The sequence below is a fragment of the [Pseudomonas] carboxydohydrogena genome (assembly GCF_029030725.1).
GTDB classification, from domain to species: domain Bacteria; phylum Pseudomonadota; class Alphaproteobacteria; order Rhizobiales; family Xanthobacteraceae; genus Afipia; species Afipia carboxydohydrogena.
Genome location: NZ_CP113162.1, coordinates 1,414,829 through 1,470,300, shown reverse-complemented (window position 1 = coordinate 1,470,300; position 55,472 = coordinate 1,414,829). Strand labels below are relative to the sequence as shown.

The following is a 55,472-nucleotide window of genomic DNA, read 5'->3' as shown; positions in this document are numbered from 1 at the left end:
GCCCGGCATCGAAGCCGCGCAGTTGGGCGGGCACCGTCGCCGTTCCGACATGCACGGTGAGTTGCGCAGGCACCTCGTCGAGCGCGGCACCTCCGATCCGGCGTACATCGACGACCGTGGACATGAGCCAGGCATCCGGCGCGATCAGCGCCTGACCGCGACGGACGTCCCCCGCGGACACACCGCGCAGGTTGACCGCGGCGCGATTCATGGGATGGAGAGCGTCGGCAGACGCATCCCGCGATTCCAGTGCACGGACGACAACCTCGCGCGGCTCCCGTCCCTCGCCGGCCACCACGAGCCTGTCGCCCTTGGTCAGCGTGCCGGCGACAAGGGTACCTGTCACCACCGTGCCCGCGCCCGAGACACTGAACGAACGGTCGATCCACATCCGGAGACGGCCGTTTGCGTCAGGCGCTGGCGCCTTGGCGAGCACGTCGTCGAGGACCTGCCTGAACCTGTCCAGCCCGGTGCCTTCCATGGCCGATACGGCGACCGCTGGCGCGTCGCGCAGGCCGGTGTGCGCGAACTCGCTGCGGGCACGCTCGATGGTCGCCGCCACGAGATCCGGCGCGCGATCGGCCTTGGTCACCACGATCATTCCGTGGCTGATGCCAAGCGCCGCGATGGCATCGCGATGATCGCTGGATTGCGCCGACCAGCCTTCGTCGGCGGCCACCACGAAGCACACCACCGGCACCGTTCCCAAACCTGCCAGCGCGTTGCGGATGTATTTCCCGTGGCCGGGCACGTCCACGAAGGCGACCTCGCGGCCGGAGGGCAAGGTCGTCCAGGCAAACCCGAGATCGATGGTGAGCCCTCGCCGGCGCTCCTCCTCCCAGCGATCCGGCTCCATCCCGGTCAGCGCGCGAACCAGGGTGCTCTTGCCGTGATCGACATGACCGGCCGTGGCGACGACGTGCGTCGTCATCGCGTGTTGCACGGGTCGTCGATGACCCCGGCGGCGGCGAGGTTGTGGCAAGTGGCGAAGGCGGACAGGAAACAAACCTGCAAGACCGGGCTCCCCGGTCTCACCGGCTTTGAAGACCGGGCAGACCAGGAACCCAAACGCCTCCGAGCGCTCTCACATCGAACACTCATCTCGCCGAGCGCTCTCCCTTGAATGCCTATGCCTGTGCACGAATGCACACAAAATGCGTTGGTATTGGGTTCTGCAATGCTTGGGAAGCGCCTTGATTGTCAAGCAGAAGCTGGACTGTGCAGGAGATCCAACCGTCCGCCACCAGAATGCGCCATTTTTTCTATCAAGCAATCGAATGCGGCTATCGATGGGCATGTTCTTGCGCGAGGTGCAAGACATCATCCCATTATCGGCAGACACCGTCGCTAGCGCCGAATACGAGCGCCGAAGCCAACCTGCAAAAAGAGACAGCCGCGCCAAAAGGCGGTCGCACGCGACGCGGGCCGGCGAACGAGACGCCCACGCGGAACCGAGGCTTCTCCATGGAACCTCGGAGCCAAACCGCAAACAGCGATGGTTAGTGCGCCGTCATCCATGCACGAGCCTCGCGCTGGGCCAGCGCGATGTCTTCCGCCGACATCTGCTCGGCCAGTTCGCGGCGCAACTGGATCGCATCCACCCGCCCCTTGAGCGCCGCCAGATTGAACCATTTGTGCGCGGCGACGAGATCGACGATGCCGTCACGGCCCGTCGAGAACATCAGCCCAAGATCGAACAGCACATCGCCGTTCGCACTTGCTTCAACCGGGAAAGCACCGGTCTGGTCGATGGCCATCTGAAACATTGCACCCTCCTTCATCACGGGCCGGGCGGCATCTGGCCGACCGCGGCTCCTGTCCAAATCCGTCTTTCACATCCCCTCGCCGGTTGACCGGCTTGTGAGGGTGATCTGACCGCTAAAATTTGAAGGGTGGTTTAAGTATCGAGATGAATCGAATCTCAACGGGCGGCCGCGCACGATTCGGGACGCGGCGGAAATCTTCGATTCTTCAAGCGCTTCGCAAATCGTTCAGAGAGGATTCAGGCTGACGTTTGGGAAGCCGGTAACCATCGGCCAAACAGGCCCGATGCGGGCAATCACACGCGGCAATGGTTCCGGGGACGATCGATCTATCTGGAACAGGCTGGCTCAAGGCCAACGTCGGAAGCCGGTCGAGAAACCGGCCCGATAAAGAAACGAGGGCGTCGGTGAACACGTCAGGATTGAGATTCAACCGGAAGTTCCGGTGAACTGCGGACACGAGATCCGCAACGTACGAAGAGCGCTGACGCCCTTCTGCCGGGTCGGCTACAGAATTCTGCCGCCTGTCCGACCGTCTCTCCTGATGTCTCGCCGACACCCTCTGTCGTCAATCCGGGCCGGAAGTGTCCGCCGAAGCCGACACTGGTCCTTATGACGTTGCCGGCTTCAAGCTGCCGGCAATCCGTAAGGCGGAGCCTTACTTCTTCTTCTTGGCGACCTTGCGGGTCTTCTTGGCAGTCTTCTTCACTGCCGACTTCGCCTTCTTGGCTTTCGCCTTCTTCGCTTTCTTGGCCATGTTGCCCTCCATTAATGAGATGGCTTTGTCGCTGTCGTGCACTCGGGAATCGAAATGCACTGCATTTGGATTACACCAACGCGTTAAAAAAAACAGTGTCCCGCTTAAGGAAGTGTTGACGCAACAAGCACGATGCGACAGCCGCGCTGACTCTCAAAACATCGCCACGCATTGCCGGCGCGAGAGCCGCGCGAGACGCCTTCGATCGTCCCTCGCCGCAAGAAATTCAAAAAACATCTGATAGACGGACATTACTTGCATCGAATGAAAAGCAGCAATGCAACGCGGAAAGCCGGGCACGCGCGCTATCGGCACGAAAAAACACGCTTCGCGGACTCTGAGTCGGAATTTTTGGCAACGAAATTATTTTCGTGGATTTTTCCTTTTGAGGCGATCTGCGCTCGCATCGGCAGCCGTTTCGACACTTCACTCCGCCGATTCGCGAATCGCGATCACCGCCTCACATACGCCATCCGACATAAAAACGGCGCCGCACGAATGCCGTGCGACGCCGTTTTGGATCGTGTCTCGCGCGTTCAGATGCCGAGTTTGGTCTTGAGAAGATCGTTGACGGCCTGCGGATTGACCTTGCCGCCCGACGATTTCATCACCTGACCCACGAACCAGCCGATCAGTTGCGGCTTGGCGCGCGCTTGCTCCACCTTGTCGGGGTTGGCGGCGATGATGTCGTCCACCACCTTCTCGATCGCGCCGAGATCGGTGACCTGCTTCATGCCGAGGCTCTCGACCAGCGCCTTCGGATCGCCGCCCTTGGTCCAGACGATCTCGAACAGGTCCTTGGCGATCTTGCCGGAGATCGTTCCTTCTCCGATCAGGTCGATGATCGCGGCAAGCTGCGCAGCCGAGACCGGGGATGCGGCAATCTCCTGCCCTTCCTTGTTCAGGCGGCCGAACAACTCGTTGATGACCCAGTTGGCGGCGAGCTTGCCGTCGCGTCCGGCGTTGCCGAGCCCAGTCAGCACCGCCTCGTAGAAGTCGGCGCTCTCCCGCTCGGCAACCAGAACGCCGGCGTCATAGGGCGTCAGGCCGTAAGCTTCGATGAACCGAACCCGCTTCTCGTCGGGTAGTTCCGGCAGCCCGGCCTTCAGTTCCTCGACATAGGCGGCGGTGAATTCCAGCGGCAGCAAATCGGGATCGGGGAAGTAGCGGTAATCGTGCGCCTCCTCCTTGGAGCGCATCGACCGCGTCTCACCCTTGTTGGGGTCATAGAGCCGAGTCTCCTGCTCGATAGTACCGCCATCCTCGATGATCTCGATCTGGCGGCGGGCCTCGAACTCGATCGCCTGACCGATGAAACGGATCGAGTTGACGTTCTTGATCTCGCAGCGGGTGCCGAAAGGCTCGCCCGGCCGGCGCACCGACACGTTGACGTCGGCGCGCAGGTTGCCCTTCTCCATGTCGCCGTCGCAGGTGCCGAGATAACGCAGGATACTGCGCAGCTTGGCGACATAGGCCTTGGCCTCGTCGGACGAGCGCATGTCCGGCTTGGAGACGATCTCCATCAGGGCGACGCCCGAGCGGTTGAGATCGACATAGGACATCGCCGGGTGCTGGTCGTGCAACGACTTGCCCGCGTCCTGTTCCAGATGCAGCCGCTCGATGCCGACCGACGCGGTGCCGCCGTCCGGGGTGTCGATGATGACCGTGCCCTCGCCGACGATCGGCGACTTGTACTGGCTGATCTGATAGCCCTGCGGCAAATCGGGATAGAAATAGTTCTTCCGGTCGAAGGTCGATTTCAGGTTGATCTGCGCCTTGAGGCCGAGCCCGGTGCGGACCGCCTGCGCGACGCATTCCTCGTTGATCACGGGCAGCATGCCTGGCATCGCCGCATCGACCAGCGACACATGCTCGTTGGGCGCGCCGCCGAATTCGGTCGAGGCGCCGGAAAACAGCTTGGAGTTCGAGGTCACCTGGGCATGGACTTCCAGCCCGATCACGACTTCCCAGTCGCCGGTGACGCCCCTGATGAGCTTTTTGGGATCGACGGATGCATTCATGGGGCGGCTTTTACCGCGCCCGCGAACAAGAGAAAACCCCCGCGCGGTGGTGTCAGAGGCTCGCAGCGAAGGTCTTGAAAACCGGACTTCCCCGCAGCGTGTCCCGGCCCGCCTCGATCACGTCGTCCACCTGCTCTCGCGGCAGGTGAAACCGGGTCGGAACATTGTCCAACTGCTGCGCGCGCGCCGGATCGAGCTGATCGAAGCCGAGCCGCCCGACAAAGAACTTGATGTCCCGGCAATTCCAGCCGGGACCTGCGCCGTATCTGGCGCGGTCGGCCGCCGACAATCCGCAGCGCCACCGGATCAAGGCTCCCTGCCAGTCGTTCACGGTGCTGGTGAAGGCGGTGAAGCTGCCCGCGACGCTGGCGCCAAGGGCCGTATCCGCCGTGGCCTTCACAAGGTCCGCGCCGCGCGGCCCCTCGACCGTGTTGATCCACTGGGGTGACGGTCCGGGAGCGGACGCGTCCACCACCAGAAACAGCGCGCGCCGCAATCTCACGGCCTGCTTCGGCGAGAGCGGTCCGTAAGGCGTGTCGGACGACAGCCGCGCGATGGTGAAGCCCGACAGTCCGAAATTATCGACGAGGCCACCGTCCAGCAACTTGATATAGGGCACCGCGCCGTCATGATACTTGGCGAGCGCGCTGGCGAAGCTCGCCAGCAGCGGCGGCGCGTTCTTGTTCCGGCGCACGCGCTCGACCCAGGACGGCAACGGCTGGTCGCATGCTTTCGGGAACGACTGGATCACGACCGGCGCGAACGCCACCGGCACCGCGGCCGATGCCGCGACGGCGTCCGCAAGCGGATATTGCGACAGATCGCTGCAAATGGCGTTGAAGGTCACCGAGCCGAACACGAACGGCGTCCTGTTGTAGATGTCGGAGGCATTGATCCAGACGCGCGGCTTGCCGATCGCGCGGAATTGCCCGAACGTCGCGCCGTTGAACAGGTTCGCGTCGAGCCAGCGCGGGAAGCCGGTGGAATCGTTGATGCCGCCCGCGAAAGCCCGGCCCAGCGTCGCCAGATTGAGGTTGGTTTCCAGCCCCTCCTCGGCATTGCGCAGCAAGAACTTCTCGCGGAAATCGGCAAGACCCTCTCTTTTCCTGAGACCGTAATAGGCGGCGGTGACGGAGCCGCCCGACACGCCGGAGATGAACTCGACACGGTCGATCATCGGCCCCTGCGCGCCGCGCAGCGGAATCCGCTCCATTTCCGACAGCACGCCGTAGGCGTAAGCCGCCGCGCGCGTGCCGCCGCCGGAAAAGGACAGCCCGATGATCGTCTGATCCGCGCTGGTGTTTTCCTCGAAGGCCGGCCCGAGGCTGTTGGCCAGATTCGGCGGCGTACCGGCAATATTGACGGGGTCGTTCCGGATCGTCGCGCAGCCGATCAGCAGCGCGCAAACCGACAGACTTCCCAACACTGAACGTACGCGTGACATGCCGTCTTTCCTCAAGCGCCGAGTCTTGAGAGTTAGCGTGGCTTTTTTCCTAATACCCCGACGTCCACGTCCAACAGGGTTAACGGTTTCGCCCGGATTTTAGGATTTGGCGCTCTTGATGTGCTCTTCTTCGTAATCGATCGACCAGCCGATGAGATTGCGCCAGAGCATTTCGGCAAGATCCGGCGGCACGCCCACGGCTTCGGCCTCGGCGCGGACATGGGCGACGACCTCCTCGACCCGCTCCGGGATCGCGGCCGGAAGCCCTTCCCGCAGTTTCACGGCGATCACCTGATCGAGGCAGCGCACACGCTCGGAAATCAGCGCAACGAGATCGCGGTCGATCCGGTCGATGACCTCGCGCAGTTCCGGCAGATTTTTCGGTTCCGACGACATCAGTTCCTGCCCAACAGTTCCGACGCGATCTGGTCCCATTCGGTTTCAAGCGGCTCGGACGACACGGGCTTGCCTGCCCGGCCATACCAGTAGCCCGCATTGCCGAGATCGCCTTCGACCCTATGGATATGCGCATGAACCCACGCACCGTCCGCCGTTGGCGTCTGTTGCGCAAGGGAATGTGCCTGTTCCCAGTTTCCCTTCGCAACCCACCACAGCGCCGTCAGCGGATGCGACAGATTGGCCGGTGGCGAGGTTTGCGCGAGGCTGGCCTTCAAATCCGATATGCTCATCACCACCACCTCTTCGGCTCGAACCGTCCCGCCGCCTGCTCGATGGTCTCGCCGAGCGAGAACAGCGTCTCCTCGTCGAACGGACGACCGATCAGTTGCAAGGCGAGCGGCAGGCCCTGCGCGTCCTTGCCCGCAGGCACGGCGATGCCCGGCAGGCCCGCCATGTTCACCGTCACCGTGAAGATGTCGTTGAGATACATCTCGACCGGGTCGGCCTTGCCCTTCTCGCCGATGCCGAACGCCGCCGATGGCGTCGCGGGCGTGAGGATGGCGTCCACGCCCTTGGCAAACACGTCCTCGAAGTCCTTCTTGATGAGGGTGCGAACCTTCTGCGCGCGCAGATAATAAGCGTCGTAGTAACCGGCCGAAAGCACATAGGTACCGATCATGATGCGGCGGCGGACTTCCGGCCCGAAGCCCGCGGCGCGGGTGTTCTCGTACATCTCGGAGATGGTCTTGCCATCGACGCGCGCGCCGTAACGCACGCCATCGTAGCGCGCGAGGTTCGACGACGCCTCGGCTGGCGCCACGACATAATAAGCCGGCAGCGCGTATCGGGTGTGCGGCAGCGAGACCTCGACGATCTCCGCGCCCGCCGCCTTCAGCCATTCCGCGCCCTGCGTCCACAGTCTCTCGATTTCCGGCGACATGCCGTCGAGGCGATATTCCTTCGGAATGCCGATCTTCATGCCCTTCACGGACCTGCCGATCGCCGCTTCGTAATCCGGCACCGCGCGATCGACCGAGGTGGTGTCTTTCGGATCGTGCCCGGCCATCGAGCGCAGCATGATGGCGGTATCGCGCACCGTGCGCGCGAACGGGCCTGCCTGATCGAGCGATGACGCGAACGCGACCACGCCCCAGCGCGAGCAGCGGCCATAAGTCGGCTTGATGCCGACGATGCCGGTGAAGGCCGCAGGCTGGCGGATCGAACCGCCGGTATCGGTCCCGGTCGCACCTAAACACAGACCCGCCGCCACCGCCGACGCCGAACCGCCGGAGGAGCCGCCCGGCACCAGCGCCGCATCAGATCCCTCGCGCCGCCACGGATTGATGACATTGCCGAACGCAGAGGTCTCGTTCGAGGAGCCCATCGCGAATTCGTCGTTGTTCAGTTTGCCGAGCAGCACCGCGCCGTCGCGCCAGAGCTGCGCCGTGATGGTCGATTCATAAGGCGGCTTGAAATCGCCGAGGATTTTCGAGCAAGCCGTGAGCCGCACATCTTTTGTCGCGAACAGATCCTTGATGCCGAGCGGAATACCGAGAAGGTTGCCGCCCTCGCCTTTCGCAATTTTGGCGTCGGCCTCCTTCGCCATCGCGCGCGCCTGCTCGGGCGTCTCCAGCACATAGGCGTTGAGAATGCGCGCACCCTCCATCGCGGCCAGATGCGCGTCGGTCAGTTCGAGCGCCGTGAAAGCTTTCTCGGTGAGGCCCTGTTTGGCTTCGGCGAGCGTCAGTGCGGTCAGATCAGTCATTCGTCTCAATCGGGTCGCAGATAAAGGGAGATCGTTTGGCGCGTTTGGCAGCCATGGAGGCTTTCAGGGCGACGTCATGTCCTTCGTCGGGGTCCGGCGTTTTGCCCTGCCGTTCCATGTCGTCGAGGTAGTCCATGAACGCCTGATAGAAGTCTTCGTCGCTGCAAAGTTCGCACATCGGAGCACCGTGCCGCTATTCGACCACCTTGGGCACGAGAAAGAAGTGATCCTCGGTCACCGGCGCGTTGGCCAGCACGAGGCTCGATATCTCGCCATCGTTGACGAGGTCGTGACGCTTCTTCATCTCCATCGGCATCACGGAGGTCATCGGCTCGATACCCTCGACATCGACCTCGGACAACTGCTCGATGAAAGCGAGCATCGCGTTCAGTTCGCCCTGAAGGTGCGGCACCTCCTCGTCCCTGACGGCGATCCGCGCAAGCTGCGCGATCCGGCGAACCGTGGCTGCATCGACTGACATTAGATATGGCCCCAGATTTGGCTCCGGAATACCGCCTCGGCGGCTCCAATGGCCTGCCTATAAAGCATTTTCCGGCCAAGGGGAAATCAGGGGAAAAAGGGCGAAAAAGCAGTAAAAAATCACGCCATTTGGCTGTTATCCGCCCTGCCCGGTAGCGGCGGAATCCGTGTCATATTGCCTATAGTGGCAAGGCCGGCAGCGCCTTCACGCCATCGACAGTCTCCGGCGGCGTGTGCGCGACGTTAAGCACCAGCGACACGGTCAGGAAATAACCGATCAGCCCGGTCAGATCGACCACCCCGCGCTCGCCAAGCCGGTTCACTGTTCTGGCATAGGTCGAATCGCAGACACCGCGATGCGCAAGCAATTCCTGCGTGAAGTCGTAGACCAGAGTTTCATCCGTATTCATGTCGTCCGGGCGCCGTCCGCACCGGATTGCCTCGACGGTCTCGGAGCTGGTGCCGAGTTTGAGCGCCAGCGGAACATGCGTGAACCATTCGAACTGCTGGGTGCAGGCGCGCGCCACCACCAGCATGGCGAATTCGGACAACCGCGGCGGCAAGCTGCTGTCGAAGCGGATGTACTCTCCGACCCGCTGCAAGCGGTCGAGCAGTTGCGGGCTTCGCAAGAGCGGGATGAAGGGTCCTTTGACACCCTTTCGCGGCCCGTCAATGAGCGCCTGCGCTGCTGCCTTCTGGCCGTCGTCCAGTTGCTCCAGCCCAAGCGGAGGCATGCGGTCAGGGTGCTGATGCATATCGGTTGTCCTTCTTCCTATTCTTTTCCCGAGGCTTGGGCACTCCACCCCAGCACCAGATTGCTCACGACGAGAACCAGCGCCGCGATCACGCTTGGCACCACCAGTCCTCCGCCAAACAGGCTCACCGTTGGCGGGCCGAGAATCTGTCCCACCGCGAAAGCCGCCGTGTAGAGCGCGATCAGCCGCCCCGGATGCGCACCGCCAAGGCGACGCGCTTCGCGGATGCCAGCCATGGTGATGACCATGAAGGTGCTTCCGACGCACAACGCCGAGAACAGCAACGCATATAGATTGACGACGAACACTGGCGCGACCACGCCGGCCGCCAGAACCCATTGTCCGAAAATCCACAGACGCCGCGCCGAATGATGCGGCAGGAATTTCGCGGCGCAGATCGTCGAGATCGCGCCCGCCGCGCCGAACACCGGCCACACCATGCCGAACATCACCGGATCGGTGATGACGTCGCGCGCCATGGCAGGCAGAAAAGTTGCGGGAATGATGTAGCCGTAACCGAACGCGCCGTAGCACAGCGCCGCCAGCCACGCTTCTCCGCTCAGGGGAGCGGGCCGGGATTTCGGCGGCAAAACCTCGTGCCCATCGTCGCCCGTCAGCGGCAACCAGAGCACCAACGTGAACAGCGCGGCGACGACGCCAAGGCCGATCCATGTCAGGTTCGCGCCCAAGGCAATGACGCCCGCGACGAGGCATAAAACACCGGCAAAGCAGATGCCGACGCCCACGCCCGAGAAGACATATCCCGACCATGTCTCCTTGTGCGCCAGCGCGAGGCGCGGCATCGCCCAGGCGGATACGCCCACCAGCACGAAGGCGCTGCCCGCACCGGCCAGAAACCGCAGGATCAGCCAGAGCGGGAAACCCCGCGTCAGGCCCATCGCGAGAGTAAGCATGGCGATCGACAGAAGCCCCCAGCGCACGGCCGTGGCCGGACGGGGATGCCACCAGATGCAGATCAACGCCCCGGCAAGGTAGCCAACGTAATTGGCGGTCGCGAGCCAGCCGCCCTCCACCAGACCGACGCTTCCCTCCTGCTGCATCAACGGCAGCACAGGCGTGAAGGCGAAGCGCCCGATCCCCATCGCCACCGCCAGCCCGGCAAGTCCGATCCACGCGATGGAGCCGGCGCGCGGCATTGAGGGCGATGCGGTCGGGACGGAAGCAGATGACATGGCGTATCCGGCGATTGAACTCATTCGCCGCGAGAGTAGACTGGCGACATATTCTCGGATATTGAATAATAAAGAATAACATATTCTCTTTTTGAGAATACTCGATCATGAGACCATCAGAGGCCGCGATGAACTTCACGGATTTACAGATGTTCAAGGCCGTCGCCGAGGAAGGCGGCATCATCAAGGCCGCGCAGAAATTGCATCGCGTGCCCTCGAACGTCACGACGCGCATCAAGCAACTGGAAAGCACCATCGGCGTGCCGCTGTTTCATCGCGACCGCCAGCGGCTGCATCTGTCGCCGAGCGGCGAACTGCTGCTCGACTACGCCGAGCGGCTGATCCGGCTGTCCGAGGAAGCACGCAACGCCGTGTCCGGCGCGCCGCCCCATGGCCTCTTGAAACTCGGCGCGCTGGAAAGCACGTCCGCCAGCCGTCTGCCCGCCGTGCTGGCCGAGTTTCACCGCCGCTATCCCGATGTGCGCCTTGAATTGACCACCGGCACCAACGACACGCTGGTCAATGCGGTCGCGGAGCGGCGGCTGGACGCTGCCTTCATCGCCGAGCCGCCATCCGTGCGCGGGCTCGCTCACATGCCGGTGTTTCGCGAACGCCTCGTGGTGATTTCAAGCGCGGATCATCCGCCCATCGCCAGTTCGCGCGAGGCCGCGGGTCAAAGCCTGATCGCCTTCCCGACCGGCTGCGCCTATCGCCGCGTGCTGCAACGCTGGCTGAAGCGCGAAAGCCTCGCCACCCTGCGCGTGATGGAACTGACATCGTATCATGCGATCGTCGCCTGCGTCGCGGCCGGGGCGGGCATCGCCCTGATGCCGGAGGCCGTGCTGGATGCGATGCCTCACGCGCGCGTGCGGCGAAATCCCATTCCGCGCGCGCAAAGCGAAATCGTCACGCCGCTGATCTGGCGCGAGGGCGAGATATCGGCACCCGTCATGGCGCTGCGGACCCTGATGGCTTCCATAAAAGAGGGACGGCCCTCCGCGAAGGCCCGAAAAGCGAAAAAGCCACGGAGCACGCGGACGGCAAAGGCATAGGATGGCTTTGCATCGGCTTTCCACGTCATGGTAAGCGACACCATGCCCGCTCTTATCCTTCCCCTCATCGAGGCCGCCGCGCACTGGACGCCGCGTGGCGCATTGATCGGGCTCGACCTCGGCACCAAGACCATCGGCGTCGCCGTCTCCGATCCGGACCGGCGGCTCGCGACCGGCGTGACGACGATCCAGCGCAAGACCTTCACAAAGGACGCCGCCGAACTGCTGAGAATATCAGGCGAGCGCGCCTGCGCCGGATTTGTGCTCGGCCTGCCGATCAACATGGACGGCAGCGAAGGCCCGCGCGCGCAATCGACCCGCGCCTTCGCCCGCAACTTCGCAAAGCTCACCGATCTCGCCATCGGCCTGTGGGACGAGCGGCTTTCGACCGCCGCCGTCGAGCGCGAACTGATCGCCAACGATGTCAGCCGCGCGCGCCGCGCCGAGGTGATCGACGAGCACGCCGCGATCTTCATCCTGCAAGGCGCGCTGGACCGGCTCGCGGCGCTCGGCCGCCAGCCATAGCCCGGATCAGGAATGCGAGGCGAGCCAGATGGTCTGGATCGTCGCCGCGAGATTGTTCAGGCCGTGGATCACCACCGTGAGCCATGTCGAATTGCTCCGATAGCGCAGATAGCCGAGCAGCAACCCGATCGAGAACACCTCGCCGAGGAAGAACCAGTCGTATTGCAGGTGCATCATCGTCCAGACCGCCGAGGACAGGATGATCGCACCGGGAATCCGCAGGAAGGATTCCGACCAGCCGCGATATAGAAAGCCGCGCACGAAGAATTCCTCCGTGACCGGCGCCGCAACCACGATGGCGAGAACGAGCAGCCATAGCGTGTTGTCGGCCTGCGCGGCTTTCAGCGTGTCCATCATGAAGCCGGGCATCACCTCGCGGCCGGTGGCCTTGGACAGCAAATCCCATCCCTCGACCAGTACCGCGAGGCTGACCGCGCCGATCAGCAGCCATTTCCATGACGGACGGTTCAGCGCGAGGTAATCCGCGAAGCGCTGGCGCGCCAGCTTCGTCGCGAGCCAGATCGCGAGCAGCACGCCCGGCAGGCCGGTCATGACCGAGAGCGACAGCGCCTTGCCGCCCGTGACCACATGCGTCAGCGAACTCGCGAAGGTGGACATGGTGAGCGGTTCTTTCTGCATGAGGAGCAGAATCACGATCGTCGCGCCCTGCCCGAGGAACAGCGCGATGAAAATCAGCAGTCCCCACAGCGAGGTGCCCCAGAATTTCCAGACGCGCGGCTCGCGGGGCGGCAACGCAACGGGGTCGTCGGTGAGCGTTTCGGGAAGACTCATCGATATGCTTTCGGTTGCAATAGAGCTTAAGGCAGCGCCCGTGCGAGCAGGCCCTCAATCTCGCCGGGCGTAAGGCTGACCGCGCCATACATCAGCCCGTGCCGTTGCGCCAGTCGCGTTTGCGCGAACAGGGCCGCATGGCCGGGATGGACCGGCTTCAGCGCCACGGCGGCGGCCGCAAGCGCGAGGCTTTCCACGGCGTCACGGGCCGTTCCCTCCGCATCCGGCCGGCCCAGCGCCGCAGCGGTCGCGGACAATGCCGCCTTTACGTCCGGCAAATCCCCACCCTCTTGCGCGAGGTGAGCCAGAACGGCGGCCGCGGCATCGCGCTCGCGCGACACCACCCGCAGCACGTCGAGGCACATCACATTGCCGGAGCCTTCCCAGATCGCGTTGACCGGCGCCTCGCGGTAATGCCGCTCCATGATGCCTTCCTCGACATAGCCGTTGCCGCCGAGGCACTCCATCGCCTCGTACAAGAAGGCGGGCGCGCTCTTGCACACCCAGTATTTCACCACCGGCGTCATCAGCCGCATGATGGCGTTCTCAAGCGGATCATCGGGCGCACGGTCGAACGCATGGCACAGTCGCATCACCAGCGCCGTCGTGGCCTCGACATGGAGGGCCATGTCTGCCAGCACGCCGCGCATCAAGGGCTGGTCGGCGAGATGCTTGCCGAACACGCTGCGATGCCGCGCATGGTGAAGCGCGTGCGCAAGGCCCGAGCGCATCAGCCCGGCGGAGGCGATGGCGCAATCCTGCCGCGTCAGCGACACCATCTGGATAATGGTGGCGATGCCGCGCCCCTCCTCGCCCAGCCGCAGTGCATACGCACCCTCGAACTCCACTTCGGACGAGGCGTTGGAGCGGTTGCCGAGCTTGTCCTTGAGGCGCTGGAAGCGCAGCGCATTCACCGTGCCGTCCGGCGCAAAACGCGGCATGACAAAACAGGTGAGACCTCCTTCCGCCTGCGCCAGCACGAGAAACGCATCCGACATCGGCGCCGACATGAACCATTTATGGCCGGTGATGCGATAGGCATCGCCGTCCTTCTCGGCACGGGTGATGTTGGCGCGCACGTCGGTGCCGCCCTGCTTCTCGGTCATGCCCATGCCGATAGTCATGCCGCGCTTTTGCCACCACGGCATGAAGGCGGGATCGTAAACGCTCATCCCCAGCACCGGCATGATCCGCGCGCGCAGCGCCTCGTCGCTCGCCAGCGCCGCCACCGACGCGCGCGTCATCGTGATCGGACACAGATGCCCGGTCTCGACCTGTGCGGCGATGAAGAACTTCGCCGCGCGCACGACTTCCGCAGCGCCTCCTACCGGCGTCCCCGCAGCGGTCCATGTCGAGTTGTGCAACCTGGCATGGGCGCTGTGCGCCATCAGCTCGTGATAGGCCGGATGAAATTCCACCTCGTCGCGGCGAAATCCACGCGCGTCGTATGTCTTCAGCTTCGGCGGATTTTCATTGGCGAGCCGCCCGCGCTCCGCCATCGCCACTGAGCCCCAGAGCCGCCCAAACAGCGACAGGTCCTCCGCACGATCCCGCGCGCCATAGGCAGCCACCGCCTCCATCAGCGGAGCGTCGCAATTAAACAGATTGACGTCGCAAAACGGCGGCGGCTGGTTGAGCACGGCGGCGCGGGCAAACGGCATGGCGATGCTCCTGACGAAGACGGAGCGGCACGCACTCCGATTCGGGCCGGATGGGGGCAAGTCTAGCGCCAGCGGCATGGCGCGGAAAATCGCCGCAGCGAGAAATTTTCCGGAACCTGCCCTGCCGCACGAGGTTTCCCGGCAACCAACACCGGAGGAATGCCAGATGCAGGTGAAGCCCCTTCTTGCCGCGGCTATCGCGGCGATGATTCTGAGCGCGTATGGCGCATCGGCGCAAAATACGTCCACGCAAAGCCCGGCGGCACAGAATCCCACCCAGCCGGCCACCAGCGACAAGCCGGATGCGAAACAGTCCGCGCCGGCCGAATCGCCACAAGCCTCGGGCCACGACGCCCAGTCCGGCCAGCCGGAAACCGGACCGAACGCCGCGAAGACCCAGGGCACGGCGAGCGACGGTTACAAGGGCATCCACGAGGGCAGCAAGAAATAGCGGCGCCTTTCAGGGCGGCTGGGCGCGCATCTGCCGTTGGCCCCGTTTTCTCCGGCCATCGGCGAGACCCTTCCGGCCGCCATTTACCCTGCCGCGCAGGGGCGCGCGCGAACCGTCCACAGCCGTCGAATCCGCCTTGCTCCGAAAGCCAAGTCTGCCTATAGGTTTGGCTTTAATGACCCCTGCACCAAAATCGAGTTTCGTCCTCGGGCACCGGCATCTGCTGGGCATCGAAGGCCTTTCCGCCGCCGACATCACCGGCCTTCTCAACCTCGCCGATGAATATGTCGAACTGAACCGGCAGGTGGACAAGAAAAGCAGCGTCCTGAGCGGCCGCACCCAGGTCAATCTGTTCTTCGAGAACTCCACCCGCACCCAGTCCTCGTTCGAGATCGCAGGCAAGCGGCTCGGCGCGGACGTCATGAACATGTCCGTTTCCTCGTCCTCGATGCGCAAGGGCGAGACGCTGATGGACACCGCCGTGACGCTAAACGCGATGCATCCCGACATTCTGGTGGTGCGTCATCACGCTTCCGGCGCGGTCGAGCTTCTGGCGCGCAAGGTGGACGGCTCCGTCGTCAACGCAGGCGACGGCGCGCACGAACACCCGACGCAGGCGCTGCTCGACGCGCTCACCATCCGCCGCAACAAGGGACGGCTGGAAGGCCTGCTGATCGCGATCTGCGGTGACGTGCTGCATTCGCGCGTCGCCCGCTCCAACATCATCCTGCTCAATTTGATGGGCGCGCGGGTTCGCGTCGTCGGTCCCTCCACGCTGCTGCCGCCCGGCATCGAGCGGATGGGCGTCGAGGTCGCGCACGACATGCGCGAGGGATTGAACGGCGCCGACATCGTGATGATGTTGCGATTGCAGCGCGAGCGCATGAGCGGCTCATTCGTGCCGTCGAGCTCGGAATATTTCCAGTTCTACGGCCTCGACCAGAAGAAGCTGGCCTATGCCAAACCCGATGCGCTCGTGATGCACCCGGGCCCGATGAATCGCGGAGTCGAGATCGACTCCATCGTCGCGGACGGCGCGCAATCGCTGATCCGCGAACAGGTCGAAATGGGAGTGGCGGTGCGCATGGCGGTGCTCGAAGCACTCGCCCGCAACCTGCCGAATGCGTGAAACATGCTGAAAGATAACCGCCCCACGCTCCTCGCCAACGCCCGCCTGATCGATCCTTCATGCGATCTCGACGGTCGCGGCGGCGTGCTGATCCAGGACGGCGTTATCGCCGAGGCCGGGCCCGGTGTCGGCAAGAGCCACGCGCCCGAAGGCGCCGAGATCATCGACTGCGCGGGCAAGATCGTCGCCCCCGGCCTGATCGACATGCGCGCCTTCGTCGGCGAACCCGGCGCGGGCCACCGCGAGACGTTCGCCTCCGCGAGCCAGGCGGCGGCGGCGGGCGGCATCACCACCATCATCTGCCAGCCCGATACCAAGCCCGTCACCGATAATTCGGCGACCGTGGATTTCGTGCTGCGCCGCGCCCGCGACACCGCCGTGGTCAACATCCACCCGATGGCCGCGCTGACCAAGGGTCTCGCCGGCGAGGAGATGACCGAGTTCGGCCTCTTGAAGGCCGCGGGCGCTGTCGCCTTCACCGATGGCGCGAAAAGCGTGATGAACGCGCAGGTGATGCGCCGCGCCCTCACCTATGCGCGCGATTTCGACGTGCTGATCGTCCACCACACCGAGGATCCCAACCTCGCGGGCGAAGGCGTGATGAACGAAGGCGAACTCGCCTCACGCCTCGGCCTGACCGGCGCGCCCAGCGCCGCCGAGGCGGTGATGCTGGAGCGCGACATGCGCCTCGTGGCGCTGACCGGCGGGCGCTATCACGCCGCCTCCATCAGTTGCACCGAGTCGCTCGACATCCTGCGGCGCGCGCGCGAGGCGGGCCTTGCCGTCAGCGCCTCCGCCTCGATCAATCATGTGACGCTGAACGAAAACGACATCGGCCCCTACAGGACGTTTCTCAAGCTGTCGCCGCCGCTGCGCACCGAGGATGACCGCAAGGAGCTTGTGGCCGCCCTCGCTTCCGGACTCATCGACGTCATCATGTCGGATCACAACCCGCAGGACGTCGAGGTGAAGCGCCTGCCGTTCGCGGAAGCCGCTTCCGGTGCGATCGGTCTGGAAACCATGCTTTCGGCAGGCCTGCGCCTTGTCCACAATGGCGAGATCGAACTCTCCCGCCTCATCCGCGCGATGTCGACGCGCCCCGCCGAACTGCTCGGACTTCCCGGCGGCACGCTGCGCAAGGGCCGGCCGGCCGACATCGTGGTGATCGATCTCGATACGCCGTGGATCCTCGATCCCGCCGATCTGAAATCGAAGTGCAAGAACACGCCGTTCGACGAAGCGCGCTTCACCGGACGCGCGGTGCGCACGTTCGTCGGCGGCCGTACCGTATTCGAGCAGGTGTGAGCGCATGGATTTGTCGCCCGCAGCCGCGAACGCACTTGCATTGGGAATTGGCTATCTGTTCGGCTCGATCCCGTTCGGCCTCTTGATCACGCGCCGCGCGGGCACCGCCGATCTGCGCTCCATCGGCTCGGGCAATATCGGCGCGACCAATGTGCTGCGCACAGGGCGCAAGGGCCTCGCCGCCGCAACGCTTGCCGGCGACATGCTCAAGGGCACCATAGCCGTGCTGCTCGCCCGCTACCTGTTCGGGTATGACGCCGCCATTGCCGCGGGCCTCGGCGCTTTTCTCGGCCACATCCTTCCTGTCTGGCTGAAGTTCAGGGGCGGCAAGGGTGTCGCCACCTATATCGGCGTGCTGCTGGGGCTGTGGTGGCCGGCGGCACTGATCTTTTGCGCCATCTGGCTCGCGATTGCCGCCATCACCCGCTATTCCTCGCTGGCCGCGCTGATCGCCAGCGCCGCGATCCCCCCGCTGCTCCTATGGCTGCAATATTTGCCTCTGGCCGCCCTGTTCGCCGTGCTCTCCGCCATCCTGTGGTTCAAGCACCGCGCCAATATCCGCCGCCTGATGGACGGCTCCGAGGGCAAGATCGGCGCGAAGGGGTAAAGCCCCTCATTCCGCAACAACCCGCATTGTTCCCTGCCCCGACTTGCGCAACACTGGCCGCTTCGGGAGGCGGTCGTGGACAGGCTCGCATCAGCGCCCATCAGGTTGAGCGACGCCCAGCGCATCGACTGGCTGCGGCTGATCCGCAGCGAACATGTCGGGCCGCGAACCTTTCGCTCCCTCGTCAATCATTGCGGCAGCGCCAGAGCGGCGCTCGAGCGCCTGCCGGACCTCGCACGTCGCGGCGGCGCGAGCGGTGCCGGGCGGATCTGTTCGATTGAAAACGCCGAGCGCGAAATCGAGGCAAGCCACAGGCTCGGCGTCGCCTTGCTTGCCCCCGGCGAACACGGCTATCCGCCCCGGCTTGCACTGATTGACGATCCTCCGCCACTCTTAGGCGTGCGCGGCGCACACGAGACCGAGATGCGGCCGATGATCGGCATCGTCGGCTCGCGCAACGCCTCCGGCGTCGGGCTGAAATTCACGCAAGGCATCGCGCGCGATCTGGCGGACGCGGGCTTTGTCATCGCCTCGGGGCTGGCGCGCGGCATCGATCAGGCGGCGCATCGCGCGTCGCTGGATGGCGGCACCGTCGCCGTGCTCGCGGGCGGACACGACCGCATCTATCCGCCCGAACATGAGGGCCTGCTCGCATCGGTCATCGACACTGGCGGCGGCGCGATCTCGGAAATGCCGCTCGGTCACAGCCCGCGTGCCCGCGACTTCCCCCGCCGCAACCGCCTGATTTCCGGCGTGGCCCTCGGCATCCTCATTGTCGAGGCCGCGCATCGCTCCGGATCGCTCATAACCGGACGCTTCGCCAACGAACAGGGCCGCGAGGTGTTCGCAGTCCCCGGCTCGCCGCTCGACCCTCGCGCCGCCGGGACCAACGACCTCATCAGGCAGGGAGCAACGCTGACGACCTGCGCCGCAGACATTATTAATGCCGTCGCGCCGATCATGGGCCGCCCGATCGAACTGCCGATGGAGGAGGACGAGCCGCCGCACGAGGGTCGCGAGCCGCAGGAAACCGACCGGGCGCGGATCGTCGGCCTGCTCGGTCCCTCGCCGCTCGGGATCGACGATCTGGTGCGGATGGCCGGAACCTCGCCCGCCATCGTGCGCACGGTGCTGCTCGAACTTGAGATGGCCGGGCGGCTGGAGCGCCACGGCGGCGGCATGGTCTCGCTGAACTGAGGTTGTTGCCTCAGGAGCCGGATTTCCGCTGCGTCCGCATCAGACCGTCGGCCTCCATGCGCGCCATGTCCAGAAGATAGCCGAGCGTATCGAAGCGATGCCGCTGGCAGATGGATGTCAGATTGAGCAGCGTTTCCGAGATAAAGGTTGCCGCTTCCTCCGCGCCGCCATCTTCGCCGCGCTGCTCTGATTTGTGCTCCGTCGATCTGTCTCGGCGAGGCGGCATGGACTTCAGCCTATCCTGGAATCAGGATAATATTCTTATACTCCAAGTTTCGATTTATGCAACTTCCGGCTTAATTTTATTAAAAAATGCAACTTTGAGTGTCGGTTCCGTTGCCTGTTCAAGCGACCGGCATTTGACAGCACCCCCCACTTTACCCATGTATCGCTCCGAAAGCCCCGTCCCCTCGCGGTGATTCCGGGGTTTATTTTCAGCCTAACTCATTGGATTCAAATGAATCTCGTCATTGTGGAGTCGCCTGCGAAGGCCAAGACGATCAATAAATATCTGGGCTCCTCCTATGAGGTTCTGGCCTCCTACGGCCATGTCCGCGACCTTCCGGCCAAGAACGGTTCGGTCGATCCGGACGCCAATTTTCAGATGATCTGGGAAACCGACCCCAAGGCGGCGGGCCGGCTCAACGACATCGCCAAGGCGCTCAAGGGCGCCGACAAGCTGATCCTCGCAACCGACCCCGATCGCGAGGGCGAGGCGATCTCCTGGCACGTGCTGGAGGTCATGAAGCAGAAGCGCGCGCTGAAGGATCAGAAGATCGAGCGCGTCGTCTTCAACGCCATCACCAAGCAGTCGATCACCGAGGCGATGCAGCACCCGCGCGAGATCGACGGCGCGCTGGTGGACGCCTACATGGCGCGCCGCGCGCTGGATTATCTCGTCGGCTTCACGCTATCGCCGGTGTTGTGGCGCAAGCTGCCGGGCGCGCGTTCGGCTGGCCGCGTGCAGTCCGTGGCGCTGCGTCTGGTCTGTGACCGCGAGCTTGAGATCGAGAAATTCGTGCCGCGCGAATACTGGTCGCTGGTCGCCACGCTCGCGACCCCGCGCAACGAGACCTTCGAGGCGCGACTCGTCGGCGCCGACGGCAAGAAAATCCAGCGGCTCGACATCGGCAGCGGCGCGGAAGCCGAGGATTTCAGGAAGGCGCTGGAAAACGGCACCTACTCCGTCGCGCTGGTGGAAGCCAAGCCCGCGCGCCGCAATCCGCAGGCGCCCTTCACCACCTCGACGCTGCAACAGGAAGCCAGCCGCAAGCTCGGCTTCGCGCCGGCGCACACCATGCGCATCGCGCAGCGTCTCTATGAAGGTATCGACATCGGCGGCGAGACCACCGGCCTCATCACCTACATGCGAACCGACGGCGTCTCCATCACGCCGGAAGCAATCCCCGCCTTGCGCAAGGTGATCGGCGAGGACTACGGCAACGCTTACGTGCCGGACTCGCCGCGCCAGTACTCGTCGAAAGCCAAGAACGCGCAGGAAGCCCACGAAGCGATCCGCCCCACGGACGTGTCGCGCCGCCCCGCCAAGCTGAAAGCGCGGCTCGATAACGACCAGTATCGCCTTTATGAACTGATCTGGATGCGCACCGTCGCGAGCCAGATGGAATCGGCCGAACTGGAGCGCACCACCGTCGACATCACCGCGAAGGCGGGCTCCCGCACGCTCGACCTGCGCGCGTCCGGACAGGTTGTGAAGTTCGACGGCTTCCTCGCGGTCTATCAGGAAGGCCGCGACGACGATCCCGAGGACGAGGACAGCCGCCGCCTGCCCGCGATGAGCGAAGGCGAGGCTCTGAAGCGCGAGAGCCTTGCCGTCACCCAGCACTTCACCGAGCCGCCGCCGCGTTTTTCGGAAGCCTCGCTCGTCAAGCGGATGGAAGAACTCGGCATCGGCCGCCCGTCCACCTACGCCTCGATTCTGCAAGTCCTGAAGGACCGCGGCTACGTGAAGCTCGAGAAGAAGCGCCTCTCCGCCGAGGACAAGGGCCGCGTCGTCGTTGCCTTTCTTGAAAAATACTTCACGCGCTACGTCGAATTCGATTTCACCGCCGACCTCGAGGAAAAACTCGACAAGATTTCCAACAACGAAGTCGCATGGAAGTCGGTGCTGAAGGATTTCTGGCGCGACTTCATCGGCTCGGTCAACGACATCAAGGATGTCCGCGTCTCCGAAGTGCTCGACGTGCTCGACGCCATGCTCGGCGAGCACATCTACGAGCCGCGCGCCGACGGCGGCGATCCGCGCCAGTGCCCGAGCTGCGGCACCGGCAAACTCAATCTCAAGGCCGGCAAGTTCGGCGCCTTCGTCGGCTGCTCGAACTATCCCGAGTGCCGCTACACGCGCCCCCTCGCCTCGTCGAGCGCATCGAGCGACCGCGTGCTCGGCAAGGACCCGAAAACCGATCTCGATGTTGCTGTGAAGGCGGGACGCTTCGGTCCCTACATCCAGCTCGGCGAGCCGAAGGATTATGCCGAGGACGAGAAGCCGAAACGCGCGGGCATTCCGAAGAACATGTCGCCCGCCGATGTCGAACTCGATCTCGCGCTCAAGCTGCTGTCGCTGCCGCGCGATGTCGGCCCGCACCCGGAAGACGGTGAGATCATCACCGCGGGCATCGGCCGGTTCGGGCCGTTCGTGCGCCACGGCAAGACCTATGCGAGCCTCGAGGCTGGCGACGATGTTTATAATGTCGGCCTCAACCGCGCGGTGACGCTGATCGCCGAGAAGATCGCCAAGGGACCGAGCCGCCGTTTCGGCGCCGATCCCGGCAAGGAAGTCGGCGACTATCCGGCGCGCGGCGGCAAGATCATGCTCAAGAAGGGCCGCTACGGCGCCTACGTCTCGATCGACGGCATCAACGCCACGATCCCCGACGACAGGGAGCCGGAGCAGATCACGCTCGAGGAAGCGATCGCGCTGATCGAGGCGCGCGCGGCCAAGGGCGGCGGCAAGGCTAAGCGCGGTGCCGCGAAAAAAGCCGCTCCGAAGAAGACCGCGAAAAAGGCAACGGCCAAGAGCGACGACGCCGAGCCCAAAGCCGTTGCCAAGAAGGCGGCGGCACCTCGCGCGAAAACCGCCGCCAAGGCCAAGCCCCGCGCGGCGGCGAAAACGGCAACAAAGGCTGTCGCGAAATCGCCCGCCAAGGTGGCTTCGAAAAAGAGCGCCGGAAAAGCACGCGGATAATGAAAAACAAGCATGGCGCGACCGATGGCTTTCCCGACAAGGAGAGCATCGTCGCGTTCATCAAGACCAACCCTCGCGAGGCCGGTACGCGCGAACTGGCGCGGCACTTCGGCCTCAAGAACGAATCCCGCGCGGCGCTGCGCCGGATCTTGCGCGAACTCACCGACGAAGGCGTGATCGCCAGACAAGGCAAGCGCGTGCATGACGCGCGAGAGCTGCCGCCGACCCTTGTCGCCGACGTGACCAGAACCGACAGCGATGGCGATCTGATCGCCGTCCCCGCCGAATGGGCCGAGGACATCGACGGCCCTGCCCCTGTCATCCACATCCACACGCCGCGCCGCCCCAAGCCCGGCACCGTCGCTGGCGTCGGCGAGCGCGTGCTGCTGCGGCTGGAGAAGCGCGAGCGCGGCGAACGCGCGGCTCTCTACATCGGCCGCGTCATCAAGGTGCTGGAAAAAACCAGAAACCGCGTGCTCGGCATCTTCCGCGTGAGCCCCCAGGGCGGCGGCCGGATGATCCCCGTCGACAAGAAGCAGGCCGGACGCGAGCTTGCCATCGCCGCCGCCGACAGCGCCGACGCGCAGGACGGCGATCTCGTCAGTGTCGAACTGATCCGCTCGCGCGGCTACGGCCTGCCCGCCGGGCGCGTGCGCGAACGGCTCGGCTCGATGAAGACCGAGAAGGCCATCAGCCTGATCGCCATTCACGCCCATGAAATTCCGCAGGAGTTTCCGCGCGCCGCGATCGACGAGGCGGAAGCCGCCAAGGTCGCGTCTCTCAAGGGCCGCGAGGACTGGCGCGATGTGCCGCTCATCACTATTGATCCGCCGGACGCCAAGGATCACGACGACGCGGTACACGCCACGCCCGATGACGATCCGTCCAACAAAGGCGGCTTTATCGTCAACGTTGCCATCGCGGACGTCGCCTACTACGTGCGGCCGGACTCCGCGCTCGACCGCGAAGCACTCAAGCGCGGCAACTCGGTCTATTTCCCCGACCGCGTGGTGCCGATGCTGCCCGAGCGCATCTCGAACGACCTGTGCTCGCTGAAGCCGAACGAACCGCGCGGCGCCATCGCCGTGCGCATGGTGATCGGCGCGGACGGCGCCAAGCGCTCGCACAGCTTCCACCGCATCCTGATGCGGTCGGCCGCGAAGCTCTCCTACGCGCAGGCGCAGGCCGCGCGCGACGGGCGGCCCGACGACACGACAGGTCCCCTGCTCCAGTCCATCATCGCGCCGCTCTATACGGCCTATGCGCTGGTGAAACGGGCACGCGACGCGCGCGATCCGCTCGAACTGGAATTGCCCGAACGCAAGATCCTCCTGAAACCAGATGGCACGGTGGACCGCGTCACCACGCCGGAACGTCTCGACGCGCATCGCCTGATCGAGGAATTCATGATCCTCGCCAACGTCGCCGCCGCGGAGACGCTGGAGAAGAAGGCACTGCCGCTGATCTATCGCGTGCACGACCAGCCCACGCAGGAGAAGGTCCACAACCTTCACGAATTCCTCAAGACGCTCGACATGCCGTTCACCAAATCCGGTGCGCTGCGGCCTGCGGTGTTCAACCGCATCCTCGCGCAGGTGAAGGGCCGCGACACCGAATCGCTCGTCAACGAGGTCGTGCTCCGCTCGCAGGCGCAGGCCGAATACGCTTCCGAGAATTACGGACATTTCGGCCTCAACCTGCGGCGCTATGCGCATTTCACGTCCCCGATCAGGCGATACGCCGACCTGATCGTGCACCGCGCGCTGATCCGTGCGCTTGGCCTCGGCGACGGTGCGCTGCCCGAACACGAGACGCTGGAAACGCTGGGCGAAGTCGCCGCCGCGATCTCGCTCACCGAACGGCGCGCCATGAAGGCGGAACGCGAAACCACCGACCGGCTGATCGCGCATTTCCTCGCCGACCGCGTCGGCGCGATCTTCGAGGGCCGCATTTCCGGCGTCACCAAGGCGGGGCTGTTCGTCAAACTGAATGAAACGGGCGCCGACGGCCTGATTCCGGTCAGGACGCTCGGCAGCGAATTCTACCATTTCGACGAAACCCGCCATGCGCTGATCGGAACGCGCAGTGGTGCCATGCACAGACTGGGTGACGTCGTGGAGGTTCGTCTGGTAGAAGCAGCGCCGGTCGCCGGTGCGCTGCGGTTCGAACTCCTGTCGGAGGGAACCAAGGTGCCGCGCGGCAAGCGTGAATTAGGAAGTCGAAAACATATCGGCCCGAAACGCGGCGCGAAGGCGAAGACAGGACGAGGCCCCAAGGGCAAAGACAACAGCAAGGCTCGCAAGCCCGGCAAGATCAAACCCGGCAAAGGCAAACGAGGTAAATGATGAATAGCGCGGTGCGGACTCCCGAGACCCCGGCGAAGATTTGGACTCCGTCGATGGCCGCGCCCACAAAGCGCAATCTGTGGAATGCGATGCTGCGCGGCTGCCGTGGCCGCTGCCCGAACTGCGGCGAAGGCAAGCTGTTCCGCACCTACCTGAGAACCGCCGACTGCTGTTCCCATTGCGGGCAGGACTTCACCCATCACCGCGCCGACGATCTCCCCGCCTATCTCGTCATCGTCATCGTCGGGCACATCGTGGTGCCGATCATGCTGTGGGTCGAGACCAACTACTCGCCGCCCATCCCCCTGCAACTGGCGATCTATCTGCCGATCACGCTCGTATCGGCGCTTTTGCTATTGCAACCCGTAAAAGGCGCGGTCGTCGGCCTGCAATGGGCGCTGCGCATGCACGGCTTCGACGAGAACGGGGCTGAGAGCGCATCCGATCGTCCGGCCTGAGCGCTCGCGCGTTCCGGATGAACTCGCGACCGGCACATACCGCGGACGAGGCCCGGCATTCCTATCGAAGGCCGCGCGATTCCGCGACGCTCATTCTGGTCGATCGCCACGGGCCCGTTCCGAAAGTCCTGCTCGGGCGGCGGCGCGCCGATCTCGTCTTCATGCCGAACAAGCTGGTGTTTCCCGGCGGCAGCGTCGATGCGACGGATTATCGTATTCCGCTCGCGGCCGGGATTCCCGAAGGACTCGAAACGAAACTGCTCGCGGGCAATCCCAGAACGACGCCGGCCCGCGCCCATGCGCTGGTCGCCGCGGCCATCCGCGAGGCTTGCGAGGAAACCGGCCTGTGCCTCGGCAGCAAGCCGTCCGCTCCCCTCACACCCGCGCAAAAGGCGGCCCTCAGGGGAGAATGGACGCCATTCGCTAAGACGGGCCTGCTGCCAGACCCCTCGCAACTCTATCTGATCGCACGCGCCATCACCCCGCCCGGACTGGTCCGCCGGTTCGACACGCGCTTCTTTACCGCTGACATTTCCGCCATCGCCCACACCGTCAGCGGTGTCGTCCATGCCGATGCGGAACTGGTCGAACTCAAATGGATCGAACTTGGCGCGGCCCCGCTCGCAGACGTTCACTCCATGACACAGAGCATCATGGATGAACTCAGCGCCCGCCTCGCGATGGGCCCGCTGACCCATCATGCCGAGGTACCATTCTTTCGTTTCCGCAACGGCGCGCGGCTGCGCAACACGCTATAGGCGGCAAGAAGACGCCCGCGAAAGCCATGGCGGGCCGCGCGGACCAACGGTAGGTTGTCCGCCGCATGGCATGGGCGTGGCGTAACATCATGGAGACGGAATGGCTGCGGCGTACCGGTGGCGCTGTCTCCATTCTGGCGCATGTCGCGCTGCTGGGCTGGGTGATCTTCGGCTCCGGCGTCAAGCTCTACGATCCGCCGCCGCCCGCCATCAATGTCGAGCTTGTCCCGGCGAAGGATGCGCCCGCCGAAAAATCCGGCGATCTCTCATTGCCGAGTCTCGATACGGCCAGGGGCGATGATGCCAAACAGGATGAGCCGAAAGCGGACGAGCCCAAGGCTGAAGAACAAAAGGCTGGAGACCCAAAGATCGACGACAAGGCGCTAACGCCTGTGCCCGAGGAAACCAAGCCCGCCGCTGAGCCGCAGACGCCTCCGCCGGAACCGCCTGCCCTCCCGCAGACGGCCATCACCGGCGCGCCGACCGTGCAGCCCGACGTGATGAGCCAGTACGGCGATCCGTTCATGTCCGGCCTCGGTGGCTTCACTCCCGATCAAGTCGCCGCCGACCTGAAGGCTGATGTCGTCTCCGCCTTTCGCTCACATCTGAAATCATGCCTGAAACTGCCGGCGGGCGTCGCATCGACAGATGACGCCCGCATCGTGCTGCGGGTGGCGCTCAAGCGCGACGGCAAGCTCGCCAGAGCGCCGGCACTGATGGCGGCGAAAGCAACGCCGAAAGGTCCACTGATCCTGAAGGCCGCGATTGCCGCCCTTGAAGCCTGCCAGCCCTATTCGATGCTGCCCGCCGACAAGTACAAGGAATGGCGGGAACTCGACCTCGAATTCACCCCCGCCGGGTTCTAGCCAAAGCGGCTAAATCCCCGGAAAAGCGGGATATTTCCCGCTGAAACTGCGAAAATAGCCTCTGGATCTGGCCGAAATCCTTGACTTTGGGGCATTCGGGGCTAGTTTGCGGCCAAACGCGGGTCGGCCTCGTCCGGCCCGCTTCAGATTCCAGACATCAGATTCAAGGCATCGAGGTTTTCGAACATGGCCAAAGCGGTCACGATCAAGGTCAAGCTCGTCTCCAGCGCGGACACCGGCTTCTATTACGTCGCCAAGAAGAACTCGCGCACGATGACCGACAAGCTCGTCAAGAAGAAGTACGATCCGGTCGCGAAGAAGCACGTCGAATTCCGCGAAGCCAAGATCAAGTAAAACTGATCTCGCAAAGCGCCGGACGAAATGACGGAGCCTTACGGCTCCGTTTTTTGTTGATCTCTACACACGCACCGCGGTGCGCACGCGACCGGCCTCGCCGAACACGTGCAGATAGCGCGCGATCTCGTCCGGAGCGCCGGTCGCCTTTTCCGGATTGTCCGACAGTTTCACAGCCGGACGGCCGTTGACCGACGTCACCTTGCAGACCAGCGAGATCGGATCGAGATCGGCGGTGCCATCGGGCGAGCAGCCGACGAAATCGTTGGTGAGATTGGTGCCCCAGCCAAAGCTCGTGCGCACGCGTCCGGCAAAATGCCGGTGCGTCTGTTCGATCGAATCGACATCCATGCCATCGGAGAAGATCAGAAGCTTCTCGCGCGGATCGCGGCCCTTTTCCTTCCACCACCTGATGATGTCCTCGCCCGCCGGAATCGGCGGCGCGCTGTCGGGCCGGAAGCCGGTCCACTCGGCGACCCAGTCCGGCGCATCGCGCAGGAACGCCGTGGTGCCGAACGTGTCGGGCAGCGCGATCAGAAGATTGCCGTCATAGGTGTGCCGCCATTGATCGAGGACGAGATACGGTGCCCGGCGCAGTTCCTCGTCGCTGGCGGCAAGAGCGGCCGCGACCATCGGCAGTTCGTGGGCATTGGTGCCGATGGCTTCGAGATCGTTGTCCATCGCCAAGAGCACGTTGGAGGTGCCGGTGAAGGCGGAGCCGAGCCCTTCCTTGAGCGCCTCCACGCACCAGCGCTGCCACAGAAAACTGTGGCGGCGCCTTGTGCCGAAATCGGACAGGCGCAACCCTTCGAGCGTCTTCAGCCGCTCCACCTTGGTCCACAGCCTGGCCTTGGCGCGCGCATACAGCACATCGAGCGCGAAACGGCCCTGCCCCTTCATCGCCTGACGCGAGCGCAGTTCGTTGATGATGGCGAGCGCTGGAATTTCCCACATCGTGGTGTGGGTCCATGGTCCGTGGAAGTGCAGCTCGTACTGTCCGTCCGCCTTGCGCAACTCGTAATCCGGAAGCTGGAAGGCCGAAAGCCAGTCGATGAAATCCGGCGCGAACATCTGGGTCTTGCCGTAGAAGGTATTGCCGGCGAGCCAGATCAGCTCCTTCTTCGAAAACCGCACGCTTCGCGCGTGGTCGAGCTGGGCACGCAATTCCTTCTCGTCGATGATCTCGCCAAGCCGCACGCGCCGGGTCCGGTTGATCAGCGAGAATGTGACCTGCTCGTCCGGATGCAATTTCCGGATCATCTGCAACATCAGGAATTTGTAGAAATCGGTATCGAGCAGGCTGCGCACGATCGGATCGAGCCGCCAGCCGTGGTTGTAGGTTCGCGATGCGATGTCCGTCACGGTCATGGCGCGATCATAACCGCCGGGACGGCTGATCGCCAGCGCGGCCCGTTCGGCTGCAAGCTCTTCTAGGCAGCGTCCGCGACGACGACGCGGTTGCGGCCGTCATGCTTGGCGCGATAAAGCGCCTGATCGGCGCGCTTGAGCACATCGGCGACCGGCTCGTTCTTCTTTTCCAGCATCGAGATGCCGACCGAGATCGTGACCTCGATGCGCTTCGTCCCCTTCTCGATGGAAAACGGCTCGTTCGCGATCGAGCGCCGCAGCCGCTCGGCGATGATACCCGCGACATGCAGATCGGTCTCCGGCATCACGATGACGAATTCCTCGCCGCCGTAACGCGCGGCCAGATCGATGCCCCGGATCGACTTGCGGATGCGGGTCGCGAACTCGCGCAGCACGTCGTCGCCTGCGTCGTGGCCGTAGGTGTCGTTGATCGACTTGAAGAAGTCGATATCGAGAATCATCAGCGCCAGCGGCTTGCCGCGCGCAGCCGCCTGCTCCCCGAGGGTGCCGACATGGCTTTCCAGATAGCGGCGGTTGTGCAGACCGGTGAGCGGATCGGTGATCGCCATTTCGAGCGAGTTCTGCACGCTGTCGCGCAGATAATGCGTATAGCGGCGGCGGCGGATCTGGGTACGCGCCCGCGCCAGCAATTCGTTCTTGTCCACCGGCCGCAGCAGATAATCGTTCACCCCGATCTCCAGCCCGCGCAGCAACTGCGTGTTGTCGTCGGCCTCGGAGAGCGCCAGCAACGGCACGCTGCGCGTGCGCTCCAGCGAGCGAACCTGGCTGCATAGCCGCAGCCCATCGTAGTTTTCGAGATTGAGCGAGACGATCAGCAGATCGTAATTGTTCTCGGCCGCGTGAAACAGGGCTTCCGAGGGATTAGGTTCGACATCGACCGTATGTTCCTCGGCCAGCACCGGCGCGAGCCGCTCGTAGGACGACGGACGGTCGTCCACCAGAAGAATTTTTCCGCCCTTGCCGGTATCGGCAATAGCCTCCCGCTCGGGCGCCTGAATGCCGATCTCATGCGATGTGATGGCGCGCATGCGCATCTCGTCGGTCATCATCTTCAGCCGCGTCAGCGAGCGCACGCGGGCAATCAGCACGATGTCCGAGACCGGCTTGGTGAGAAAATCGTCGGCGCCCGCATCGAGGCCGCGCACCCGATCCGACGGGCTGTCGAGCGCCGTCACCATCACCACAGGGATGAAGTGCGTGCGCGGATCGGACTTCAAACGGCGGCACACCTCGAAACCGTCGATGTCGGGCATCATCACGTCGAGCAGCACGATATCGCATTCGGCGCGCTGGCAGATCTCCAGCGCCTGCGTGCCGCAATTGGCGGTGATCACATCGAAATATTCCGCCGAGAGCCGTGCCTCCAGCAGCTTGACGTTTGCCGGAACGTCATCAACGACCAGAACCCGCGCGGACATTCCAAAACCCCTTAGCCGACGAAACGCCGGACCGTTTCAATAAATTTCCCGACCGAGATCGGCTTGGACAAATACGCTTCGCAGCCGCCCTCGCGGATGCGTTCCTCGTCGCCCTTCATGGCGAAAGCAGTCACCGCGACCACAGGCGTCGCCCGCAATTCAGCGTCGTCCTTGATCCAGCGCGTGACTTCGAGACCCGAGACTTCGGGCAGTTGAATATCCATCAGGATGAGGTCGGGGCGATGTTCGCGCGCTAGCTTGAGGGCCTCGCGGCCATTGCTGGTGCCGACCGTCTGATACCCATGGGCTTCCAGCAGATCGCGGAAGAGCTTCATGTTCAGCTCGTTGTCCTCCACGATCAGGACGGTCTTGGTCACCCGTTTCTCCAATTCGGTCGATGTCAGTTCCGCCGCGAGCCTGCGATTAGGCGTCGCCACGCCGGAATGACTCGGGCATGATGGCTCAAAATAGTGCTGATAAGTTACGGAAAGGCAAATGAGAATGGCCGGAAAACCGGACCGGAGCCCTGCCGAAGTGGCTGAAATCGTGGCGATTCGCGCGCTCGCTTTTCTGGCCGGCGAGCCTGAGAGATTGGGGCAATTCCTGTCCGAGAGCGGTATCGGACCACAGACCCTGCGCGCCTCCGCTTCCGACCCCCGTTTCCTGGCCGGGGTGCTGGATTTCATCGTGCGGGATGACGACACCGTGAAGGCATTTTCGGACTTTTCGCAATTTCCCCCGCCCACCATTGCCGCCGCGCGCGATGCGCTGGGCGGGGCGACGCACGGCTGACACAATTGACGGCAGACAGTGACCGCATCCCATGGATGAGTCCCACAGCCCTGCTCCCGGCTTCTGCCGGGACTGCCTGACCGACGCGGCCCCGCAGGCCCTGCGCTGCGCCGCCTGCGGCTCGCCGCGCCTTCTGCGGCACCGGGCGCTCCCCCACCTGACCCTCGCCCACATCGACTGCGACGCCTTCTACGCGACCGTCACCAAACGCGACCGGCCCGAGATCGCCGACAGGCCGGTCATCATCGGCGGCGGCAAGCGCGGCGTGGTAGCCGCCGCCTGCTATATCGCGCGTACCTATGGCGTGCGTTCGGCGATGCCGATGTACAAGGCGCTCGACCTGTGCCCGGAAGCCGTCGTCATCCGCCCGGACATGGCGCGCTACGTTCAGGTCGGCCGCGAGGTGCGACAGGCGATGCACGCGCTGACGCCGCTGGTCGAGCCGCTGTCGATCGATGAAGCCTTCCTCGATCTCTCCGGCACCGAGCGCCTGCACGGCATGATCGCAGCAAAGGTGCTCGCGCGCTTCGCCCGCGAGGTCGAGCGCGACATCGGCATCACCGTGTCCGTGGGCCTGTCCGTCAACAAGTTTCTCGCCAAGATCGCCTCCGATCTCGACAAGCCGCGCGGCTTCGCGGTGCTCGACCGGCAGGACGCACAGACGCTGATGGCAGAGAAGCCGGTCGGTTTCATTTACGGCGTCGGCCCCGCGATGCAGGAAAGACTGCGCGACCATGGTTTTCGTCTGATCGGGGAATTGCAGCGCGCCGACGAGACCGACCTGATGCGCACCTTCGGCGCGGAAGGCCGCAGATTATGGCGTCTCGCGCAGGGTATCGACGAGCGCAAGGTGGTGCCCGATCGCGGGGCGAAGGTGATTTCGAGCGAAACCACATTCGAGAACGATCTGCGCGACTATAATGCGCTGGAGCGCATCCTGTGGGATCTGAGCGAAACCGTCTCGCGCCGCCTCAAGACCGGCGAACTCGCGGGATCGACCGTAACGCTGAAGCTGAAAGCCGCCGATTTCCGCCAGCGCACCCGCTCGCAATCGATCATTGCCCCGACCCAGCTCGCCAACCGCATCTTCGCCATCGCCCGCGACATGCTGGCGCGCGAAACCGATGGCACGGCATTCCGGCTGATCGGAGTCGGCGTCAGCGCGCTACAGCCTTCGAACGGCAGCGACGACGAGGACATGCTCAACCGCCGCGCGGCGCACGCCGAACGCGCCATGGACGAGGTCCGCAAGCGTTTCGGCGACAATGCCGTGGTGCGCGGCATCGCCTACACGGCCAAACCCGCGAGCCCTGCTTCGTTGCGGCGGAAGGACACCTGACTGCGCGTTACTTGCACGGCTTGTTGTCGCCGACCTGGAACCTGTCCATCGTGCCGTTGATGACGAAGTCGTTGTAATCGAGCACCAGTGCGCGCGAGACGCCGTCCTCGTACAATTCGAACGACATCGTATAGAGCGGCGTCTGCTCGCCCTTGTCCGGCTGCGCGCCGCGGTCGTAATAGCTCACCGTCACGGGCCAGCGGGTCTGCGCCTTCAACTGATCGCTCTGGCTTGCGACGTCGGGAGACGCGGGAGCACGGCCGCCCGCGATCGGCTGCCCGATCACCACGAACGTATTGTAGACCTTCTCGCCGTTGTCCGAGCCGTCATAGACGCCAAGCTCAAGAAGGCGCTTGCCCTCCTTCGCCGCCTCGATAATGCGTCGGGTCTGTTCGGTCGGAAACACGATCTCCTTGTCGAGCGTGAAGGTTTTGGCTTGCGGCTGTTTCAGCTTCACGGTGATGGTGCCGTCCGGCCCGCGCTCCGCCGTGCCGTCCACATAGGAGGGATCGGCGTCGTTGGTCTGGCTCGCGACCTTGAAGCGATAGCTCGTACCCTTGGCGTCCTCCCAGTTGGTCGAACGCAGATCGCTGGTCGTGGTCTTGTCCTCGCCGGAGTCGATCCGCGACACCTGCCGGAAATCGGTCGAATAGCCTTCGCAGGCATTGCCGCCAAACTTGTAGACGATGCGCCCGTTCGCGGAATTGACAGCCGCATTGCCCCGCGCCTTGGCGAGGCTCAGGTCGTAGACCGCCTCATGCGCCATGAACGGCACCCCGGCGGAGGGCTGCGCCTGCGCGAGCGCACCTGACGCCGCGACGGTGCCGAGCACGCCGAAAATCCGCAAAAACGCCCGCATCGAGACCATGTTCTCTCCTTGCCAATCTGGTGTCCCGAACACTGGGAATCGGAGCATATTGGCGCTGGGATTATGCCGCAACTTGGGCATAACTCGCATCAGAATAGCCAAGGCAGGGAGACTGGAATGGCAGGCGATATCGAACGGCGGCTGGCGGAGCTTGGGATCACGCTGCATGAGCCCCTGTCACCCATCGCCAATTACGTGCCGTTCGTGCGCACCGGCAATATCCTCACCGTCTCCGGTCAGGTCTGCAACAATGCCGACCGGCAGTTGATCGCCAAGGGCAAACTCGGCGCAGGCGTCAGCATCGAGCAAGGCCAGGCGGCCGCGCGCGGCTGCGCCGTCAACCTGCTCATTCAGGTGAAAGCCGCCCTCGGCGACCTCGACCGCGTGGTACGGGTGATCCGGCTCGGCGGCTTCATCAATTCCGCGCCCGATTTCCTCGACGGCCCGAAAGTGATGAACGGCGCCTCCGACCTGATGGTGGAGGTATTCGGCGACAAGGGCCGTCACGCCCGCTCGACCGTCGGCGTCGCCGCCCTGCCCGCGGATGCCGCCGTCGAGGTCGAAGGCCAGTTCGAGGTGATGTAATGCCCTCCCGCGCGCCGGACTGGCTGACGGCCGCGCCGGTCGCGCATCGCGGGCTGCACGACGCTGCCCATGGCATCGTCGAAAGCACGCCTTCCGCTTTCGCCGCCGCCATCGCGGGCGGCTTCGCCATCGAAACCGACCTGCAATTGTCGGCCGACAATGAGGCGATGGTGTTTCACGACGACACGCTGGCGCGCCTCACCGAGCGCGGCGACGACATCCGTACCTTGAACGCCACTGAGCTGAAAACCGTGCGCTACAAGGCGACCTCCGACCGCATGCTGACGCTCGGCGACTTGTGCGACATGACGAACGGCCGCGTGCCGCTGGTGGTCGAGATCAAGAGCCGGTTCGATGGCGACCGCCGCCTGATCCGGCGCATCGCGGAAGTCGTGCGCGCCTATAAAGGCCCGCTGGCGCTGATGTCGTTCGACCCCGATCAGGTGCTGGCGATCCGCGATCATGTCCCCGATGTGCCGCGCGGCGTTGTTGCCGAGCGATACTACCGCGAGGACGAATGGCAGGCGCTGCCGCCGGAACAGGTGCGCGGCATGCTTCACCTGCGCCACGCCTTCCGCACCCGCCCGCATTTCATCGCCTACTGGATCAACGAACTGCCCGCGCCCGCGCCGTGGATCGCTCAGCATATCTTCGGCTGCGCGCTGCTGACATGGACGGTACGCACGCCGGAGCAGCGCGCCCGCGCCGCGCGTTATGCCGATCAGATGATTTTCGAGGGTTTCGTGCCCCAGCCAAAACACCCTTGAAGATGGTTCGGAAAATCACGATCTATGGCGTGAGATAACCGCACGCTGGCGGGATTGCCTGCATTTGACGACACCCACCGACATCACGCTCGAAGCCGTCTCGTCCGTGCGCCAGATCGCGGCGCAGGACTGGGATGCCTGCGCCCACCCCGAAGGCAGCGCCACTAACCCGTTTCTCTCCTATGCATTCTTCGCGGCTCTGGAAGAGTCCGGCTCCGCGACCGCGCGCACCGGCTGGCTCGCGCGGCATCTGATCGCGCGCAGCCATGAGCGCATCCTCGGCATCGTACCCTGCTATCTGAAGAACCACTCGCAAGGCGAATACGTGTTCGACCATAACTGGGCGGACGCTTTCATGCGCGCGGGCGGCGCCTATTACCCGAAACTGCAAGTCTCGGTGCCGTTCACGCCGGTCACCGGCCCTCGCCTGCTGGTCCGTGCCGACGCCGATCAGGAAGGCACACGCGAGGCGCTGATCGCCGGGATGATCGGGCTGTGCGGCCAGTTGGGCGTCTCATCGGTGCATGTCACCTTCGCTCCCGAGGATGAATGGAAGCTCCTTGCGCAGCACGGCTTCCTGCAACGCACCGACCAGCAATATCACTGGAGAAACGAGAACTACGCGAGCTTCGACGATTTTCTCGCGACGCTCGCCTCGCGCCACCGCAAGGCGATCAGGCGCGAGCGGCGCGATGCGCTGGCCAACGGCATCGGCATCCATGTTCTTACCGGCTCCGAGATCACCGAAGACGCATGGGATGCGTTCTATGCCTTCTACATGGAAACGGGATCGCGCAAATGGGGACGGCCTTATCTCAACCGCGCCTTCTATACGCAGATCGCGGAAACGATGGCCGACGACATCGTGCTCATCATGGCGAAGCGCGAGGGGCGCTGGATCGCGGGCGCGATCAATTTCAAGGGCTCCGATACACTCTACGGCCGCCACTGGGGCGCGATCGAACACCACCCGTTCCTGCATTTCGAGGTCTGCTATTATCAGGCCATCGACTATGCGATCCGCCACGGGCTGACCTCCGTCGAGGCCGGCGCGCAGGGCGAACACAAGATCGCGCGCGGCTACCTGCCTCAATTGACTCGCTCGGCGCATTACATCGCGGACCCGAGCCTGCGCCGCGCGGTGCGCGATTATCTCGTGCATGAGCGCGATTATGTCGAGCACGCCAGCCGCGAACTGACGGAAGCAGGCCCCTTCCGCAAGACAACGTAAGCCTTCAGCTTCTCCCGGAATTGCGCAACACCATACACGCCTGCCCCGCTCTGTGGATTTTCGCGCAAAGCTCGTCAGCCGCCTGCCGCGTATCCGCGCCGATCCGCACCTGATAGAACGCGCGCGTGCCACGGCTGCGCAGCGTGGTGCGCAGCAGGTTCGGATCATGATCGCCGATCACCCCGCTCACCCGCGCCATGGCGCGTGCGTACATCGCCAGCGCCTTGTCGCGCGAGAACCCGGCGGCCAGTTGCACGCCCCACGGACTTGCCGCGCCGATGCGGACGCGCTCCTCCAGATGCGAGACGAACGGATTCGGTGCATGGCGCAGCAGCGCCATCAGTTCGCGGCAACCTTCCGGCTTGTTGCGATCGGCAATATCCTTGCCCGCTTCCGCCTTGTTCCAGTCCTCCACATTCGCGCCCGTGATGGCATAGACATAGTTGCGGGTTTCCTCGGGCATCGGTCCCGTGCCCGCCTGCCATTCCCGCACGCGGCGCGGCCCGGCATTGTAGGCAGCGGCGGCAAGCCCGAGATTGCCGAACTGCCCACGCAGCTCGCTCAGGAATTCCGCCGCTTTAGGGAGCGCCTGCACCGGATCGAACGGATCGAGCAGCCGCCGATCGTTCGCGGTGCCCGGCATGAACTGCGCCACGCCCTGCGCACGCTGGCCGTTGCGCGTCACCGGCCCGACCGCGTCCGGTTGAAAGCGGCTCTCTTTCCATATCACGCGGGCAAAAAATTCCAGCGGCAGGTTGTTCGCCTTCGCCGCGGATTCGATCATCAGGCACATGGATTCGCCGGTGTCGGTGATTTTTGCGGGCGATGCAGCCACCTCGCTCGCTGGCGTGGCGTTGGGAGCCTCCCGTTCCTGCTGGGCGAACGCGACACCCGCCAGCGATGCGAACACGACACCGGACAACCAGCAGACCAGTCCTCGTCTCGCGATCCGGCGCATTTACCTTAACCCCGATCCTGCATGGCCTCGCGTCGCTCCCGCGCCTAAAGCAGACCCATGGAACAAGGCCAGCCGCACGACGAGCTTCTGCTGGAAGATGAGACCGCTCCCGCCATCGAGCAACCCGGCGAGACGGAAACCACGCCTGCCCTTCCCGCCGACGATCCTGCCTTTCCGGCCAGCCCGCCCGCCCCTTCCCGCCGCGCCAGCATGGTGCGCGGCGCGGTACGCATGCTGCTTGCTTTCGCGTTCTCGCAATATGTCATCGTCACGGTGATGGTCGCGGCCGGAGCCATCTTCCTGTCCAAAACCGTCTCCGGCTTGCTGGTCGAAAAATTCGACGCCATCGCGCGGGCGCTCCGGCATTTCTGAACAACAAAAAAGCCCGGCGATCTTGCGCCGGGCTTTTTCAATCCTTGTGAGAGGCGCTTACGCCTTGGCCGGTTCCTTGGTGGCCTTGGGTTTGCGCTTGCGCGCGCCCGGCAGCTTTTCGGGCTTCGGCGTGACCGGGCCTTCGACGAACTCGAAACCGATCTTCTCGGCTCCGGCCTCGCCCGGCACCAGCACGACGCGGACATGGCCGCCGCCCTTGAGCTTGCCGAACAGAACCTCGTCCGCCAGCGGCTTCTTGATGTACTCCTGGATCACGCGGGCCATCGGCCGCGCGCCCATCTGCTCGTCGTAGCCTTCCTTCACCAGCCATGCCTTGGCCGGATCGGATAGCTCGATGGTGACGTTGCGGTCGCCGAGCTGCGCCTCGAGCTGCATCACGAACTTCTCGACCACCATGCCGATCACATCGGCGTCGAGGTGCGCGAAGGAGACGATGGCATCGAGACGATTGCGGAATTCCGGCGCGAACTGCCGGTTGATCGCCTCGTGGTCCTCGCCCTCGCGCTTGCTGCGCGTGAAGCCGAACGCTGCCCTGGCCATGTCGGCCGCGCCCGCGTTGGTCGTCATGATCAGGATGATGTTGCGGAAGTTGACCGATTTACCGTTATGGTCGGTGAGCTTGCCGTGATCCATGATCTGCAACAGCACGTTGTAGAGGTCGGGATGCGCCTTCTCGATCTCGTCCAGCAGCACCACGCAATGCGGATGCTGATCGACGCCATCGGTGAGCAAGCCACCCTGATCGAAGCCGACATAGCCCGGAGGCGCGCCGATCAGGCGCGACACCGTGTGCCGCTCCATGTACTCCGACATGTCGAAGCGCAACAGTTCGACGCCGAGCGAGGATGCCAGTTGCTTGGCGACCTCGGTCTTGCCGACACCGGTCGGGCCGGAGAACAGGTAGCAGCCGATCGGCTTCTCCGGTTCGCGCAAGCCCGCGCGCGCGAGCTTGATCGACGCGGCCAGAGCCTCGATCGCCTTGTCCTGTCCGAACACCGTGCGCTTGAGCGTCGTCTCCAGATGCCTCAGCACCTCGGCGTCGTCCTTCGACACGCTCTTCGGCGGAATCCGCGCCATCGTCGCGATGGTCGTCTCGATTTCCTTGATGCCGATAGTCTTCTTGCGCTTGCCTTCCGGCACCAGCATCTGCGCCGCGCCGGATTCGTCGATCACGTCGATTGCCTTGTCGGGCAATTTACGGTCGTGGATGTAGCGCGCGGAGAGGTTCACCGCCGCCTCGATCGCGTCGTTGGTGTATTTCAGCTTGTGGTAGTCCTCGAAGTAAGGCTTCAGCCCCTTCAGGATGCTGATCGCATCGTCCACCGACGGCTCGTTGACGTCGATCTTCTGGAAGCGCCGTACCAGCGCGCGGTCCTTCTCGAAGTGCTGGCGATACTCTTTATATGTCGTCGAGCCCATGCAGCGGATACCGCCCGAGGCCAAAGCAGGCTTCAAGAGGTTGGAGGCATCCATCGCCCCGCCCGATGTCGCGCCGGCACCGATCACGGTGTGGATCTCGTCGATGAACAGGATCGCGTTGGGATGCGCTTCCAGTTCCTTGATGACCTGCTTCAGCCGCTCCTCGAAGTCGCCGCGATAGCGCGTGCCCGCGAGCAGCGTGCCCATGTCGAGCGAGAACACGGTGGCGGCCGACAGCACTTCCGGCACATCGCTGTCGACGATGCGCTTGGCGAGACCTTCCGCGATCGCGGTCTTGCCGACACCGGCTTCACCGACGAACAGCGGATTGTTCTTCTGGCGGCGGCACAACACCTGGATCGCGCGGTTGATCTCGGCATTGCGGCCGATCACCGGATCGATCTTGCCGTCACGGGCCTTCTTGTTGAGGTTGACGCAATAGGTCTCGAGCGCCTCGCCCTTCTTCTTGGTATCCTCGCCGCCCTTGGTGTCGGTGTCGTCATCGACACCGCGCACGGGCCGCGCCTCCGAGACGCCGGGGCGCTTGGCGATACCATGGCTGATATAGTTCACCGCATCGTAGCGCGTCATGTCCTGCTCTTGCAGGAAATACGCGGCATGGCTTTCGCGCTCCGCGAAGATCGCGATCAGCACGTTGGCCCCGGTCACTTCCTCGCGGCCGGACGACTGGACATGGATCACCGCGCGCTGCACGACGCGCTGGAATCCGGCGGTTGGCTTGGCATCCTCTGCGCCGTCGCCGATCAGATTCTCGAATTCGGTTTCGAGGTAGCCGACGAGGCTGCCGCGCAGCTTGTCGAGATCGACGCTACAGGCGCGCATCACGGCGGCCGCATCGGTGTCGTCAATCAGCGATAGCAAAAGATGTTCAAGCGTCGCGTATTGATGGTGGCGTTCGTTTGCGATCGCGAGCGCGCGATGCAGGGATTGTTCAAGGCTCTGAGAAAAAGTCGGCATTCGCTTCCTTTGTGGCCCCCGCCATTCTGGCCGTTCGGATATTCCTCTCAGCCGTTTCCGCCATCGTTTCTTTGACTGTCGCTATTTCTTTGACTGTCGTTCGTCATTCTCTTGACCGGTCGTCTTGTCGATCGTGAATCTAGTGCATCCGCAAGTGAACGCTACTCTTTGAAGTCAAGTTCCCCAATAAAACATTCCGCCGATCAGATCTTGCAAATCGACTCCCGCCGACAGGCTACTTCTTTTCCATCACGCATTGCAAAGGATGTTGGTGCTTGCGCGCAAAATCCATCACCTGCGTCACCTTGGTTTCGGCGATTTCGTAAGTGAAAATTCCGCATTCGCCGATCCCGTGATGATGAACATGCAACATGATCTTGGTCGCGGCTTCAACATCCTTCTGGAAGAACCTCTCTAGAACATGAACGACGAACTCCATGGGGGTGTAGTCGTCGTTCAGGATCAGGACGCGATAAAGGCTCGGACGCTTCGTGCGCGGCTTGGTCTTGGTAATGACGGACGTGCCTGGTCCGCCCCCCTCGGGGCGGCCGTCATCCTTGGACATGACGGCGGCGATCGAGCGATGCCCGGTCTCTTGGGTCGTAGCGGTCAAAAACTTCTGCAACATGGCTTTGCGTTCGATCATCCCCGGCCTGCGGCGACACGGACCGGTGCGCGCTGGCGTTCCTCCAATATGGCCCCGGTCCGGCTGCACCGCAAGCCGACCGGAAAACCCTACACCCCTCGGAACGCTGGAGAAATTCGCGCGGTCCAGGTACTGCCGGGTGGGATCTCCGCTCCGTCTCCTGCCACTTCGTTAACGGCTTGCGCGAAAACGGGCTCCCGGCGGCAACCTTGTATTGAGGATAAGGGCGCGCGGAGGACCAAAAAGGCGGCATTTTAGGAATGTCCTCGGGTTTACTCGCATCATTTTACTACCTCTTCACCCGGCGGCTCTAAGCAAAGTTCCAGATACAACCAGTCTGGTGGCAGCAATGAGCTTCCCGTCGATTACGCATCTCACCCGCCTCGTACGGCGATTCCAGACGGACACCCGCGGCAACGTCGCGATCATTTTCGCCATCGTGTCGATCCCGCTGGTGGCGCTCGTCGGCGCCGCGGTGGACTACACGCGCGCGGTCTCCGACCGCACCGCGCTTCAGAGCGCGCTCGACAGCGCCGCGCTGATGATCTCCAAGGACGCCGCGACAATGACGGCGAGCCAGATCACCACCCGCGCGCGACAATATGTCGATGCGCTTTACACCGCCACCGAGGCCCCGATCCAGAATTTCACAGCGACCTACACGCCAAACAGCGGCAGCGGCGCCTCCATCCTGCTGTCGGCCAACGGCACCATGCCGACCTATTTCATGAGAGTGCTCGGCAACAACTTCAGCACGCTCCCGGTCGCCACATCCTCGACCACGAAATGGGGCAGCACCCGGATGCGCGTGGCGCTGGTGCTCGACAACACCGGCTCGATGGCCCAGAACGGCAAGATGTCTGCGCTGCAAAGCGCCGCCACCGACATGATCACGAAACTGTCGGCCTTCAACGTCAACACGGGCGACGTCTATATTTCCATCGTTCCCTTCGCCAAGGACGTGAACGTCGGCATCTCGAACGTGAGCCAGACCTGGCTGAACTGGACCGAATGGATGGCTGAGCCGCCCTATCTGCGGCAGAACGGTTATCCCAACAATCTCGCCAGTTCGGCAGGCATTACCACGCCCGGCGTCTGGATCGACATGACCGGTCCCAAGTCGAGTTGCCCCTTTACCAACAGTTCCCACGGCTTCACATGCACCGACAGGCCGGCGACGCTGTCCAGCGCCAACAGCGCGAGCAAGATCCCGTCGACCGGCAATTACAACGGCATGATCTGTCCTGGCATGGACAGCGGCAACAGGCTGTCAGGCAAATACCGCATCTACTACAATGGCTGTTACACGAGCGTGCCGGTCACGCTCAAGTGGACCGGATCATCCGCGACTTGCACCGGAAAGCCCAGCGGTTGCAGCTGCACGGGTTCAGGCTCGAGCAAGGTTTGCACCCTGGCCGCATACCGGCATGACTGGCGCAACGTGCCCGCCGATCCGAACGCCATTCCCGCCGCGGATTCGTCCCTGACGAAATACGCGGCGACAAATCCCTCCGATTCCGCATCGAACGGCGGCTGGGAGGGCTGCGTCAACGACCGCGACCAGAATTTCGACACCACCAATGACGCGATGTCAGGTTCGGGCACTCCTTCGAAATTGCCTTATCCCGAACAGTGGGCTGACTGCCTGCCTGCCACCATCACGCCGATGAGCAATCAGTGGAGCAATCTGAAGTCTCAGATCAACGCGATGACTCCGAGCGGCAACACCGACCAGGCCGTCGGCCTGTTCTGGGGCTGGCAAACGCTGAATACCGCAAACGATCCATTCAAGGCGCCGGCAAAAGACCCCAACTGGGTCTACAAGGATTATATCGTGCTGCTGTCCGACGGTCTGAACACCCAGAACCGCTGGACCCAGACGGTCTCCGACATCGATTCCCGGCAGGAGACCCTGTGCAAGAACATCAAGGACCCGGCCCAGAACGGCGGCAACCAGATCACCGTCTTCTCCATCCAGGTCAACATCAACAGCAGGGACCCGACCTCGCAGGTGCTCCAGGATTGCGCCACCCCGGGCGCCGGATACTTCCAGATGATCACCCAGTCGACCCAGACGGCGGATGCCTTCAACAACATTCTGGCAACGATCGCCAAGCTGCGCATCTCGCAATAAGCCCGCGCGGGCCAAATGCGGACGCCGATCGCGGCACCCGGCAAACAAAAAGCCCGGCTTTTCAGCCGGGCTTTTCTCATTCAATAGAGCGTCGCGCTTAGTGCTGCGTGTACTTGGAAACCAGACCTTCGAACGGCTTGTAGGTTTCCTTGGCGAGGTCGGAATAGAGCTGGCCGATCTTCTGCGCTTCGGCCACGAACGTCTCGTAGGCGGTCTTGGCGTATTCACTCTGAACTTCGAGCGCCTTGTCGAGCGACTTCACGCCCGAGAGCTTCTCGACATAACCCTTGGTGTCTTCATACGACTTCTTCGAGTAGTCGCCGAACGCGACGGCGATCGCCTGAAAGCCGTTGGCAACATTGCGAGCAGAGGCCACCGCGGCGTCGAGCTGCTCTTTGCTTTGCTGCTGGAAATCTTCCACTTTGAACATGGTTCGTCCTTTCAAAAGACGGAACGGATGATAATGGGTGCCGGGTGTCCCGATCACGAAACCGGCATATCGCATTGCACAAAGCATGTCAATAATTTTGTGCGACGCACAACAAAAATCGCCTCAAATCCCGCTCATTGAGGAAACGCTTCGTTAAGCCTTTGGCAACTGCCGACCCGTATTTTGATCTACCTGTGTTTCGCGGAAAACCGGGAAGCCGAAAATAAACATCCCTTCAATTACTTATGGAACCGGGCAATCGACGTCCGGCTCCATTGGGAAAGAAAGGGTGTTCCACTACCGGCTAGGGCGGACAAGAGCCCGGCCGGCGCAATTTGGCCTCAGAACGAGGTCAAGAGATCTCTGGAATCGGGACGGGGAAGTTCATGCTCGGTGTCAGTTTCGCGTCCGGCAGGACAGCACGCTACCTCATGCTTGCCCTTGCCACCGTCTCCCTCACGCTGATGTTCACGGATCACGCCGACGCGCGCCGGCGCCATCACCGGCACCATCGCGTCCATGTGAAGCATTCCAGCTACAACCCGCCTTTCGCTTCCATCGTCGTCGATGCCAATTCCGGCGGAACGCTACAATCCACCAATGCCGACGCGCTGCGCCATCCCGCGTCGCTGACCAAGATCATGACGCTCTACATGCTGTTCGAACAGCTCGAGAGCGGAAAGCTGCGGCTGGATTCCCAGCTTGAAGTGTCGCGCCACGCCTCCGTGCAGGCCCCGACCAAGCTCGGCCTTCGCCCCGGCCAGACCATTCGCGTCGAGGACGCCATCAAGGGCATCGTCACCCGTTCGGCCAATGACGCCGCCGTGGTGGTGGCCGAGGCGATCGGCGGCAGCGAGGAAAATTTCTGCAAGATGATGACGCGCAAGGCCCGCGCGCTCGGCATGAGCAAGACCACCTACGTCAACGCATCGGGCCTGCCGGACGACGATCAGATCACCACCGCGCGCGATCAGGCCACCCTCGGCCGCGCGATCCAGGACCGCTTCCCGACCTACTACCGTTATTTCTCCACTTCGGTCTTCACCTGGCGCGGCAGCCCGATCCGCAACCATAACCACCTGCTCGGCCAGATGGATGGCGTCGACGGCATCAAGACCGGCTACGTCCGCGCGTCGGGCTTCAATCTCGTCACCAACATCCGTCGCGGCAACCGCCACCTCGTCGGCGTGGTGCTCGGCGGCCGCAGCGGCGGCTCGCGCGATGCGACCATGCGCAGGCTGCTCGCGGAGCATCTCGACGAAGGCGCGACGCGCCGCACCGTCGCCGCGATCACCGAACGCAACCCCTCGCGCACGGCCAGCGACGAGGAGCCCGCCGCGAAGACTCCGTCCCGCCCGGCGCCCGCGCCCGTCGAGGTTGCTTCCGCCGCACCGGAGTCTATTCCCACGCCCGCGCCGCGTGCGCCGGAGCCGGCCGCGAAGCCTGAGCCCGCACCTCTCACCAGCGGCGTGATCGCCTCAAAGCTCGCCGCCATTCCCGGTTCGGCGGAGCCGATGAAACCAGTGCGCGTCAAGACGGTTCAGGTCCGCATGGCGCAGGCCAAGACGATTGCCCAAAACGCCATCAAGGCTGCGATGCCGAGAACCGCGAATGCGGCGCCGGTCGCCGAGGCAGCGCCTGAAGCCGCGCCCGCCGCATCTGTCGCGGCATCCGCAGGCCATCCCGCTTTCCCAGCACCGCTGCCGATCGTGATTACCCGCAACACCCCCGGCCTCGGTGAAGCCTCGATCGGCACGCCCGCGCCCTCGCCCTCCTCCACCATGGCCTATGCCGATCCCAATCGCGGCCCGCCCCCGATGACGCTCGGCGCGCAGGCCCGCGCGATGGAAGCCAGCGCACCTGCCCCGCAAGTCGTCGCATCCGCCGCCCCGTCGCAGGACATCGCGCCTTCGACCGGCACCAAGCCCGTGGCCCACAGCGGATGGATCATTCAGGTCGGCGCGCTTGAATCCGAGTCGGAAGCCCGCCAGCGCCTCAATGCCGCGCGTGAAAACGCAGGCCGCTATCTCGGCCGCGCCGATCCCTTCACCGAAGTGTTCTCGAAGGGACGCAAGACCTATTACCGTGCCCGCTTCGCCGGTCTCAGTCAGGATTCCGCCGAAGCCGCCTGCAAGGTGCTCAAGCGTTCCGACATCAGTTGCATGACCATTCGCAACTGATTGTTTCGACCCGTTCAGGGAAAACGCCCGCGGTTTTCGCGGGCGTTTTTTTGTGCGCGCGAATGCCGCGCTTAATTTTCCGGCTGACAACCCTTTTTCAAGGTTTGGTCTCTAAAACCTTAACCGCATAACGACCGCGCCGGACAACGGCGGGCATTTGCGGGGCATCATCAGAGACGCGACCAGCGCCGCTCGACAGGATTTGAGTCTTGTTGCGTGGAGTTAGCGTTGATGCGTGCGAAGAAGAGTGTCCTTGGCCTCGTTGACACGGGCCGCGAGGTACGTCGACCCCCCCTGGTCGGGATGCAGTTTCTTCATCAGCCCTCGGTGAGCGCGGCTGATTTCATCGCGCCCCGCCCCGCGTTGCAGGCCAAGGATCTGATAGGCCTCCTCCGCCGTCATTTTGCCGCTCGCCGCCATGCCGCGATGCTGGCGAGCACCCCCTCCTGCCGCTGCGTCATGCGCGTCTTCACGCCATCCGGCAAACCGGCGGTCAAGATAACTTTCCAGAAGGGCCCGGCTCTGTTCGTCGAACCCGCGCGCCAGCCGCAGCAGGTCCGCGAGCGCGAATTCGCCGAGCATACGCCCCGCTTCGGCGCCGGCAATCACGCGCCCGTCAAGCGCACCGGTACGGCGGTCGAGCGTCAGCTCTATAAACTGGGATCGTATCTGGGACTGCTGCCCGTCTGAGCGGACCGCCGGACCGCCCCAGCCGAACTTCGAGGCAAGCTCCGCGCCGAGCGGCGCGTAGCCCAGCAACCCCAGCCCGAACAGGCCGAGCGGAATCGCGACGACCAGTTCGCCCCGCGCGCCGATCCATGCGGCGAACGCCAGCGCCAGCACGCCGCCGATGCGCCGCACCAGCCGCGCCAGCAGTTTCGGATCGGCGGAACGGATCACGTTGAGCCCCATATAGATCAGGGCGAGCACGACGATTCCGGCAATAAGGCTGACCATCAAATATCCGGCTGAATTTCAGGCGCGCGAGCGGCGCAAAAGGACGCGAGGCATTTTATATCATTACTGCGCCGATTTCGTCGCCTGCGCGCCGGGAGGCGGCGGCACATCGATCTTGTCGGTATCGACCGGCGCTAGCTCGCTGTCCTTATCCTTGCTCAGGAACTTCGACAGCGTGTCCTCGATGCTGAGTTTCATGCCGTCGGGGCCACGATCCGACATGTCGGTGTGGCGATACTTGGTGTTGACGACCGTCACATCCTTGCCGCCTTGCGGCACGACGCCGGCGTCGGGAACGAATTCGGGGTCTTTCGAGCGGAACGTCAGGATTCTGAACGCGCCCTGTAGCGGTACGCGCAGGTTGTCGAGCGTGATGACGTCAGCGACTATATCGGGATGCTTTTCGGCGAAGTACATCGCGATGTCGCCGCCATTGGAATGGCCAACCAGAGTCAGGCGCTTGTAGTTGGCATGCGGCTCATGCTTGGCGACCTCGTGAATCGCAAACAGGATGTTGGCCATGCCGCGCGCATAGACCGGCTCGCGGCCGACATACGGTTCGCCCTTTCTGGTGACGAGCGGCGCATCGCTCGCAAGATCATGCTGGATCGAGATCGCGAGATAGCCGCGCCCGGCGAAAAAATTCGTCAGGAAGGAATATTCCGTGAAGCGCACGGTGTTGCCGTGATTGATGATGACGACCGGCATCGTGATCATCCCGGCATTGGCCCGCATCTCGACATCGCGCCGCACCGCGATGTCCACCTCGACGGGGCGCTGCCGGGCGCTGTCGTAGAGCGATAACGTCTGATGACGGATGCCCCACGTCACCGCCGCGAAGTAAGCGGCCATCGCCAGCACGGCCAGAATGGCCGTCGCAATCAGGATGCCCCGCGCAACGGGATGGTACTTCGGATGGAACCGAAAGCCCTGTTTTGCCCGGGGTGTAACGACTTCGGTTGTCATGGAAATAAGGTAATCACGTTCAGGCGAGCCGCAAAGCTACTTCTGGGGGGTGAGAGGTGGCCATGAGTTTTCGAGGGCGAATGCGGTGCACGGCTATCTGACCCGGATTCTCCAGCAAAAGCATTGCGTTCCCTTCGTGAATATCTACAAATCGGAGCCCGCCTGCGGCCCACGAAACCTGTAAGCCGCACAGCGACCGGATACCTTTCCGGCCGCATTGCCCCGCTCCTGCCAGTGTTGATGACAATGCCTCACACGCCTGCCGTTGCCCGCACCCTGCCCGTCTTGCGGCGAGTCCTCGACAATCTGCGCAAGCGCAAAAGCACCGTCGCGCTCGTGCCCACCATGGGCGCGCTTCATGACGGTCATATTTCACTGGTCCGGCTGGCGAAGCGGCGCGCCGACAAGGTCGTGGTGTCGATCTTCGTCAACCCGACGCAGTTCGCGCCGCATGAGGATTACGGCTCCTACCCGCGCACGTGGAAAGCCGACGCCACAAAACTCGCCTCGGAAGGCGTCGACCTGATCTGGAATCCGGACGCCAGGCTGATGTACCCGGAAGGTTTCGCCACCCGCGTGCAGGTCGAAGGTCCGGCCACCGCCGGGCTTGAGGATCGCTTCCGCCCGCATTTCTTCGGCGGCGTCGCCACCGTGGTCGCCAAGCTGCTCGCGCAGGTCCGCCCCGACGTCGCGATCTTCGGCGAGAAGGACTATCAGCAGTTGAAGGTGGTGACGCAGATGGCGCGCGATCTCGATCTCGGCGCGCGCATCGTCGGCGCGCCCATCATGCGCGAGCGCGACGGACTCGCGATGTCGTCGCGCAACCTTTACCTCACGCCGGACCAGCGCAAGGCCGCGCCCGCGCTGCACCGTTCGATGAAGGACGTGGTGCGGCGGCTGCGGAAGGGCGAGGATTTCGCCTCCACGCTCGCTGCCGGAGCGAAGCTGATCGGGGATGCCGGATTCAAGCTCGACTATCTCGAGGCGCGGCACGCCGAAACGCTCGCGCCGCTCACACAAATCGGCAGCGCACCGGCGCGCCTTCTGGCGGCGACGACCATCGGCACCACGCGGCTGATCGACAATATGAAAATCTGAAACGCGCGACCGCTCAGAGCAACCCCAACTCGCGCAATTCCTTGCGCATCGGCTCCGGCATGTCGATGAGGCCCTGCGGCGAGCCGCGCAGATCGGGCGGCACACTTTTGGCGTCGAGATAGCGCCAGCCCTGAAACGCGCGCATCGGGCGCGGCGACACCGGCACAAGTCTGGTTTCCATCACCAGCCGGCAACGCCCGATGCCGTCCTTGTCGCGGAACGGCTCGATCGCGACCAGTTTCTGCCGCGCGGCGATCTCACCCTTGATGACCCAGTAGATCGAACCGCCATCGAGCAGTTCGGCATCGCGCTTGGGCGTCATCCGCGTCACATGGACATGGCGGACAGGCTTGCCCTTGGTGCGATTGGCCTTCGCGCGCTCGTCGATCCAATCCTTCAAATCGCGAAACGATGTCGCGCCGACAGAGAGTTTGACCAGATGTAACGGCATGATCTTCGAAAACGGGCCCCTTTCGGAGATAGGCCCGATGGCCCCACTCCCGCAACGTCCGCGCGCGAGTTTTACCGATTATTCTCAGGCGCTGGCGCAGCTGCCGGTGAGTCCGCCGCCGGCGGCGTCAGCGGGCGCGGATGCGAGGGAGCCGGTTTCTTCGCCGCCGCCTTGGGGGCCGCCGCCTTGGGCGTTGCGTGCGCGGGCTCGGCAGGCTTCGCCGGAACCGAGGCCGTCGCGGGCTCCGGCGCCATGATGCTGATCGGCGGGATCGAGGCCGAACTCGGGAAATCGCCCGACACCGGCTTGCCGGTCGGCCGTTCCGGCTCAGTCGGCGGCACGACGCCGGCGACCGGCGGCAGGGACGGCACTGGCTGCCCCCACACGGAAGCGTGCTTCGTCACCAGCGCATCATAGACGCGCTCGTTCATGTTGTTGGCGATCTGCGCGGTGTTGGTGAGGGAGGCAAAGAACGCGCATTTCGACAGCGTGCACTCGTCCCGCGTCGCAAGCACATGGGCCACGATGCCGAAGCGGTCGCGTTCCACGGCCCGGCGCAGCGCACGCAGGGCCGGTGTCATCACCTTGTTGGCGGAAGCCACATCGCCATGGGATTCGAGGCGGGAAATCTGCGCCGCCGTATAGGAGACGGCGGCTGCGGTCGCTTCGGCCGACGCGAACACGGCGCGCTCGCAACCCGCCTCGACGGCTTCGCCCGCCAGTTCATCGAGACACGCCAGTGCGGGCAAGGCCGCGAAATCCGTCGGAGCCGCGACGGAGGCAGACTGTTGCCGGGCGGAGGAATCATGCGTCAGGGACGTTGCGGCGAGGCCCACAACCAGCAGCACAATCACCACGACCGCGCCAACCGCGAGCGGCCGCCGGGACCTGAACAAGGCGACGATGAACGCCACCGCGAACAGCACCACCGCGGCGACGATGAGCATCATCGGGAGATTCGACGAAAGATCGGAAAGGCTGGCGGCGAAAGCCCGGTTCATCCGCGGTTACCTCTACTGTCCCGCTGTGCGGGAAACGCGCCGGGCACGAAAACGGGGCCGCAGATCGCGGCCCCGGAAGCAGATATCAGGCGCCGGCGAGCTGGCTTTCGCGCGCCACGCGCTCGAACGCCTCGGTCGAGCTTTTGATGCGATACTGATAGTCGTCGCCATCGGTCGGCAGCAACCGGATCACTTCGTAGGTGCCGCTCGCTGCGGGACGCGACACGTTGCTGGCCGTGAAATAGACCGTCTCTCCAATGCCGAACTTGTGCTTCAACGCTCTGCTCCATCACTCGAAACGCAAACTGCCGCCCTACAAAAGACCGGCGGCAGGTTCTGATGATTGGAGGCTGTATAGCATGCGGGTGCATCTTTTGCCAGCCAAAGGACGCATGGCAAGTACGCCAATATTGCAATCTTTTCAGTAAGATAAGTAAACGAAAGCAGATCGCGAAGGATCAAGGTATTAAAATGCCGTCTGTTATTCCATTGTTACTTCAATACCTTGGGTGATTCCGGATAACCTCGCACCCGGTTCCTGCCGCTAGTCGGCCTCGAAACGCTCGATCACAAGGGTTTCCGCCAGCGCCTGCTCGGTCCATTCCGCGAAAGCCGGGTGAGCGAGCATGGCCTCCATGTAAGCACGCACAGGTTGCGAGACCTCGATGGCATAGGTGCGGAAGCGGTGGACCACCGGGGCATACATCGCATCCGCCGCCGTGAAAGCTCCAAACAGGAACGGCCCCGCCTGCCCGTAACGCGCGCGGCAACCGGTCCAGATCTCCTGGACGCGGGCGATGTTCTCCCTCGCCTCGTCCGACAATGCCTTGGGGCGGATCGGACGATGGATGTTCATGCCGCATTCCCGGCGCAGCGCGCCGAAGCCGCCATGCATCTCCGCGCTGATGGCGCGGGCGTGGGCACGCGCGGCGGTGTCTTTGGGCCAAAGACCGGCGCCGGGAAATTTCTCGGCCAGATATTCGATGATCGCGATCGAATCCCACACCGTCACGTCGCCATCGGTCAGCACCGGCACCTTTCCGGCGGGCGATACATCGAGAATGCGCTGCTTGTCGTCCGCGCCGGCGTAAATCGGGATCAGCACTTCCCTGAAGGCGATGTTCGCGGCCTTCATCGCGAGCCACGGGCGGAACGACCACGACGAGTAATTCTTGTTGCCGATGTAAAGCGTCAGATTCATGTGCTGCTCCTGCGCCGCCGACTGTGCCACGCCGCCTCTCTCGCTCCAACATCCAATCCGTCAACGTCCGCGCCTCTTGCCCGCAACGGCCCGATGCGGCAAGGCAAGGTCATGTCCAAGTCCGATTCGGCCGCAGCCGCTTCTTCCGCATCCGCCCTTCCGCTCGAAGACGCCATCCTCGCCACCCTCGCGCGCGCTGGGCGTAAGACGCTCGGCGCACCGGAAATCGCCCACGCGATTGCGGATGGCGGCGACTGGCACGCGCTGCTGACGCCGATCCGCCGCGCGGCGGTCGCACTCGCGCAATCCGGACGGCTAATCATTTATCGCCACGGCAAGCCGGTCGATCCGAACGACTTTCGCGGCGTCTATCGCCTGGGGTTGCCGCGTCAGGATTGAGTCTGCTACGGCGCGGGAAACCATTCGGAGGTTCGTCCCGCGAGCCGGTAACCGACAAGCCCGACCCATTCGTGCACCGCGGTGTCGAGCCGGCCAAGACCGCCGCTCAATGTCAAAAACGGCCGCTTCGCATCGATCCAGCCGCGCGTGCGCCAATCCACCGGATAGGCTTCCACGTTGAATCCTTGCGCGCGGAAAACACCCATCGCACGCGGCATGTGATAGGCGGACGTCACCAGCAGCCATCGTTCGCCTGCCGCAGGATGAATGAGCGGGCGCGTGAACTCCGCGTTCTCGTAAGTGGTGCGCGAGCGCCCTTCCATCACGATCCGGTCGTCCGCGACACCAAGGTCTTCGAGAAACTTGCGGCCCACCTCCGCTTCCGTCGAGAGCGGATGAAACGGGTTGGCATTGCCGCCGCTCAGCACGATCCTCGCATTCGGAAAGCGCCGCGCGAGCACGGCGGCCGCCGTCATCCGCTCCGCCGACGAATTCATTTCCGGCGCGCCGCGCACCGCCGTCAGATCCGGGTTGATCGCGCCGCCAAGCACGATGATGCCGTCGGGCGCGCGCCCGTTCTCCTGCCAGGCGGGAAACCGTTCCGACAATGTCAGCAGCAGCACATTCCCGAGCGGCGAATATCCGCACACCAGCAGCAGCAGGATTCCCGCCGCGCCGACACGGACACCCGCGCGCCGCCATCGCGTCAGCGACAGCACCACGCCGATCAGGCAGATCGTCGCGACAAGATTGGAGGGCGTGACGAGGAATCCGAAGATTTTAGAGGCGAGATAGGTCATCGCCCGCTTATAGCCATTCGGATGCGGCGGCCTGAAGTCTTTTTATCGTGACAGATTTTTTAATCCCACTGGGGCGCGAAGCCGAAATCGGTGATGCGCCCTTCCCTTGAGCCCATCGCGAACAGCGCCGCCATGTCGTCATCGTCGAGGGTGAAATCGAACACGTCGAGATTTTCCGACAATCGCTCGATCTTCGAGGTGCGCGGAATCGCGACGACATTCTGCTGGATCAGCCAGCGCAGGCACACCTGCGCGGGGGTCTTGCCGTAACGCCGTCCGATCTCCGCGAGCGTGGCGTCGTTCTTGATGCGGCCCTTCGCGATCGGGCTATAGGCGATCATCGCAAGGCCATGGGCACGGCACGCCTCGATCACCTTGGTCTGATCGAGATAGGGATGATACTCGACCTGATCGCACACCAGCGGTTCGGCGCTGAGCGCCAGCGCCTGCTCCATCAATGCCACGGTGAAATTGGACAGGCCGATATGGCGCGTGAGGCCAAGCTCCCTGACCCGCGCCATCGCGCCGAGCGTCTCCGCCAGCGGCACCTGCGGGTTCGGCCAGTGCAGCAGCAGCAGATCGATTTCCGAGCGCAACCGCGACACGCTGTCCTTGACCGAGCGAACGAGTTCGTTCGGGGCGAAATGCGTGGTCCAGACTTTCGTAATCAGGAACACTTCATTGCGCGGCACGCCTGACAGGCGGATGCCGTCGCCGACCTCGCGCTCGTTTTCATAAACCTGCGCGGTATCGACAAGGCGATAGCCGAGCCGCAGCGCTTGCTCCACCGCCCGCGAGCAATCGCGCCCTTCCATTTCCCAGGTGCCCAGTCCCAGGATCGGTATCCGCGCTCCACCTGCCTCGACGAATTGCATGACGGCTCCTGCAACTTCGCAGCATACGATAGAAATGTGGGGGCGTTCCTGTCCGAACGCAATTCGCGATCAGCTACGCGGACCGTTGGCCGCAAGGGCTGCGAACACCATGTCCGGCGCATGGGCGATCACGGCCAGAAGCGCCCGCGCCGGTCCGCGCGGCGAGCGTTTGCCCTGCTCCCAGTTGCGAATGGTCTCGATCGGCACGCATAATTTTGTGGCGAATTCGGCCTGCGTCAGCTTGGCCCGCATCCGCAGCTCGCGCACATGCGGCGTCGCGCCCGCCTCGGAATCGATCGCGGACACGGCTCCCGCGACAAACGGGGCTTCCCGGCCGTCGACCACTTCGACGATCCGTCCATCCGCTTTCAGCCGCAACCGCTTCATCTGCCGTCCCACCATTGAGATGCGCTTATGGTCGGCCCTTTATGGTTAAGGCGGGGTTAAATTACCTCATAAGTGAGGCCCCGCCGCCGCCCGGAACATCCCCGCCATGCACTGCGAAAATCGGCATTGCGTCCGCAGTTGCGCCGCAATAGGCCATTGCCACGGCCAGAGGCAGCGCACCCGCATGCCGGCAGCCGAACCGCATGTCCGGTGCATTCAGATGAAGACCGCCCTTAATGCCTGTTTGATCGTCGGACTGGTGATGACCTGCGGCGATGTCCACGCCGCGCCCTGCCCGAGGCCGGACGCACTCGGCACCGCGCGCACGCTGGTGGTCGATGCCAAAACCACGCCGCGCGTCGGGCTGAAGAGTTTTCCGCAGACCCTGCCGCTCAACGACAAGGAAGTGGTGCTGACCTTCGACGATGGCCCCTTGCCCGCCACCACCGGCAAGGTGCTTGCGGCGTTGTCAGCCGAATGCGTGCAGGCGACATTCTTCGTGGTCGGCCGCAACGCCCAGGCCTCGCCCCAGATGCTTAAGGCCATGGTCCGGCAGGGCCACAGCGTCGGCAACCACACATGGTCGCATCCGATGCTGAACCAGATCGGCCACGCCAAGGCGCTTGCCGACATCGACAAGGGTTTCGCCGCCGACGATGCCGTGCTTGGCCCGGTCAGGCCCGGCGCCGCCCGGCTGTTCCGGTTTCCCTTCTTCGCTTCGACGCCCGCGCTCCTGGACGACATGGAAAGCCGCGGCGCGGTGGTGTTCGGCGCGGACCTGTGGGCGAGCGACTGGCTGAAGATGACCCCGCAACAGGAGCTGGATTTGCTGACGGCGCGGCTCGCCCATGCCCGCAAAGGCATCATCCTGCTGCACGACACCAAATATCAGACCGCCGCGATGCTCCCGGCCTTCCTGCGCTATCTCAAGCAGAACGGCTACAAGGTTGTGCATGTGGTGCCCGCGGGCGACACTTCTTCCACGCCGTCAAACGGACGCGCCGCCGATTAACCTGCCTTTCATAGAGGCCATCCACCCTGTCCCTGATCCCGCAAATCCGCTACGGCAGTTTCATGCGCTCTCTCGTCCTCCGCTCCGCCGCCACCCTGCTCGTGCTATCCGCCACGCCGTTCGCGCGCGCCGCCGAATGCCCCGGCCATCCCGATGCGCTCGGTACCTCGCGCACGCTCGTCGTCGATCCCACCGAGCATCCGCGCATCGGCACGATGCAGTACCCGGAGACGCTGCCGCTCGCCGACCATGAGGTGGTGCTGACCTTCGACGACGGCCCCCTGCCCAGGCACACCAAGCCGATCCTCGACATCCTCGCCGCCCAGTGCGTCAAGGCGACATTCTTCGTCGTCGGGCAGATGGTGAATGCCTACCCGCAGGAATTGCGCGCCGTCCGCGACGCCGGCCACACCATCGGCACCCACACCCAGCACCATCCCTTGCGGATGAACCGGATGTCGATCGAGGAGAACAAGGCCGAAATTGACGAGGGCATCGCCTCGGCTGCCGCCGCCCTCGGCGACCCGGCGCAGGTTGCGCCGTTCCTGCGCATCCCCGGCCTGTTGCGCTCCACCGAAGTCGAGGATTATCTGACCTCCAAAGGCATCCAGACCTGGAGCGCGGACTTCCCCGCCGACGACTGGCACCGCATCTCGCCCGCGCGCGTCACGCAACTTGCGATCAGCCGCCTCGAGGCCAAGGGGCGCGGCGTCCTGCTGCTGCACGACATTCAGGCGCGCACCGAAAAGGCGCTGCCGGGCATCCTGCGCGAGCTGAAGGCGCGCGGCTATCGCATCGTCCATGTCGTGCCCGCCACCAAGGACCTGCCGAAGACGCCGACCGCGCCCTGGCAATGGCGCCTGCATCCGGTCGAGCCTGTGCTGTCTGCCGCCGACGGCATGCGTTTCCGCTTTGCGCCCCAGCCGCGCCGCGCCGCCGACAAGACCGCAGCAATGGCTGCGGTGCCGGCAGTGGTGCAGACCTCGCGCAAGGGCGACATCAGCGCGTTGTGGTGGAACGTGTATGCCGGCGCACAGGACGCGACCGCGGCACTCTTGTCGTCGTCCTCCGCCGCGTTCCAGTTCGGCAAGGATATGTCGAAGCTGCCGCATTCCAGGGCTGCCTCGGCCCTACCGACGGAATAAGCGAGGTCCCGAGCCCGCCGTTGTCCCGGCGGTTTTTTCCATTCGCTGTGTCCCGCGCGCATCTATCGTCAAACCCCCGCCGTCACTAGATTTCTCGTCAGGTTGGACTTGCGGGATGGACTCTGGTGACTCGCCTCTTGCCGATGCTTGTCTGTCTCTTGGCCGGGAGCCTGCCGCTCGCGGCGCAAACCGTTTCGCCCTCCGGACCGGCGCCGTCTCTTGAAACACTGGCCCGCATGAGCGGCACGCCCGATATTCCCGGCCTCAATATGGTCTGGCTGGTGCCGTGGGGCGATCGTGCCGATGCCAACATCTGGCACAACATCGTGGTGCATCAGACAGAAGGCCCGGCTGGCTCGGCCTATCGCGGC

At 63.9% G+C, this 55,472-nt stretch carries 57 protein-coding genes and 1 tRNA gene (2 of these 58 running past the window's edge); 26 read left to right on the top strand and 32 right to left on the bottom strand.

All coding sequences use genetic code 11. The features are described 5' to 3' along the window. The 12 genes from selB to AFIC_RS07230 form a co-directional block, all read right to left on the bottom strand. Positions 1–931, bottom strand: partial view of a selenocysteine-specific translation elongation factor gene (gene selB / locus AFIC_RS07285; RefSeq protein WP_275248458.1) — the 5' portion only. The gene continues 869 nt to the left of window position 1, outside the view; the window shows 931 of its 1,800 coding nt (coding positions 1–931); the start codon lies at positions 929–931; its stop codon lies off the left edge, out of view. Between the two features lie 52 nt (positions 932–983). After that, positions 984–1,076: transfer RNA gene (locus AFIC_RS07280), tRNA-Sec, on the bottom strand. A 423-nt stretch (positions 1,077–1,499) separates the two neighbouring features. Then, positions 1,500–1,766, bottom strand: a complete 267-nt coding sequence (locus AFIC_RS07275) for a hypothetical protein (RefSeq protein ID WP_275248457.1) — start codon at positions 1,764–1,766, stop codon at positions 1,500–1,502. Positions 1,767–3,056: 1,290 nt separating this feature from the next. Next, positions 3,057–4,541 carry an Asp-tRNA(Asn)/Glu-tRNA(Gln) amidotransferase subunit GatB gene (gene gatB / locus AFIC_RS07270; RefSeq protein ID WP_275248456.1) on the bottom strand — a complete coding sequence of 495 codons (1,485 nt, stop codon included), beginning with the start codon at positions 4,539–4,541 and terminating at the stop codon, positions 3,057–3,059. Between the two features lie 52 nt (positions 4,542–4,593). Next, positions 4,594–5,985, bottom strand: a complete 1,392-nt coding sequence (locus AFIC_RS07265) for a patatin-like phospholipase family protein (RefSeq protein ID WP_275248455.1) — start codon at positions 5,983–5,985, stop codon at positions 4,594–4,596. 99 nt (positions 5,986–6,084) lie between these two features. After that, positions 6,085–6,381 carry a chorismate mutase gene (locus tag AFIC_RS07260; RefSeq protein WP_275248454.1) on the bottom strand — a complete coding sequence of 99 codons (297 nt, stop codon included), beginning with the start codon at positions 6,379–6,381 and terminating at the stop codon, positions 6,085–6,087. Next, the gene (locus tag AFIC_RS07255; RefSeq protein ID WP_275248453.1) at positions 6,381–6,674 is read right to left on the bottom strand and encodes a hypothetical protein; all 294 of its coding nucleotides are present in this window, start codon (positions 6,672–6,674) and stop codon (positions 6,381–6,383) included. Before AFIC_RS07255 ends, AFIC_RS07260 begins: the two co-directional genes overlap by 1 nt. Beyond that, positions 6,674–8,149, bottom strand: a complete 1,476-nt coding sequence (gene gatA, locus AFIC_RS07250; protein ID WP_275248452.1) for an Asp-tRNA(Asn)/Glu-tRNA(Gln) amidotransferase subunit GatA — start codon at positions 8,147–8,149, stop codon at positions 6,674–6,676. The genes AFIC_RS07255 and gatA overlap by 1 nt, the downstream gene beginning before the upstream one ends. Next, positions 8,142–8,327: a hypothetical protein gene (locus AFIC_RS07245; RefSeq protein WP_275248451.1), complete on the bottom strand. Its 186-nt coding sequence runs from the start codon at positions 8,325–8,327 to the stop codon at positions 8,142–8,144. Before AFIC_RS07245 ends, gatA begins: the two co-directional genes overlap by 8 nt. Before the next feature lie 15 nt (positions 8,328–8,342). Further along, positions 8,343–8,630 (bottom strand): Asp-tRNA(Asn)/Glu-tRNA(Gln) amidotransferase subunit GatC, encoded by a 288-nt coding sequence (gene gatC, locus AFIC_RS07240; protein WP_275248450.1) that lies wholly within the window; start codon positions 8,628–8,630, stop codon positions 8,343–8,345. A 178-nt stretch (positions 8,631–8,808) separates the two neighbouring features. Then, complete coding sequence (locus AFIC_RS07235) at positions 8,809–9,384, bottom strand: carboxymuconolactone decarboxylase family protein (RefSeq protein ID WP_275248449.1); 576 nt, start codon at positions 9,382–9,384, stop codon at positions 8,809–8,811. A gap of 17 nt (positions 9,385–9,401) precedes the next feature. After that, entirely contained in the window at positions 9,402–10,577 is a 1,176-nt protein-coding gene (locus tag AFIC_RS07230; protein WP_275248448.1) for a YbfB/YjiJ family MFS transporter, read from the bottom strand. Positions 10,578–10,684: 107 nt separating this feature from the next. Between AFIC_RS07230 and AFIC_RS07225 the strand changes: the two genes are divergently transcribed. Together AFIC_RS07225 and ruvX are read left to right on the top strand one after the other, a co-directional pair. Next, the gene (locus AFIC_RS07225; RefSeq protein ID WP_275248447.1) at positions 10,685–11,629 is read left to right on the top strand and encodes a LysR substrate-binding domain-containing protein; all 945 of its coding nucleotides are present in this window, start codon (positions 10,685–10,687) and stop codon (positions 11,627–11,629) included. 42 nt (positions 11,630–11,671) lie between these two features. Beyond that, positions 11,672–12,154: a Holliday junction resolvase RuvX gene (gene ruvX, locus AFIC_RS07220; RefSeq protein WP_275248446.1), complete on the top strand. Its 483-nt coding sequence runs from the start codon at positions 11,672–11,674 to the stop codon at positions 12,152–12,154. 6 nt (positions 12,155–12,160) lie between these two features. On the opposite strand, the gene AFIC_RS07215 is transcribed toward ruvX, so the two are convergent. Then, positions 12,161–12,946 carry a CPBP family intramembrane glutamic endopeptidase gene (locus AFIC_RS07215; RefSeq protein ID WP_275248445.1) on the bottom strand — a complete coding sequence of 262 codons (786 nt, stop codon included), beginning with the start codon at positions 12,944–12,946 and terminating at the stop codon, positions 12,161–12,163. A gap of 26 nt (positions 12,947–12,972) precedes the next feature. After that, positions 12,973–14,607, bottom strand: a complete 1,635-nt coding sequence (locus tag AFIC_RS07210; protein ID WP_275248444.1) for an acyl-CoA dehydrogenase family protein — start codon at positions 14,605–14,607, stop codon at positions 12,973–12,975. On the opposite strand from AFIC_RS07210, the gene AFIC_RS07205 reads away from it, so the two are divergent. The 5 genes from AFIC_RS07205 to dprA all read left to right on the top strand — a co-directional run bounded on the left by AFIC_RS07205 (position 14,606) and on the right by dprA (position 19,296). After that, positions 14,606–15,058: a hypothetical protein gene (locus AFIC_RS07205; RefSeq protein WP_275248443.1), complete on the top strand. Its 453-nt coding sequence runs from the start codon at positions 14,606–14,608 to the stop codon at positions 15,056–15,058. The genes AFIC_RS07210 and AFIC_RS07205 overlap by 2 nt on opposite strands. A 175-nt stretch (positions 15,059–15,233) precedes the next feature. Then, positions 15,234–16,187, top strand: a complete 954-nt coding sequence (locus AFIC_RS07200) for an aspartate carbamoyltransferase catalytic subunit (protein ID WP_275248442.1) — start codon at positions 15,234–15,236, stop codon at positions 16,185–16,187. 3 nt (positions 16,188–16,190) lie between these two features. Next, positions 16,191–17,492 (top strand): dihydroorotase, encoded by a 1,302-nt coding sequence (locus AFIC_RS07195; protein ID WP_275248441.1) that lies wholly within the window; start codon positions 16,191–16,193, stop codon positions 17,490–17,492. Positions 17,493–17,496: 4 nt separating this feature from the next. After that, positions 17,497–18,099, top strand: a complete 603-nt coding sequence (gene plsY / locus AFIC_RS07190; RefSeq protein ID WP_275248440.1) for a glycerol-3-phosphate 1-O-acyltransferase PlsY — start codon at positions 17,497–17,499, stop codon at positions 18,097–18,099. Between the two features lie 75 nt (positions 18,100–18,174). Continuing rightward, the gene (gene dprA / locus AFIC_RS07185; protein WP_275248439.1) at positions 18,175–19,296 is read left to right on the top strand and encodes a DNA-processing protein DprA; all 1,122 of its coding nucleotides are present in this window, start codon (positions 18,175–18,177) and stop codon (positions 19,294–19,296) included. Positions 19,297–19,306: 10 nt separating this feature from the next. Here dprA and AFIC_RS07180 read toward each other — a convergent pair whose 3' ends face one another. Next, positions 19,307–19,522 carry a hypothetical protein gene (locus AFIC_RS07180; RefSeq protein WP_275248438.1) on the bottom strand — a complete coding sequence of 72 codons (216 nt, stop codon included), beginning with the start codon at positions 19,520–19,522 and terminating at the stop codon, positions 19,307–19,309. A 231-nt stretch (positions 19,523–19,753) separates the two neighbouring features. Here AFIC_RS07180 and topA point away from each other — a divergent pair, with 231 nt between their 5' ends. The 6 genes from topA to rpmG all read left to right on the top strand — a co-directional run bounded on the left by topA (position 19,754) and on the right by rpmG (position 27,282). Next, positions 19,754–22,501, top strand: coding sequence for a type I DNA topoisomerase (gene topA, locus AFIC_RS07175; protein ID WP_275248437.1), 2,748 nt, complete (start codon positions 19,754–19,756; stop codon positions 22,499–22,501). Beyond that, entirely contained in the window at positions 22,501–24,846 is a 2,346-nt protein-coding gene (rnr, locus tag AFIC_RS07170; protein WP_275248436.1) for a ribonuclease R, read from the top strand. Before topA ends, rnr begins: the two co-directional genes overlap by 1 nt. Further along, the gene (locus tag AFIC_RS07165) at positions 24,846–25,304 is read left to right on the top strand and encodes a DUF983 domain-containing protein (RefSeq protein WP_275248663.1); all 459 of its coding nucleotides are present in this window, start codon (positions 24,846–24,848) and stop codon (positions 25,302–25,304) included. The genes rnr and AFIC_RS07165 overlap by 1 nt, the downstream gene beginning before the upstream one ends. Before the next feature lie 17 nt (positions 25,305–25,321). After that, the gene (locus tag AFIC_RS07160; protein ID WP_275248435.1) at positions 25,322–26,062 is read left to right on the top strand and encodes an NUDIX hydrolase; all 741 of its coding nucleotides are present in this window, start codon (positions 25,322–25,324) and stop codon (positions 26,060–26,062) included. Positions 26,063–26,127: 65 nt separating this feature from the next. After that, positions 26,128–26,928 carry a hypothetical protein gene (locus AFIC_RS07155; protein ID WP_275248434.1) on the top strand — a complete coding sequence of 267 codons (801 nt, stop codon included), beginning with the start codon at positions 26,128–26,130 and terminating at the stop codon, positions 26,926–26,928. A gap of 186 nt (positions 26,929–27,114) precedes the next feature. Beyond that, the gene (gene rpmG, locus AFIC_RS07150) at positions 27,115–27,282 is read left to right on the top strand and encodes a 50S ribosomal protein L33 (protein WP_002712167.1); all 168 of its coding nucleotides are present in this window, start codon (positions 27,115–27,117) and stop codon (positions 27,280–27,282) included. 63 nt (positions 27,283–27,345) lie between these two features. On the opposite strand, the gene pncB is transcribed toward rpmG, so the two are convergent. The 3 genes from pncB to AFIC_RS07135 form a co-directional block, all read right to left on the bottom strand. Continuing rightward, entirely contained in the window at positions 27,346–28,650 is a 1,305-nt protein-coding gene (gene pncB / locus AFIC_RS07145) for a nicotinate phosphoribosyltransferase (RefSeq protein WP_275248433.1), read from the bottom strand. A 62-nt stretch (positions 28,651–28,712) separates the two neighbouring features. Continuing rightward, positions 28,713–30,089, bottom strand: coding sequence for a PleD family two-component system response regulator (locus AFIC_RS07140; RefSeq protein WP_275248432.1), 1,377 nt, complete (start codon positions 30,087–30,089; stop codon positions 28,713–28,715). A gap of 11 nt (positions 30,090–30,100) precedes the next feature. After that, positions 30,101–30,466 carry a response regulator gene (locus tag AFIC_RS07135; protein WP_275248431.1) on the bottom strand — a complete coding sequence of 122 codons (366 nt, stop codon included), beginning with the start codon at positions 30,464–30,466 and terminating at the stop codon, positions 30,101–30,103. Between the two features lie 124 nt (positions 30,467–30,590). Between AFIC_RS07135 and AFIC_RS07130 the strand changes: the two genes are divergently transcribed. Then, positions 30,591–30,881 carry a DUF3572 domain-containing protein gene (locus AFIC_RS07130; RefSeq protein WP_275248430.1) on the top strand — a complete coding sequence of 97 codons (291 nt, stop codon included), beginning with the start codon at positions 30,591–30,593 and terminating at the stop codon, positions 30,879–30,881. Positions 30,882–30,912: 31 nt separating this feature from the next. Then, positions 30,913–32,220, top strand: coding sequence for a DNA polymerase IV (locus AFIC_RS07125; RefSeq protein WP_275248429.1), 1,308 nt, complete (start codon positions 30,913–30,915; stop codon positions 32,218–32,220). A gap of 7 nt (positions 32,221–32,227) precedes the next feature. Here AFIC_RS07125 and AFIC_RS07120 read toward each other — a convergent pair whose 3' ends face one another. After that, positions 32,228–33,088, bottom strand: a complete 861-nt coding sequence (locus tag AFIC_RS07120) for a cell envelope integrity EipB family protein (protein ID WP_275248428.1) — start codon at positions 33,086–33,088, stop codon at positions 32,228–32,230. A 117-nt stretch (positions 33,089–33,205) separates the two neighbouring features. Between AFIC_RS07120 and AFIC_RS07115 the strand changes: the two genes are divergently transcribed. From AFIC_RS07115 to AFIC_RS07105, 3 genes are all read left to right on the top strand, one after another. Continuing rightward, a complete protein-coding gene (locus tag AFIC_RS07115) occupies positions 33,206–33,673 on the top strand; it encodes a RidA family protein (RefSeq protein WP_275248427.1) in 468 nt (155 codons plus the stop codon). Then, on the top strand, positions 33,673–34,440 hold the full coding sequence (locus tag AFIC_RS07110) for a glycerophosphodiester phosphodiesterase family protein (protein WP_275248426.1): 768 nt from the start codon (positions 33,673–33,675) through the stop codon (positions 34,438–34,440). Before AFIC_RS07115 ends, AFIC_RS07110 begins: the two co-directional genes overlap by 1 nt. Before the next feature lie 64 nt (positions 34,441–34,504). Continuing rightward, positions 34,505–35,671, top strand: a complete 1,167-nt coding sequence (locus tag AFIC_RS07105) for a GNAT family N-acetyltransferase (RefSeq protein ID WP_275248425.1) — start codon at positions 34,505–34,507, stop codon at positions 35,669–35,671. Positions 35,672–35,675: 4 nt separating this feature from the next. Here the strand turns inward: AFIC_RS07105 and AFIC_RS07100 are convergent, their stop codons facing one another. Continuing rightward, the gene (locus AFIC_RS07100) at positions 35,676–36,629 is read right to left on the bottom strand and encodes a lytic transglycosylase domain-containing protein (protein ID WP_275248423.1); all 954 of its coding nucleotides are present in this window, start codon (positions 36,627–36,629) and stop codon (positions 35,676–35,678) included. A gap of 57 nt (positions 36,630–36,686) precedes the next feature. Here AFIC_RS07100 and AFIC_RS07095 point away from each other — a divergent pair, with 57 nt between their 5' ends. After that, positions 36,687–37,001: a hypothetical protein gene (locus AFIC_RS07095; RefSeq protein ID WP_275248422.1), complete on the top strand. Its 315-nt coding sequence runs from the start codon at positions 36,687–36,689 to the stop codon at positions 36,999–37,001. A 57-nt stretch (positions 37,002–37,058) separates the two neighbouring features. Here the strand turns inward: AFIC_RS07095 and clpA are convergent, their stop codons facing one another. Then, complete coding sequence (clpA, locus tag AFIC_RS07090; RefSeq protein WP_275248421.1) at positions 37,059–39,419, bottom strand: ATP-dependent Clp protease ATP-binding subunit ClpA; 2,361 nt, start codon at positions 39,417–39,419, stop codon at positions 37,059–37,061. A 235-nt stretch (positions 39,420–39,654) separates the two neighbouring features. Continuing rightward, positions 39,655–39,984 (bottom strand): ATP-dependent Clp protease adapter ClpS, encoded by a 330-nt coding sequence (gene clpS / locus AFIC_RS07085; RefSeq protein WP_275248662.1) that lies wholly within the window; start codon positions 39,982–39,984, stop codon positions 39,655–39,657. A gap of 430 nt (positions 39,985–40,414) precedes the next feature. Between clpS and AFIC_RS07080 the strand changes: the two genes are divergently transcribed. Next, on the top strand, positions 40,415–42,199 hold the full coding sequence (locus tag AFIC_RS07080; protein WP_275248420.1) for a TadE/TadG family type IV pilus assembly protein: 1,785 nt from the start codon (positions 40,415–40,417) through the stop codon (positions 42,197–42,199). A 97-nt stretch (positions 42,200–42,296) separates the two neighbouring features. On the opposite strand, the gene AFIC_RS07075 is transcribed toward AFIC_RS07080, so the two are convergent. Beyond that, entirely contained in the window at positions 42,297–42,629 is a 333-nt protein-coding gene (locus tag AFIC_RS07075; RefSeq protein ID WP_275248419.1) for a phasin family protein, read from the bottom strand. A gap of 386 nt (positions 42,630–43,015) precedes the next feature. On the opposite strand from AFIC_RS07075, the gene AFIC_RS07070 reads away from it, so the two are divergent. Continuing rightward, on the top strand, positions 43,016–44,809 hold the full coding sequence (locus AFIC_RS07070) for a serine hydrolase (protein WP_275248418.1): 1,794 nt from the start codon (positions 43,016–43,018) through the stop codon (positions 44,807–44,809). A gap of 222 nt (positions 44,810–45,031) precedes the next feature. Here the strand turns inward: AFIC_RS07070 and AFIC_RS07065 are convergent, their stop codons facing one another. After that, complete coding sequence (locus AFIC_RS07065; RefSeq protein ID WP_275248417.1) at positions 45,032–45,766, bottom strand: DnaJ domain-containing protein; 735 nt, start codon at positions 45,764–45,766, stop codon at positions 45,032–45,034. Between the two features lie 63 nt (positions 45,767–45,829). Beyond that, on the bottom strand, positions 45,830–46,732 hold the full coding sequence (locus AFIC_RS07060; protein ID WP_275248416.1) for an alpha/beta hydrolase: 903 nt from the start codon (positions 46,730–46,732) through the stop codon (positions 45,830–45,832). Between the two features lie 246 nt (positions 46,733–46,978). Between AFIC_RS07060 and panC the strand changes: the two genes are divergently transcribed. After that, positions 46,979–47,830 (top strand): pantoate--beta-alanine ligase, encoded by an 852-nt coding sequence (gene panC, locus AFIC_RS07055; RefSeq protein WP_275248661.1) that lies wholly within the window; start codon positions 46,979–46,981, stop codon positions 47,828–47,830. 13 nt (positions 47,831–47,843) lie between these two features. On the opposite strand, the gene AFIC_RS07050 is transcribed toward panC, so the two are convergent. The 4 genes from AFIC_RS07050 to AFIC_RS07035 all read right to left on the bottom strand — a co-directional run bounded on the left by AFIC_RS07050 (position 47,844) and on the right by AFIC_RS07035 (position 50,483). Next, positions 47,844–48,281: a DUF1489 family protein gene (locus tag AFIC_RS07050; RefSeq protein WP_275248415.1), complete on the bottom strand. Its 438-nt coding sequence runs from the start codon at positions 48,279–48,281 to the stop codon at positions 47,844–47,846. Between the two features lie 71 nt (positions 48,282–48,352). Beyond that, the gene (locus AFIC_RS07045; protein WP_420833372.1) at positions 48,353–49,282 is read right to left on the bottom strand and encodes a hypothetical protein; all 930 of its coding nucleotides are present in this window, start codon (positions 49,280–49,282) and stop codon (positions 48,353–48,355) included. 85 nt (positions 49,283–49,367) lie between these two features. Then, positions 49,368–49,559 carry a hypothetical protein gene (locus tag AFIC_RS07040; RefSeq protein WP_275248413.1) on the bottom strand — a complete coding sequence of 64 codons (192 nt, stop codon included), beginning with the start codon at positions 49,557–49,559 and terminating at the stop codon, positions 49,368–49,370. 267 nt (positions 49,560–49,826) lie between these two features. Continuing rightward, positions 49,827–50,483, bottom strand: a complete 657-nt coding sequence (locus AFIC_RS07035; RefSeq protein ID WP_275248412.1) for a glutathione S-transferase family protein — start codon at positions 50,481–50,483, stop codon at positions 49,827–49,829. Positions 50,484–50,594: 111 nt separating this feature from the next. On the opposite strand from AFIC_RS07035, the gene AFIC_RS07030 reads away from it, so the two are divergent. Next, a complete protein-coding gene (locus AFIC_RS07030) occupies positions 50,595–50,882 on the top strand; it encodes a DUF3253 domain-containing protein (protein WP_275248411.1) in 288 nt (95 codons plus the stop codon). A 5-nt stretch (positions 50,883–50,887) separates the two neighbouring features. On the opposite strand, the gene AFIC_RS07025 is transcribed toward AFIC_RS07030, so the two are convergent. From AFIC_RS07025 to AFIC_RS07015, 3 genes are all read right to left on the bottom strand, one after another. Continuing rightward, entirely contained in the window at positions 50,888–51,682 is a 795-nt protein-coding gene (locus AFIC_RS07025; RefSeq protein ID WP_275248410.1) for a YdcF family protein, read from the bottom strand. Positions 51,683–51,741: 59 nt separating this feature from the next. After that, entirely contained in the window at positions 51,742–52,557 is an 816-nt protein-coding gene (locus tag AFIC_RS07020) for an aldo/keto reductase (protein WP_275248409.1), read from the bottom strand. Positions 52,558–52,626: 69 nt separating this feature from the next. Then, positions 52,627–52,944, bottom strand: a complete 318-nt coding sequence (locus AFIC_RS07015; protein WP_275248408.1) for a helix-turn-helix domain-containing protein — start codon at positions 52,942–52,944, stop codon at positions 52,627–52,629. Between the two features lie 220 nt (positions 52,945–53,164). Between AFIC_RS07015 and AFIC_RS07010 the strand changes: the two genes are divergently transcribed. The 3 genes from AFIC_RS07010 to AFIC_RS07000 form a co-directional block, all read left to right on the top strand. Continuing rightward, complete coding sequence (locus AFIC_RS07010) at positions 53,165–53,956, top strand: polysaccharide deacetylase family protein (RefSeq protein ID WP_275248407.1); 792 nt, start codon at positions 53,165–53,167, stop codon at positions 53,954–53,956. 62 nt (positions 53,957–54,018) lie between these two features. Beyond that, a complete protein-coding gene (locus tag AFIC_RS07005; protein ID WP_275248406.1) occupies positions 54,019–55,101 on the top strand; it encodes a polysaccharide deacetylase family protein in 1,083 nt (360 codons plus the stop codon). A gap of 143 nt (positions 55,102–55,244) precedes the next feature. Then, positions 55,245–55,472: the 5' end (the start) of a peptidoglycan recognition protein family protein gene (locus AFIC_RS07000; protein WP_420833383.1), read on the top strand. It continues 426 nt past the right edge of the window; the window shows 228 of its 654 coding nt (coding positions 1–228); its start codon is at positions 55,245–55,247; its stop codon lies beyond the right edge, outside the window.

Bases quoted from the DNA above. Each gene is read 5' to 3' on its own strand.
- AFIC_RS07275 (WP_275248457.1), bottom strand. From the start codon at position 1,766: ATGTTTCAGATGGCCATCGACCAGACCGGTGCTTTCCCGGTTGAAGCA.
- gatB (WP_275248456.1), bottom strand. From the start codon at position 4,541: ATGAATGCATCCGTCGATCCCAAAAAGCTCATCAGGGGCGTCACCGGC.
- AFIC_RS07265 (WP_275248455.1), bottom strand. From the start codon at position 5,985: ATGTCACGCGTACGTTCAGTGTTGGGAAGTCTGTCGGTTTGCGCGCTG.
- AFIC_RS07260 (WP_275248454.1), bottom strand. From the start codon at position 6,381: ATGTCGTCGGAACCGAAAAATCTGCCGGAACTGCGCGAGGTCATCGAC.
- AFIC_RS07255 (WP_275248453.1), bottom strand. From the start codon at position 6,674: ATGAGCATATCGGATTTGAAGGCCAGCCTCGCGCAAACCTCGCCACCG.
- gatA (WP_275248452.1), bottom strand. From the start codon at position 8,149: ATGACTGATCTGACCGCACTGACGCTCGCCGAAGCCAAACAGGGCCTC.
- AFIC_RS07245 (WP_275248451.1), bottom strand. From the start codon at position 8,327: ATGTGCGAACTTTGCAGCGACGAAGACTTCTATCAGGCGTTCATGGAC.
- gatC (WP_275248450.1), bottom strand. From the start codon at position 8,630: ATGTCAGTCGATGCAGCCACGGTTCGCCGGATCGCGCAGCTTGCGCGG.
- AFIC_RS07235 (WP_275248449.1), bottom strand. From the start codon at position 9,384: ATGCATCAGCACCCTGACCGCATGCCTCCGCTTGGGCTGGAGCAACTG.
- AFIC_RS07230 (WP_275248448.1), bottom strand. From the start codon at position 10,577: ATGTCATCTGCTTCCGTCCCGACCGCATCGCCCTCAATGCCGCGCGCC.
- AFIC_RS07225 (WP_275248447.1), top strand. From the start codon at position 10,685: ATGAGACCATCAGAGGCCGCGATGAACTTCACGGATTTACAGATGTTC.
- ruvX (WP_275248446.1), top strand. From the start codon at position 11,672: ATGCCCGCTCTTATCCTTCCCCTCATCGAGGCCGCCGCGCACTGGACG.
- AFIC_RS07215 (WP_275248445.1), bottom strand. From the start codon at position 12,946: ATGAGTCTTCCCGAAACGCTCACCGACGACCCCGTTGCGTTGCCGCCC.
- AFIC_RS07205 (WP_275248443.1), top strand. From the start codon at position 14,606: ATGGCGATGCTCCTGACGAAGACGGAGCGGCACGCACTCCGATTCGGG.
- AFIC_RS07210 (WP_275248444.1), bottom strand. From the start codon at position 14,607: ATGCCGTTTGCCCGCGCCGCCGTGCTCAACCAGCCGCCGCCGTTTTGC.
- AFIC_RS07200 (WP_275248442.1), top strand. From the start codon at position 15,234: ATGACCCCTGCACCAAAATCGAGTTTCGTCCTCGGGCACCGGCATCTG.
- AFIC_RS07195 (WP_275248441.1), top strand. From the start codon at position 16,191: ATGCTGAAAGATAACCGCCCCACGCTCCTCGCCAACGCCCGCCTGATC.
- plsY (WP_275248440.1), top strand. From the start codon at position 17,497: ATGGATTTGTCGCCCGCAGCCGCGAACGCACTTGCATTGGGAATTGGC.
- AFIC_RS07180 (WP_275248438.1), bottom strand. From the start codon at position 19,522: ATGCCGCCTCGCCGAGACAGATCGACGGAGCACAAATCAGAGCAGCGC.
- topA (WP_275248437.1), top strand. From the start codon at position 19,754: ATGAATCTCGTCATTGTGGAGTCGCCTGCGAAGGCCAAGACGATCAAT.
- rnr (WP_275248436.1), top strand. From the start codon at position 22,501: ATGAAAAACAAGCATGGCGCGACCGATGGCTTTCCCGACAAGGAGAGC.
- AFIC_RS07165 (WP_275248663.1), top strand. From the start codon at position 24,846: ATGAATAGCGCGGTGCGGACTCCCGAGACCCCGGCGAAGATTTGGACT.
- AFIC_RS07160 (WP_275248435.1), top strand. From the start codon at position 25,322: ATGAACTCGCGACCGGCACATACCGCGGACGAGGCCCGGCATTCCTAT.
- AFIC_RS07155 (WP_275248434.1), top strand. From the start codon at position 26,128: ATGGCATGGGCGTGGCGTAACATCATGGAGACGGAATGGCTGCGGCGT.
- rpmG (WP_002712167.1), top strand. From the start codon at position 27,115: ATGGCCAAAGCGGTCACGATCAAGGTCAAGCTCGTCTCCAGCGCGGAC.
- pncB (WP_275248433.1), bottom strand. From the start codon at position 28,650: ATGACCGTGACGGACATCGCATCGCGAACCTACAACCACGGCTGGCGG.
- AFIC_RS07140 (WP_275248432.1), bottom strand. From the start codon at position 30,089: ATGTCCGCGCGGGTTCTGGTCGTTGATGACGTTCCGGCAAACGTCAAG.
- AFIC_RS07130 (WP_275248430.1), top strand. From the start codon at position 30,591: ATGGCCGGAAAACCGGACCGGAGCCCTGCCGAAGTGGCTGAAATCGTG.
- AFIC_RS07125 (WP_275248429.1), top strand. From the start codon at position 30,913: ATGGATGAGTCCCACAGCCCTGCTCCCGGCTTCTGCCGGGACTGCCTG.
- AFIC_RS07120 (WP_275248428.1), bottom strand. From the start codon at position 33,088: ATGGTCTCGATGCGGGCGTTTTTGCGGATTTTCGGCGTGCTCGGCACC.
- AFIC_RS07115 (WP_275248427.1), top strand. From the start codon at position 33,206: ATGGCAGGCGATATCGAACGGCGGCTGGCGGAGCTTGGGATCACGCTG.
- AFIC_RS07110 (WP_275248426.1), top strand. From the start codon at position 33,673: ATGCCCTCCCGCGCGCCGGACTGGCTGACGGCCGCGCCGGTCGCGCAT.
- AFIC_RS07100 (WP_275248423.1), bottom strand. From the start codon at position 36,629: ATGCGCCGGATCGCGAGACGAGGACTGGTCTGCTGGTTGTCCGGTGTC.
- AFIC_RS07095 (WP_275248422.1), top strand. From the start codon at position 36,687: ATGGAACAAGGCCAGCCGCACGACGAGCTTCTGCTGGAAGATGAGACC.
- clpA (WP_275248421.1), bottom strand. From the start codon at position 39,419: ATGCCGACTTTTTCTCAGAGCCTTGAACAATCCCTGCATCGCGCGCTC.
- clpS (WP_275248662.1), bottom strand. From the start codon at position 39,984: ATGTCCAAGGATGACGGCCGCCCCGAGGGGGGCGGACCAGGCACGTCC.
- AFIC_RS07080 (WP_275248420.1), top strand. From the start codon at position 40,415: ATGAGCTTCCCGTCGATTACGCATCTCACCCGCCTCGTACGGCGATTC.
- AFIC_RS07075 (WP_275248419.1), bottom strand. From the start codon at position 42,629: ATGTTCAAAGTGGAAGATTTCCAGCAGCAAAGCAAAGAGCAGCTCGAC.
- AFIC_RS07070 (WP_275248418.1), top strand. From the start codon at position 43,016: ATGCTCGGTGTCAGTTTCGCGTCCGGCAGGACAGCACGCTACCTCATG.
- AFIC_RS07065 (WP_275248417.1), bottom strand. From the start codon at position 45,766: ATGGTCAGCCTTATTGCCGGAATCGTCGTGCTCGCCCTGATCTATATG.
- AFIC_RS07060 (WP_275248416.1), bottom strand. From the start codon at position 46,732: ATGACAACCGAAGTCGTTACACCCCGGGCAAAACAGGGCTTTCGGTTC.
- panC (WP_275248661.1), top strand. From the start codon at position 46,979: ATGCCTCACACGCCTGCCGTTGCCCGCACCCTGCCCGTCTTGCGGCGA.
- AFIC_RS07050 (WP_275248415.1), bottom strand. From the start codon at position 48,281: ATGCCGTTACATCTGGTCAAACTCTCTGTCGGCGCGACATCGTTTCGC.
- AFIC_RS07045 (WP_420833372.1), bottom strand. From the start codon at position 49,282: ATGAACCGGGCTTTCGCCGCCAGCCTTTCCGATCTTTCGTCGAATCTC.
- AFIC_RS07035 (WP_275248412.1), bottom strand. From the start codon at position 50,483: ATGAATCTGACGCTTTACATCGGCAACAAGAATTACTCGTCGTGGTCG.
- AFIC_RS07030 (WP_275248411.1), top strand. From the start codon at position 50,595: ATGTCCAAGTCCGATTCGGCCGCAGCCGCTTCTTCCGCATCCGCCCTT.
- AFIC_RS07025 (WP_275248410.1), bottom strand. From the start codon at position 51,682: ATGACCTATCTCGCCTCTAAAATCTTCGGATTCCTCGTCACGCCCTCC.
- AFIC_RS07020 (WP_275248409.1), bottom strand. From the start codon at position 52,557: ATGCAATTCGTCGAGGCAGGTGGAGCGCGGATACCGATCCTGGGACTG.
- AFIC_RS07015 (WP_275248408.1), bottom strand. From the start codon at position 52,944: ATGAAGCGGTTGCGGCTGAAAGCGGATGGACGGATCGTCGAAGTGGTC.
- AFIC_RS07010 (WP_275248407.1), top strand. From the start codon at position 53,165: ATGAAGACCGCCCTTAATGCCTGTTTGATCGTCGGACTGGTGATGACC.
- AFIC_RS07005 (WP_275248406.1), top strand. From the start codon at position 54,019: ATGCGCTCTCTCGTCCTCCGCTCCGCCGCCACCCTGCTCGTGCTATCC.